The organism is Amycolatopsis sp. NPDC051061, from assembly GCF_040682935.1.
GTDB lineage: Bacteria > Actinomycetota > Actinomycetes > Mycobacteriales > Pseudonocardiaceae > Amycolatopsis.
On the sequence record NZ_JBFBBZ010000007.1, the window covers coordinates 113363 to 168756 of the forward strand.

Annotated in this window: 55 protein-coding genes (2 of these 55 running past the window's edge); 29 read left to right on the plus strand and 26 right to left on the minus strand. The window is 72.2% G+C overall.

Annotated features, from left to right (window positions below):
* Positions 1-393, minus strand: the 5' portion of a protein-coding gene (locus tag AB0N03_RS11765; protein ID WP_364369187.1) for a thioesterase domain-containing protein. The gene continues 222 nt to the left of window position 1, outside the view; the window shows 393 of its 615 coding nt (coding positions 1-393); its start codon is at positions 391-393; its stop codon lies off the left edge, out of view.
* Positions 394-479: 86 nt separating this feature from the next.
* On the opposite strand from AB0N03_RS11765, the gene AB0N03_RS11770 reads away from it, so the two are divergent.
* Both AB0N03_RS11770 and AB0N03_RS11775 read left to right on the plus strand, forming a co-directional pair.
* The gene (locus AB0N03_RS11770; protein WP_364369189.1) at positions 480-3563 is read left to right on the plus strand and encodes a BTAD domain-containing putative transcriptional regulator; all 3084 of its coding nucleotides are present in this window, start codon (positions 480-482) and stop codon (positions 3561-3563) included.
* A gap of 41 nt (positions 3564-3604) precedes the next feature.
* A complete protein-coding gene (locus AB0N03_RS11775) occupies positions 3605-4372 on the plus strand; it encodes a GntR family transcriptional regulator (RefSeq protein WP_364369192.1) in 768 nt (255 codons plus the stop codon).
* On the opposite strand, the gene AB0N03_RS11780 is transcribed toward AB0N03_RS11775, so the two are convergent.
* The 4 genes from AB0N03_RS11780 to AB0N03_RS11795 are packed head-to-tail and all read right to left on the minus strand — an operon-like array spanning position 4344 to position 8160.
* Positions 4344-5666 carry a hypothetical protein gene (locus AB0N03_RS11780; RefSeq protein ID WP_364369195.1) on the minus strand — a complete coding sequence of 441 codons (1323 nt, stop codon included), beginning with the start codon at positions 5664-5666 and terminating at the stop codon, positions 4344-4346. The two genes, AB0N03_RS11775 and AB0N03_RS11780, sit on opposite strands and share 29 nt — an antisense overlap.
* The gene (locus AB0N03_RS11785) at positions 5663-6052 is read right to left on the minus strand and encodes a PTS mannose transporter subunit IIAB (protein WP_364369198.1); all 390 of its coding nucleotides are present in this window, start codon (positions 6050-6052) and stop codon (positions 5663-5665) included. The genes AB0N03_RS11780 and AB0N03_RS11785 overlap by 4 nt, the downstream gene beginning before the upstream one ends.
* An 8-nt stretch (positions 6053-6060) precedes the next feature.
* Complete coding sequence (locus AB0N03_RS11790) at positions 6061-7665, minus strand: PTS system mannose/fructose/sorbose family transporter subunit IID (protein ID WP_364369201.1); 1605 nt, start codon at positions 7663-7665, stop codon at positions 6061-6063.
* An 18-nt stretch (positions 7666-7683) separates the two neighbouring features.
* Complete coding sequence (locus AB0N03_RS11795) at positions 7684-8160, minus strand: PTS sugar transporter subunit IIB (RefSeq protein WP_364369204.1); 477 nt, start codon at positions 8158-8160, stop codon at positions 7684-7686.
* Between the two features lie 698 nt (positions 8161-8858).
* Between AB0N03_RS11795 and AB0N03_RS11800 the strand changes: the two genes are divergently transcribed.
* The 3 genes from AB0N03_RS11800 (at position 8859) to AB0N03_RS11810 (ending at position 12089) form a co-directional block, all read left to right on the plus strand.
* Complete coding sequence (locus AB0N03_RS11800) at positions 8859-10118, plus strand: RICIN domain-containing protein (RefSeq protein WP_364369207.1); 1260 nt, start codon at positions 8859-8861, stop codon at positions 10116-10118.
* Between the two features lie 61 nt (positions 10119-10179).
* Positions 10180-11124, plus strand: a complete 945-nt coding sequence (locus tag AB0N03_RS11805) for an MBL fold metallo-hydrolase (RefSeq protein ID WP_364369209.1) — start codon at positions 10180-10182, stop codon at positions 11122-11124.
* Between the two features lie 107 nt (positions 11125-11231).
* Positions 11232-12089, plus strand: coding sequence for a beta-1,3-glucanase family protein (locus AB0N03_RS11810; RefSeq protein WP_364369212.1), 858 nt, complete (start codon positions 11232-11234; stop codon positions 12087-12089).
* On the opposite strand, the gene AB0N03_RS11815 is transcribed toward AB0N03_RS11810, so the two are convergent.
* The gene (locus tag AB0N03_RS11815) at positions 12086-12268 is read right to left on the minus strand and encodes a hypothetical protein (protein WP_364369214.1); all 183 of its coding nucleotides are present in this window, start codon (positions 12266-12268) and stop codon (positions 12086-12088) included. The genes AB0N03_RS11810 and AB0N03_RS11815 overlap by 4 nt on opposite strands.
* A 138-nt stretch (positions 12269-12406) precedes the next feature.
* Here AB0N03_RS11815 and AB0N03_RS11820 point away from each other — a divergent pair, with 138 nt between their 5' ends.
* On the plus strand, positions 12407-13213 hold the full coding sequence (locus tag AB0N03_RS11820) for a lipase (RefSeq protein WP_364369217.1): 807 nt from the start codon (positions 12407-12409) through the stop codon (positions 13211-13213).
* On the opposite strand, the gene AB0N03_RS11825 is transcribed toward AB0N03_RS11820, so the two are convergent.
* The 4 genes from AB0N03_RS11825 to folP form a co-directional block, all read right to left on the minus strand.
* Positions 13203-14045 (minus strand): ABC transporter permease, encoded by an 843-nt coding sequence (locus tag AB0N03_RS11825; RefSeq protein ID WP_364369219.1) that lies wholly within the window; start codon positions 14043-14045, stop codon positions 13203-13205. The genes AB0N03_RS11820 and AB0N03_RS11825 overlap by 11 nt on opposite strands.
* Complete coding sequence (locus AB0N03_RS11830) at positions 14042-14953, minus strand: ABC transporter ATP-binding protein (protein ID WP_364369222.1); 912 nt, start codon at positions 14951-14953, stop codon at positions 14042-14044. Before AB0N03_RS11830 ends, AB0N03_RS11825 begins: the two co-directional genes overlap by 4 nt.
* On the minus strand, positions 14950-16080 hold the full coding sequence (locus AB0N03_RS11835) for a hypothetical protein (protein ID WP_364369225.1): 1131 nt from the start codon (positions 16078-16080) through the stop codon (positions 14950-14952). The genes AB0N03_RS11830 and AB0N03_RS11835 overlap by 4 nt, the downstream gene beginning before the upstream one ends.
* 497 nt (positions 16081-16577) lie before the next feature.
* Positions 16578-17456 carry a dihydropteroate synthase gene (gene folP, locus AB0N03_RS11840; RefSeq protein WP_364369228.1) on the minus strand — a complete coding sequence of 293 codons (879 nt, stop codon included), beginning with the start codon at positions 17454-17456 and terminating at the stop codon, positions 16578-16580.
* Positions 17457-17549: 93 nt separating this feature from the next.
* Here folP and AB0N03_RS11845 point away from each other — a divergent pair, with 93 nt between their 5' ends.
* Positions 17550-18206, plus strand: coding sequence for a rhomboid family intramembrane serine protease (locus AB0N03_RS11845; RefSeq protein ID WP_364369230.1), 657 nt, complete (start codon positions 17550-17552; stop codon positions 18204-18206).
* On the opposite strand, the gene AB0N03_RS11850 is transcribed toward AB0N03_RS11845, so the two are convergent.
* Together AB0N03_RS11850 and AB0N03_RS11855 are read right to left on the minus strand one after the other, a co-directional pair.
* Complete coding sequence (locus AB0N03_RS11850; protein ID WP_364369233.1) at positions 18199-18702, minus strand: YceI family protein; 504 nt, start codon at positions 18700-18702, stop codon at positions 18199-18201. The two genes, AB0N03_RS11845 and AB0N03_RS11850, sit on opposite strands and share 8 nt — an antisense overlap.
* Positions 18699-19256: a hypothetical protein gene (locus AB0N03_RS11855; RefSeq protein WP_364369236.1), complete on the minus strand. Its 558-nt coding sequence runs from the start codon at positions 19254-19256 to the stop codon at positions 18699-18701. Before AB0N03_RS11855 ends, AB0N03_RS11850 begins: the two co-directional genes overlap by 4 nt.
* Before the next feature lie 113 nt (positions 19257-19369).
* On the opposite strand from AB0N03_RS11855, the gene AB0N03_RS11860 reads away from it, so the two are divergent.
* The 3 genes from AB0N03_RS11860 (at position 19370) to AB0N03_RS11870 (ending at position 23250) form a co-directional block, all read left to right on the plus strand.
* Positions 19370-22099: an AAA family ATPase gene (locus tag AB0N03_RS11860; protein WP_364369239.1), complete on the plus strand. Its 2730-nt coding sequence runs from the start codon at positions 19370-19372 to the stop codon at positions 22097-22099.
* A gap of 238 nt (positions 22100-22337) precedes the next feature.
* A complete protein-coding gene (locus AB0N03_RS11865) occupies positions 22338-22460 on the plus strand; it encodes a hypothetical protein (RefSeq protein WP_364369242.1) in 123 nt (40 codons plus the stop codon).
* Between the two features lie 61 nt (positions 22461-22521).
* A complete protein-coding gene (locus AB0N03_RS11870; RefSeq protein ID WP_364369245.1) occupies positions 22522-23250 on the plus strand; it encodes a serine protease in 729 nt (242 codons plus the stop codon).
* 63 nt (positions 23251-23313) lie between these two features.
* Here AB0N03_RS11870 and AB0N03_RS11875 read toward each other — a convergent pair whose 3' ends face one another.
* Together AB0N03_RS11875 and AB0N03_RS11880 are read right to left on the minus strand one after the other, a co-directional pair.
* On the minus strand, positions 23314-24141 hold the full coding sequence (locus AB0N03_RS11875; protein ID WP_364369248.1) for a hypothetical protein: 828 nt from the start codon (positions 24139-24141) through the stop codon (positions 23314-23316).
* Positions 24142-24316: 175 nt separating this feature from the next.
* On the minus strand, positions 24317-24946 hold the full coding sequence (locus AB0N03_RS11880) for a helix-turn-helix domain-containing protein (RefSeq protein ID WP_364369251.1): 630 nt from the start codon (positions 24944-24946) through the stop codon (positions 24317-24319).
* A gap of 85 nt (positions 24947-25031) precedes the next feature.
* Between AB0N03_RS11880 and AB0N03_RS11885 the strand changes: the two genes are divergently transcribed.
* From AB0N03_RS11885 to AB0N03_RS11910, 6 genes are all read left to right on the plus strand, one after another.
* Positions 25032-26729, plus strand: a complete 1698-nt coding sequence (locus AB0N03_RS11885; protein ID WP_364369253.1) for a TIGR03086 family metal-binding protein — start codon at positions 25032-25034, stop codon at positions 26727-26729.
* A gap of 315 nt (positions 26730-27044) precedes the next feature.
* Positions 27045-27884, plus strand: a complete 840-nt coding sequence (locus AB0N03_RS11890) for a hypothetical protein (protein WP_364369255.1) — start codon at positions 27045-27047, stop codon at positions 27882-27884.
* A gap of 52 nt (positions 27885-27936) precedes the next feature.
* Entirely contained in the window at positions 27937-28551 is a 615-nt protein-coding gene (locus AB0N03_RS11895; protein WP_364369257.1) for a TetR/AcrR family transcriptional regulator, read from the plus strand.
* Positions 28552-28579: 28 nt separating this feature from the next.
* Positions 28580-28750, plus strand: a complete 171-nt coding sequence (locus AB0N03_RS11900; protein WP_364369260.1) for a hypothetical protein — start codon at positions 28580-28582, stop codon at positions 28748-28750.
* Positions 28751-28870: 120 nt separating this feature from the next.
* The gene (locus tag AB0N03_RS11905) at positions 28871-29221 is read left to right on the plus strand and encodes a hypothetical protein (protein WP_364369263.1); all 351 of its coding nucleotides are present in this window, start codon (positions 28871-28873) and stop codon (positions 29219-29221) included.
* Between the two features lie 203 nt (positions 29222-29424).
* Entirely contained in the window at positions 29425-30453 is a 1029-nt protein-coding gene (locus tag AB0N03_RS11910; protein WP_364369266.1) for an LLM class flavin-dependent oxidoreductase, read from the plus strand.
* Here AB0N03_RS11910 and kstD read toward each other — a convergent pair.
* Complete coding sequence (gene kstD, locus AB0N03_RS11915) at positions 30450-32174, minus strand: 3-oxosteroid 1-dehydrogenase (RefSeq protein WP_364369269.1); 1725 nt, start codon at positions 32172-32174, stop codon at positions 30450-30452. The genes AB0N03_RS11910 and kstD overlap by 4 nt on opposite strands.
* A 180-nt stretch (positions 32175-32354) precedes the next feature.
* Between kstD and AB0N03_RS11920 the strand changes: the two genes are divergently transcribed.
* Positions 32355-33062 (plus strand): SDR family NAD(P)-dependent oxidoreductase, encoded by a 708-nt coding sequence (locus AB0N03_RS11920; RefSeq protein WP_364369272.1) that lies wholly within the window; start codon positions 32355-32357, stop codon positions 33060-33062.
* A gap of 10 nt (positions 33063-33072) precedes the next feature.
* Positions 33073-33798 carry a nucleotidyltransferase domain-containing protein gene (locus AB0N03_RS11925; RefSeq protein WP_364369275.1) on the plus strand — a complete coding sequence of 242 codons (726 nt, stop codon included), beginning with the start codon at positions 33073-33075 and terminating at the stop codon, positions 33796-33798.
* Here AB0N03_RS11925 and AB0N03_RS11930 read toward each other — a convergent pair.
* Together AB0N03_RS11930 and AB0N03_RS11935 are read right to left on the minus strand one after the other, a co-directional pair.
* Positions 33795-35075: a 6-phospho-beta-glucosidase gene (locus AB0N03_RS11930; RefSeq protein ID WP_364369278.1), complete on the minus strand. Its 1281-nt coding sequence runs from the start codon at positions 35073-35075 to the stop codon at positions 33795-33797. The genes AB0N03_RS11925 and AB0N03_RS11930 overlap by 4 nt on opposite strands.
* On the minus strand, positions 35072-35815 hold the full coding sequence (locus tag AB0N03_RS11935; RefSeq protein ID WP_364369281.1) for a DeoR/GlpR family DNA-binding transcription regulator: 744 nt from the start codon (positions 35813-35815) through the stop codon (positions 35072-35074). Before AB0N03_RS11935 ends, AB0N03_RS11930 begins: the two co-directional genes overlap by 4 nt.
* A gap of 113 nt (positions 35816-35928) precedes the next feature.
* Between AB0N03_RS11935 and AB0N03_RS11940 the strand changes: the two genes are divergently transcribed.
* The 5 genes from AB0N03_RS11940 (at position 35929) to AB0N03_RS11960 (ending at position 39823) form a co-directional block, all read left to right on the plus strand.
* Positions 35929-36957 (plus strand): carbohydrate kinase family protein, encoded by a 1029-nt coding sequence (locus AB0N03_RS11940; protein ID WP_364369284.1) that lies wholly within the window; start codon positions 35929-35931, stop codon positions 36955-36957.
* Entirely contained in the window at positions 36957-37679 is a 723-nt protein-coding gene (locus tag AB0N03_RS11945) for a heavy metal-binding domain-containing protein (protein WP_364369287.1), read from the plus strand. Before AB0N03_RS11940 ends, AB0N03_RS11945 begins: the two co-directional genes overlap by 1 nt.
* A gap of 117 nt (positions 37680-37796) precedes the next feature.
* Complete coding sequence (locus tag AB0N03_RS11950; RefSeq protein WP_364369290.1) at positions 37797-38594, plus strand: heavy metal-binding domain-containing protein; 798 nt, start codon at positions 37797-37799, stop codon at positions 38592-38594.
* A 9-nt stretch (positions 38595-38603) separates the two neighbouring features.
* Positions 38604-39422, plus strand: coding sequence for a heavy metal-binding domain-containing protein (locus AB0N03_RS11955; RefSeq protein WP_364369293.1), 819 nt, complete (start codon positions 38604-38606; stop codon positions 39420-39422).
* Entirely contained in the window at positions 39422-39823 is a 402-nt protein-coding gene (locus tag AB0N03_RS11960) for a hypothetical protein (protein WP_364369296.1), read from the plus strand. Before AB0N03_RS11955 ends, AB0N03_RS11960 begins: the two co-directional genes overlap by 1 nt.
* A 34-nt stretch (positions 39824-39857) precedes the next feature.
* Here the strand turns inward: AB0N03_RS11960 and AB0N03_RS11965 are convergent, their stop codons facing one another.
* Both AB0N03_RS11965 and AB0N03_RS11970 read right to left on the minus strand, forming a co-directional pair.
* Positions 39858-41903, minus strand: a complete 2046-nt coding sequence (locus AB0N03_RS11965) for a PQQ-dependent sugar dehydrogenase (protein ID WP_364369644.1) — start codon at positions 41901-41903, stop codon at positions 39858-39860.
* Positions 41904-42230: 327 nt separating this feature from the next.
* A complete protein-coding gene (locus AB0N03_RS11970; RefSeq protein WP_364369299.1) occupies positions 42231-43085 on the minus strand; it encodes an alpha/beta hydrolase in 855 nt (284 codons plus the stop codon).
* 102 nt (positions 43086-43187) lie between these two features.
* Here AB0N03_RS11970 and AB0N03_RS11975 point away from each other — a divergent pair, with 102 nt between their 5' ends.
* Positions 43188-43763: a CGNR zinc finger domain-containing protein gene (locus tag AB0N03_RS11975; protein WP_364369302.1), complete on the plus strand. Its 576-nt coding sequence runs from the start codon at positions 43188-43190 to the stop codon at positions 43761-43763.
* A gap of 228 nt (positions 43764-43991) precedes the next feature.
* On the opposite strand, the gene AB0N03_RS11980 is transcribed toward AB0N03_RS11975, so the two are convergent.
* Positions 43992-44828, minus strand: a complete 837-nt coding sequence (locus AB0N03_RS11980) for an oxidoreductase (protein ID WP_364369305.1) — start codon at positions 44826-44828, stop codon at positions 43992-43994.
* Between the two features lie 110 nt (positions 44829-44938).
* On the opposite strand from AB0N03_RS11980, the gene AB0N03_RS11985 reads away from it, so the two are divergent.
* Positions 44939-45499 (plus strand): TetR family transcriptional regulator, encoded by a 561-nt coding sequence (locus tag AB0N03_RS11985; protein ID WP_364369308.1) that lies wholly within the window; start codon positions 44939-44941, stop codon positions 45497-45499.
* A 72-nt stretch (positions 45500-45571) separates the two neighbouring features.
* Positions 45572-45979 carry a VOC family protein gene (locus AB0N03_RS11990; protein ID WP_364369311.1) on the plus strand — a complete coding sequence of 136 codons (408 nt, stop codon included), beginning with the start codon at positions 45572-45574 and terminating at the stop codon, positions 45977-45979.
* A gap of 43 nt (positions 45980-46022) precedes the next feature.
* Here AB0N03_RS11990 and AB0N03_RS11995 read toward each other — a convergent pair whose 3' ends face one another.
* From AB0N03_RS11995 to AB0N03_RS12010, 4 genes are all read right to left on the minus strand, one after another.
* On the minus strand, positions 46023-46778 hold the full coding sequence (locus tag AB0N03_RS11995) for an SDR family oxidoreductase (protein ID WP_364369314.1): 756 nt from the start codon (positions 46776-46778) through the stop codon (positions 46023-46025).
* A 64-nt stretch (positions 46779-46842) separates the two neighbouring features.
* Entirely contained in the window at positions 46843-47688 is an 846-nt protein-coding gene (locus tag AB0N03_RS12000) for a hypothetical protein (RefSeq protein ID WP_364369316.1), read from the minus strand.
* A 10-nt stretch (positions 47689-47698) separates the two neighbouring features.
* Positions 47699-48904: a cytochrome P450 gene (locus tag AB0N03_RS12005; RefSeq protein ID WP_364369319.1), complete on the minus strand. Its 1206-nt coding sequence runs from the start codon at positions 48902-48904 to the stop codon at positions 47699-47701.
* 97 nt (positions 48905-49001) lie between these two features.
* Positions 49002-49724 (minus strand): SDR family oxidoreductase, encoded by a 723-nt coding sequence (locus AB0N03_RS12010; protein WP_364369322.1) that lies wholly within the window; start codon positions 49722-49724, stop codon positions 49002-49004.
* A 171-nt stretch (positions 49725-49895) separates the two neighbouring features.
* Here AB0N03_RS12010 and AB0N03_RS12015 point away from each other — a divergent pair, with 171 nt between their 5' ends.
* Both AB0N03_RS12015 and AB0N03_RS12020 read left to right on the plus strand, forming a co-directional pair.
* Positions 49896-51470 carry a discoidin domain-containing protein gene (locus AB0N03_RS12015; RefSeq protein ID WP_364369325.1) on the plus strand — a complete coding sequence of 525 codons (1575 nt, stop codon included), beginning with the start codon at positions 49896-49898 and terminating at the stop codon, positions 51468-51470.
* A gap of 75 nt (positions 51471-51545) precedes the next feature.
* Complete coding sequence (locus tag AB0N03_RS12020; RefSeq protein ID WP_364369328.1) at positions 51546-52169, plus strand: class I SAM-dependent methyltransferase; 624 nt, start codon at positions 51546-51548, stop codon at positions 52167-52169.
* Between the two features lie 119 nt (positions 52170-52288).
* Here AB0N03_RS12020 and AB0N03_RS12025 read toward each other — a convergent pair whose 3' ends face one another.
* Both AB0N03_RS12025 and AB0N03_RS12030 read right to left on the minus strand, forming a co-directional pair.
* A complete protein-coding gene (locus tag AB0N03_RS12025) occupies positions 52289-53305 on the minus strand; it encodes a S1 family peptidase (protein WP_364369330.1) in 1017 nt (338 codons plus the stop codon).
* A 162-nt stretch (positions 53306-53467) separates the two neighbouring features.
* Positions 53468-53764 carry a GNAT family N-acetyltransferase gene (locus AB0N03_RS12030; RefSeq protein WP_364369333.1) on the minus strand — a complete coding sequence of 99 codons (297 nt, stop codon included), beginning with the start codon at positions 53762-53764 and terminating at the stop codon, positions 53468-53470.
* Positions 53765-53905: 141 nt separating this feature from the next.
* On the opposite strand from AB0N03_RS12030, the gene AB0N03_RS12035 reads away from it, so the two are divergent.
* Positions 53906-55394, plus strand: partial view of a germacradienol/geosmin synthase gene (locus AB0N03_RS12035; protein WP_364369647.1) — the 5' portion only. Its footprint extends 626 nt past the window's final position; only the first 1489 of its 2115 coding nucleotides appear in the window; its start codon is at positions 53906-53908; its stop codon lies off the right edge, out of view.

The window sequence follows — 55394 nt, forward strand, 5'->3', positions numbered from 1 at the left end:
GACCAGCAGGCTGACGTCCGCGCGGGCCGCCAGCTCCGGCACGGCCCGCGCGGCCCGGTCCGGCGGCGCCTGGTGCGCCACGACGAGTGCCCGCGGGACCCCCAGTCCCGCGGCCACCCGCCGCTGCGCCAGCCGGTAGGCGACCAGCGCGCCGAGCCCCGCACCGAAGAGCACGTGCGGGCGTGCCAGTACCCCGGCCAGCTCCGCCGCGAGGGACTCGACGAGCAGCCACATGTCCCGGTACGGGTGTTCGTCCCGGCGCTCGCCCCGCCCGGGCAGCTCGACGACCCGTACCGAGATCCGCGGGTCGCGCCACGCGCGGTACCGCCCGGCTGCCTCCCCCGCGTCCGGGAAGCAGACGAACAGCAGTCGCTCGGCTTCGTCGGTGTCCACCCGCGGGCCCCCTTTCCTCCTCGGCCGGGGATAGGGTCGTTCATGGCACTTCCGTTCCGCTTCGGTCGGCCTTCTGGGGGCTACACGTGCGCTACCGCCTGCTCGGGCCGGTCACGGTCCTCGGCGACACGGGCGAGGTCCGGCCCGGCGGCCAGAAGCAGACGTCCGTGCTGGCCGCGCTCCTGCTGAACCCGAACCGCGTGGTCGGCGAAGACCGGCTCATCGACCTGACCTGGGGCGAAAACGCGCCGCCGAGCGTCCGCGGCCGGCTGCAGGTGCACATCTCCGAACTGCGGAAGCTCCTCGGCCGCGACGTCATCGTCCGGCGCGCGCCCGGCTACGTGATCGAGGTCGCGCCCGGTGACCGGGACCTCGACGTGTTCGACGACGAGGTCGCGCGGGCCAGGGCGACGTCCGGCCCCGACGCCGTCCGGCACCTGCGGGCCGCGCTGGCGTTGTGGGACGGCACCCCGCTCGGCGGGGTGAGCGAGCCACTGGCCGAGCACGAAGGCCCGGCGCTGGCCGAACGCCGGCTCGTCGTGCTCGAGGAGCTGTACGAGCAGGAACTGGCTTCGGGACGGCACGGCGAGGTGGTCGGGGAGCTGCGCCGGCTCGTCGAGGAACACCCGTTCCGGGAGCGGCTGCGGGCCGCGCTGATGCTCGCGCTGCACCGCTGCGGCCGCACGCCGGAAGCGCTGGAGAGCTACGCGCGGGCGCACGAGCTGCTGGTGGACGAGCTCGGCATCGAACCCGGCCAGGCCCTGCGAGACCTGCGGATGCGGATCCTGCGCGGCGAAGGCGAGCCGGTGCCGGCCGCGAGCCCGGTCGTGCCGCGGCCCGCCGAGCTGCCGCTGGACGTCCGCGGGTTCACCGGCCGGGCACCGGAGCTGGCCGCGCTCGACGAGCCCGGCGACGTCTGGGTGATCACCGGCACCGCCGGCGTCGGCAAGACCGCGCTGGCCGTGCACTGGGCCCACACCGCGCGGACGGGCTTCCCCGACGGCCAGCTGTACGTGAACCTGCGCGGCTTCGACGCCGACGACGAGCCGCTCACGCCCGCCGCCGCGCTCGCCCAATTGCTGCGCACGCTCGGCGTCGACCTCCGGGACGTCCCGCCGGGCATCGACGACCAGAGCAAGCTCTACCGGTCGCTGCTGGCCGACCGGCAGGCGCTGGTGGTGCTGGACAACGCCCGCGACGCCGCGCAGGTGCTGCCGCTGCTGCCGTCGTCGGGCCGGGTGCTGGTGACCAGCCGCCACCGGCTCGACGAGCTCGTCGCGCGCACCGGCGCGCGGTCGATCGGCCTGACGCAGCTGCGAGAGGACGACTCGCGCGCGCTGCTGATCGCCCTGCTCGGCGAGCGGGTCACCGCCGAACCCGCGGCGGCGGACGAGCTGGCCCGGCTCTGCGGGCACCACCCCCTGGCGTTGCGGATCGCGGCGGCGAACACCGGCGTCGCGAGCCTCGGCGAACTCGTCGAGGAGCTGCGCGGCGACCCCCTGGCCCAGCTCGGCTTCGACGGCGGCGAGGAAAGCGCCGTCGCGAAGGCGTTTTCGGTGTCCTACCAGGCGTTGCCGCCCGGGCTGCGGCAGGCGTTCCGGCTGCTGGCGCTGGTGCCGGGCGCCGATTTCACGGCGGTCGCCGCGACGGCGCTGCTGGACGTGCCGGCCGAGGAAGCCACCCGGCGGCTGCGCGGGCTGGCCGCGGCGAACCTCCTGGAGGCGCACGCGCCCCGCCGCTTCCGGTTCCACGACCTCGCCCGGCGCTACGCCGAGCGGTGCGTCCGCGCCGACGAAGACGAAACCGCGCGCGAAAAGGCGTGGGAGCGGCTGTTCACCGGGTACTGCGCGGCCGCGGACGCCGCCGTCGCGTTGTTCGGCGCGCGGATCGTGACGCTCCCCCGCGAAGACGCCCCGGCGGCGCCGAGCCCGGTCGCGTTCGCCGACGCCGCGGCGGCCGTGGCCTGGCTGGACGTCGAGGTGCCGAACCTGGCGGCGGCGCTGCGGCTGGCGGCGACGCGGGGGCCGTACCCCGCCGCGTGGTACCTGGCCGACGCGCTGCGGCGGTTCTTCCACGACCACGGGCGGCGCGCGGAATGGCTGGAGCTCGCGCCGATCCTGCTGCGCGCGGCGCGTGAGCACGGCGCCCAGCCGGCGGAGGCGCTCGTGCACCTGTCGATCGGCGGCGCGTATTTCCGCGAAGGCCAGCACGAGGCGGGCATCCGCCACTCGGAGAAGGCGGTGCTGGCCAGCCGGGCGTGCGGCTGGCGCGAGTGCGAGGCGACGGCGGTCGCGAACCTGGGGTCGATGCTGGAGTGGACCGGCCGGCTGTCGGAGGCCGTCGAACACAGCCGGCGCGCGATCCAGCTGTTCCGCGAGCTGGCCAACCGATCGGGCGAAGCGCTGGCGCTGAACTCACTGAGCTGCCACTACCGGCAGCTGGGCCGGCTGGAGCAGGCCGAGGACTGCCTGTGCGAGGCGGTCGCGCTGTGCCGCCGGGAGGACCTGCGGTTCTGGGAGGCCGCGAACCTGGCCGACCTCGCCTGGGTACGGCTGGAGACGGGACGCTTCGAGGAGGCGGGCGAAGCGGCGGAGGGCTCGCTGAGCGCGTTCCGCGGCCTCGGTTCGAGCTTCGGCGAAGCGACGGCGCTCACCGCGTTGAGTGCGCTGCAGGGCGCCCGCGGCGACCACGACGCGGCGGCGCGAACGGCGGAGGAGGCGCTGGACCGCGTCCGCCGCGACGGCGACCGCCAGGTGGAGGCGGCGGCGTTGATCGCGCTCGGCCGCGCGTCGGAAGCCGCCGGCGATCTGGCGCTGGCGGAGCGGGTGCTGAGCGAGGCCCGGGAGCTGGCGGTGGAGTCGGGCCTGCGGGGCCAGCTGGCGGAGGCGTCGGCGACGCTGGCGTGGGTCCTCGCGGCGGCCGGCCGGGTGCCGGAAGCGGGCGAGCACGCGCGAACGGCGTTGGACGCGGCGCGCGCGGGCGGCTACCGGCTTTTGGAGGCACAGGCACTGCTCGGTTTGGCGGCCGTGGAGCGCGCGGCCGGCCGTTCGATGCTGGCGGACGGGACGGCGCGCGAGGCCCGGGGGCTGTACCGGTCGGTCGGGCACGTGACGGGGGAAGCGCTCGCCGAGCGCTTCCTGGCCGAACTCGCCCGCCGCGCCACCGGATGAGCGGTGTTACCTCCGGCCCGTCCGCGCGACATACTGAAGCCATGCCCCGTCCGAAACACGTCCCCGCGAGCGATCTCCGGCTCCCGGACGCGCTGCAGCCGGGGCGGCCCAAGGGCGAGCAGCTCCGCGAGATCCTCGAAAGCGTCGCGAACGACGCCGGTCCCGGGCGGCTGATGCCGTCCGAGCGGTTCCTCGCCGAGCACTTCGGCGTCGCCCGCGGCACCGTGCGGCAGGAGATCAACCGCCTGGTCTCCGACGGCGTCCTCTACCGCCAGCACGGCACGGCCACCTTCACGGCCGAACGCCAGGCGGCGCACATCGACATGCTCACGTCGTTCACCGAGGACATGAAGGCCCGTGGCGTGGTGCCCAAGACGAAGGTGCTCCACGCCGAGGTCGAGCGCGCGATGCCCCGCCTGGCCGGTCGCCTCAACGTCCCCCCGGGCGCGCGCGTGTTCCGCCTGGAGCGCCTGCGCTACGTCGACGACGAGCCGTTCGCGGTCGAGCGCACGAACTTGTCCGTCGACCGGTTCCCCGACATCGAGCTGTTCGACTGGGAGACGCAGTCCCTGCACCGCACCCTCGAGGAACGCTGGGGCGTGCACGCAGAGTGGAACGACACGGCGATCTCCGCGGTCCTCCCGGACAGCGGAGACGCGGCCTTGCTCGACATCGAGCCCACCCAGCCGTGCTTGATCATCGAGGGCACGCTCCACGACCAGAGCGGCGGCGTCATCGAAGCGGGCCGCTCGCTGTATCGCGCGGACCGCTACACCGTGTTCACCCAGGCTCGGCGGAGCCACGCTTGACGTCGTGGGCCCGCAGCAGCTTCACGCAGTGCTCCACCAGCACATCCCCCGCGTCCGGCCCGAACAACGTCACGTACGACTCGTAAATCCCGTCCCGGTGCCCGTCCGCGTCGGGCAGGTACCCCAGATATCCGTCCGTGTAGCCGATCACCCGCGTGTGCCGGAACGCGCTCCCCCGCCGGATCCTCAACCCCAGTGAAGCGAACAGCTCGAACGGTGTGTGCAGCCACGCGATCTCTCCCAGCGACACCACGCTGACCGGGACCTCCGCGCAGCCCGTCGGCCGGTCGGTGGCCGCCATCGCCGCGAGCATCGCGCACCCCTCGTACCGCGTCTGCGCGATCCGGACCGCCGGGTGGTCCTCGCCGTGGCGGGCCAGCTCGTGCTGCCACTCGCGCTCGGCCGACTGCCGCAGCTCCAGGCTGTGCTCGAGCGTCGGCACGTCCCGGTACGGCAGGTGCAGCGCCGAGCGGGACAACCGGATCGGGCCGGTCGCGGCCGGGGACCCCGCCGCCGCCAGCGTGCGGGCGATCGACGTCGCCAGGTGGCCGCCGAGCGTGCGGACCTCGGCGTGGTCGCGGCCGCGCCGGACGAACCGGGAACTCGCGTCGCCCGCCGCGCCCTGGAGGAACGCCGCCACCGGCTGGCCGATCAGCGCCGCCAGCTCGCGCCGCGTCGCGCCCGGCCAGTCCGCCGACCACGTCAGGTTGTCGGGCCCGAGCACGGTCGGGTGGCTGGCGTAGTCGAACAGCAGCGCGGCCGGGGAACCGTCGTCGCGGCGCAGCTCCAGCACGCCGAACGACGTGTCGTGCGGGCCGTCCGGCCGGTAGCGGTTGCCGCCGACGGCCTCCGTCGTCCCCGCGTGCCAGCGGGCCCGGACGCGGCCGCGGCACGCGCGCAGCCGCAGCGCCGCGCCGGTGACCGTCTCGGCCATGCGGCCGACCAGCCCGGCGTCGCGCTGCCCCGGCAGCCCGGGGTGCAGCGGCCCGGTCCAGCCCTCGGGCCCGGAATGCGTGTGCGACGCACAGACGAGCACCCGTTCCGGGTCGATGCCCACCGCGGCCGCGACGGCGTCGGCCAGGGTGCGGGTGAGCCCGGCGTCGACCGCGAGCGCGTCGAGCGCCACCCACAGCACCCCGGGGTCGTCCTCGGTGGACAGCCAGATCAGCGACGCCTCGAGGTCGTCGTGCGTACCGGTCGCGACGCCGTGCCGGGCCAGGTAACCGCCGAGCGGGTGCCCGGGCCCCGGCGTGATCCGGACGTCTTGCGCGGCGAGCAGGAGCGCGGCGGTCACCAGGTCGATTCCAGGACGTCGACGACGCCTTCGCGGCCGGCGGCGCGAGCCACCCCGGCGAGCTCGGTGACGTCGTCGGTCGTGTGCAGCAGGACCTCCAGCAGCATCGGCAGGTTCAGCCCGGAGACCAGCTGGATGCGCGGGTGCGCGGCGGCGAGCGCGCGGACGGCGTTGAACGGCGAGCCGCCGTGCAGGTCGGCCAGCACGAGGACGCCGGCCGCGTCGCCGGCCAGCGAAAGCACCCGGACGCCGAACTCCTCCGGGCTGTCCCGCGGGCTCAGCTCGCAGACCTTCAGGCGCGACTGCGGGCCGAGGATCATCTCGGCGGCTTCCCCCACACCGGAGGGCAGGCGCCCGTGCCCGGCGAGGATGATCGGAACGGTCATGACGACTCCTAACTCTTCGCCGGGGCCGACGGCGCGAACCAGCCGAGCCACCCCAGGATTACCCCGGCGACGACGACGATGCCGATCGTCCAGACGGGCCGCAGCCGCGCCTTGGCCGTCAGCAGGTAAACCCCGGCCGTGACGAGCACCGGCAGCAGGAACGGGACCAGCTCGTCGAGCCGGTCCTGGATCGCCACGGCCTGCGTCACCGGCCGCCCCTGGACCGTCGTGGTCTGCCGGTAGGTCAGCGTGGTGACGACCTTGACGATCGACGGGATGAACCCGCCGAGCACGACGAACCCGAGCACGGTGGCCCCCTGCGCGACGCGCGCGAGCGCGCCGGCGGCGAGGTGGCCGGCCAGCCGTTTCCCTTCGCGGTAGGCGAACCCGAACTGCCAGCGCCGCACCAGCGTGTACGGCACGAGCACCATCACCGCGGCGAAGGCGGGGCCGAGCCAGCTGCCCTGCAGGGCCCACGACGCGCCCATGGTGAAGACGATGCTGTTGTACAGCGCGAAGACGACGGTGTCGCCGATGCCGGCCATCGGCCCCATCAGCGCGATCTTCGTGCTCGCGGCCGACTTCGGCGTGCCCGCTTCTTCGAGCGCGACGCTCGAGCCGAGGATCAGCGGGCCGCCGATGAGCACCGAGGTGTTGAAGAACTGGAGGTGCCGCTGCAGGCCGGCGACGTAATCGGCCTTCTCCGGGTAGAGCCGGCGCAGCACCGGTTCCATCGAGTAGGCGAACCCGAGCGCCTGCATCCGCTCGTAGTTCCAGGAGATCTGGCTCGCCCAGAAGTACCGGCGGAACACGCGGCGCAGGTCCTGCTTGGTCAGCCGTGCGTCCACAGTGGACTCTTCATCGGCTTCCGGGACGGCGATCGCCGGCTCGTCGCGCTTGAGCGTCACGAACAGCATCGCGACCGCGACGCCGATCAGCGCGATACCCAGCAGCGGCACGTGGAGGTAGGCGAACGCGACGAACCCGATGAGCAGCAGGTACCAGTACCGCGACAGCTCCATCATGCCGAGCAGCAACGCGAACCCGACGGCCGGCAGCAGGGACCCGGCGAGCGTCATGCCCTGCACGAACCCGGCGGGAATGCTCGCGGTGATGTCCTTGACCAGGCCGCCGGACGCGGCGAGCGCGGCGAGGAACGTCGGGATGGCGCGCACCGCCACCCACGGCACCAGGCTGACCCAGTGGATCATCGCGAGGCCGCGCGCGTTGCCGTCGGCGGCGTAGCCGTCGGCCCGGTGCACCAGGCCGGTGGTGATGATCTTGCCGACGGGGTCGAGCGCGGAGAGCAGGATCGCGGCCGGCAGCCCGACGCCGAGCCCGATCGCGACCTGCGCGGACGTGTCGCCGGCGGCACCCGCGGCCAGCGCGGTGCCGACGATCGCGCCGGTCTGGTAGTCCGGGATGGTCGCGCCGCCGTAGGTGTAGACGCCGAGCGCGGCCAGCTCCAGCGTCGCGCCGATCAGCAGGCCGAGCAGCGGGTGCCCGACGATCAGCCCGGCCACCGAGCCGGCGATGAGCGGGCGCTGGGCGTAGATCAGGAACGGGCCGAGCCCGTCGTAGGTGCAGTAGATCGCCCACAGAGTCAGGGCCAACGCGACGAGCATGCGGGGCTAGAGCCCTTTCCGGTCGAGCAGCGGGACGAATTCGGCGGGTTTGTCGTGCGGCATCAGCTGCGTGACCAGCGGCACGCCCGCCGCGGCGAGCTTGCGGTAGGCGTCGGCCTCGTCCGCGGTGACCGCGATCGAGCGCGCGACCATGGTGTAGGCGGTGCCGGGCCGCGGCGCGACGTTGCCGACGTTGACGATTTCGGGCCGAAGCCCGCCGTCGACCAGGCGGAAGGCGTCTTCGGGGTCCTTCGCGAGGATCATGACGCCGTTATCGGCTTCGGTGGCGAGCGTCTCGGCGACGGTGAGGACCTCGGTCGGCAGCCCCCGGGCGGCTTGCGGGAGGAGCATGCGCTGGAGGTCATCGGCGGCGACGTCGTCGTTGCAGACGAGCAGCCGGCGCACGCCGAGCCGCCGCGTCCAGGCGACGGTGACCTGCCCGTGGATCAGCCGGTTGTCGATCCGGACGTGTGCCCCCGCCATGTGTCTCCTCCCGGCCGGCAGCACCCATCCTGGTTCGTACCAGTAGTTGTGTCAACACTGCCCGTGACCGGAGGCCGCACAACGGCTTCGCGCGGCCGACGGAAGGACCCCTCAGACCTTCCGTCGGCCCGCGAGCGCGAAGCCCCCTCGGTTTTCCCGGACCCTCCCATAAAGGTATATACCAGTATGAACGTACGAGATCGACTGTCAAGACCCGTGCCGCTCAGCGGGCCGGGAAGATCATTTATCGGTCGACCGACAGAAATGCGCAGGTGATCGCCCTGCCCTGGCCGACGCGGGAAACCGCTCGCCGACCAACCCTCCGAGAGGCGTGAAAAACTCGCGACCCGACGAGCGGACCGCGGGTGATGTCAGGGCCTCGGCAAAGTCGCGTTCGCCGGGTTGCGATGTCATGAAAGGGTCGTTCATGACGCTGGACGACAGGAAAGAGTCGTTCATGACGTCGCCAAACGTCGCGAATGACTCATTCGGGACCTCCGGCGCCCCCAATGACTCATTCGCGACACCCGACCCCGCGCGCGGCCGTGACTTTGCCGGGCCGCCCTGTCCACCGTGAGCGATTCACCCCAGGCTGTCCGTTCTTGTCAGTGACACTCCACCAACCCCTGCCTATCATTCTCAATGGTCTAGACCGCACTTCTCGTCCACTGACGTACCGGGAAAGGCGGAACTCCCCCATGACCGCGAGAACCTGGCGCCTCGCCGCGCTCGCCACCGCCCTCGTCTTCGCCTCCGCTCTACTACCCTCGGCCGCCGCCGCGGGCGGGGACGGCACCGAACAGCTGCCCGGCCACCTGCGGAAACAGACCACGGCGCAAGTAAAAGCGACCGTCTGCGACGGCGACGGCACCAGCGGCAAGCGCGTCCAAGCCCTCTACGTCCGCGGCAACACCCAGGCCGACCGCTACGCCCAGTTCGCCGGCCAGTTCCAGACCTTCGCGAGCCAGATCGACGACGGCTTCGTCGAGGCCGCGAGCCGGCTCGGCGGGGGCGTGCGCCACCTCCGGTACGTCACCGATTCCAGCTGCCGCGCCACCGTGAACAACGTGACCATCGCCCAGTCCGACATGGCCACCGTCGACACGATCACCAACGCCATCAAGGCCCAGGGCTACAACCGCGCCGACCGCAAGTACATCGTCTGGTACGACAAGGACGGCTGCGGCCTCGCGTTCGGCAACGGCGGCAACGACAGCCCCGGCTCGGGCAACCCCTACAACGCCGGCCCGCACTACGCCACGGTCGGCACCGGCTGCTGGTCCTGGCAGGCCACCGGGCACGAACTCCTCCACACCCTCGGCGCCGTCCAGGGCAGCGCTCCCCACTCCAGCGCCTTCGGTCACTGCTGGGACGACGAGGACATCATGTGCTACGACGACGGCGGCCTGCCGAACCCGCCGGGCACCCTCGTCAAGGTCTGCCCGGGCGCGCCGGAGAACCAGTTCGACTGCCTCGGCGACGACTACTTCAACACCAACCCCGCGCCCGGCAGCTACCTGGCGACCCACTGGAACGTCGCGACGAGCGCGTACCTCATCGCGAGCGGCACGCCCTACCCCGCCGGCACCATCACCGGGCTCGGCGGCAAGTGCGTCGACGTCAGCGCGTCGAACACCGCCAACGGCACGGCCGTGCGGCTCTGGACCTGCAACACCACCGCCGCCCAGCGCTGGACCAGGCAAAACGGCTCGATTCGCGCCCTCGGCAAGTGCCTCGACGTGTCCAACAGCGGGACCGCGGACGGCACGCTCGTCCAGCTGTGGGACTGCAACGCCACCGGCGCGCAGACGTGGCAGGCGCGCTCCGACGGCACGCTGCTGAACCCGCAGTCGGGCAAGTGCCTCGACGCGACCGGCAGTTCGTCCGCCGACGGCACCCGCCTGCAGATCCGGACCTGCGCGGCGACGGCGAACCAGCGCTGGGTGCTCGCCGGGTGAGAGGGGCGCAACCTGCTCGCGCCCCCGTCGTTAACCGGTTCGTCAGTCCAGGGGAGGAACCATGCCGGCCGTCACATCGAACATCGTCCCGCTCCGGCACGCGCGCCCGGGCGTGGTCGCGTACGTGAAGAGCCCGGCGGAGTGGTTCGTCTCGAACAGCGGCTGGATCCAGGGCAGCGAAGGCGTCGTGCTGGTCGACACGTGCGGCACCGAGCAGGCGACCCTCGAGCTGATGCGCGACGTCCGGAAGTACGCGGGCGAGCAGGAGCTGACCGTCGCCATCACGCACGCGCACGGCGAGCACCACAACGGCGTCGGCGTCGCGCTGCGTGGCGGCGGGACGGCGCTGGCCGCGCCCGGCAGCGTCGACCTGGTCAAGGCCGGCCCGCAGACCTACGGCAACGTCTTCACCTACACCCAGTGGGGCGTGCTCGAGCCGCCGGAGCCGGACACGGTCCGGCCGGTGACCGGCTGGCACCGCCTCGACCTCGGCGACGCGGTCGCCGAGGTCGTGGCGGTGCCCAGTGTCGCGCACACCGCGGGCGACCTCGTGGTGCACGAGCCGCGCTCGGGCACGCTGTTCACCGGCGACCTCGTGTCCGTCGGCGACACGCCGCTGGCGGTGCACGGCTCGGTGCCGGGCTGGCTCGACGCGCTCGCCTGGCTGCAGGACACGTTCCGCCCGCGGACCGTCGTCCCGGGGCACGGCCCGGCGGCGACCCCGGGCCACAGCGCGCTGCACGCGATGCGCGTCTACCTGGAGTGGCTGCTCGAGGTGACGGAGCGTCAGACGGACTTCACGCGGCTGGCGAACCAGGCGTCGCTGCGCTGGCCGACGTGGCGCAACCCCGAACGCCACATCGGCAACCTGATGCGCGCGTACGCCGATCAGCACGGCCGGAAGCTGGACGTCGACCTGGCGATCGACGCGGTCCTCGCGGCGGCGGGCGGCCGGATCGACCTCGACTGCCTGCTGGGCGGGGAGCCGGTCCGCCGCATCTCCTGAGCGCCGCCCCGGTGTCATGAAAGAGTCGTTCACCGCGACTGACGACATGAAAGAGTCGTTCATGACGTCCGGGCTGCTCATCCCCGACGCCGCCTCCTGCACACCGAGTGGCGACTTCTCCTACGGGCAGAAGCTGGTGTCAAGCTCACGACCGGCGGCCTCGTGCAGCCGCGGTCCAGAACCCGTCCGACCCGAACGTCGACATCCTCTTCAACTGGTCGGAGTACACGCTCAACGACGGCGGGCTCTGGCTCAACAGCACCCAGGTGGACATGTTCTCGGCGCCGTACGCGGTCGGCGTGCAGCCGGTCGGCGGCACCACGAAGAACACCGGCCACCTGAAAGCGGGCGGCTACAACGGTTTCTTCACCGCTCTGCGCGGCCAGCCGGGCGGCTGGGCCAACCTGATCCGGACGCGCTCCGACGGCACGGTCCTGCGCGCGCTCGCGCCGAGCCACGGCATCGAGGCCGGCGCGCTGCCCGCGAACGTGCTGCAGGACTACATCAACCGCGTCTGGACGAAGTACAGCTCGTCGACGCTGACCGTCACACCGGTGGCCGACCAGCCGAACGTGAAGTACTACGGCCGGGTTTCCGGCAACGTCATGAACTTCACGAACACCTCCGGCGGGTTCGTGACGGCGTTCCGGAAACCCGACTCCGACAGCGTTTTCGGCTGCTACAAGAACCTCGACGCGCCGAACGACGTCCGCGGCCAGATCTCGCGCACGCTCTGCGCGGGCTTCAACCGCTCGACGCTGCTGACGAACGCGAACCAGCCGGACACGAGTTCGGCCGGGTTCTACCTGGACGCCGTCACGAACCACTACGCGCGCAAGATCCACGCGCAGATGGCGGACGGCAAGGCCTACGCGTTCGCTTTCGACGACGTGGGCCACTTCGAGTCCCTGGTCAACGACGGCAACCCGGCGACGGCGTACCTGGCCCTGGACCCGTTCGACTAGAGCCGCACGATCGCCGGCGCCACCGGCGTATCCCCGAGCCACGCGCTGCAGGCGGGTACGCCGGTGCTCGTCGGCACCGGCACCGCCTTGCCCACCTTGACGAGGACCGTCGGCTGCCCGCAGGCGGCGAGGTCCAGGACCAGCAACGGTATGACGAGCAGTATTTTCCGGATCCGCATATCAGCTCACCCCGGTTTTGTCTCCACACTCCCACCAGGGCACACGGCGGCCGTCACGGTCCGGTTCAGCGCCGAACGGGTGACAGCCCCCCTCGCCACCGCACGTCCCCTTCAGCTCGGCCGGGTCATGATGGAGCCGTGCGGATCACGGCTTGGTGGCGCGGGATCAGCCCGCGGCGGCGGATGCTCATGGGCGGCGTCGCCGTCGTCGTGGTGGCCGTGCTCGTCACCGCCGTCCTCGCCACCACCGGGACCAGCGCCGCGCCGCAGGCCGGGCGACCCGACCAGGACCAGCCCGGGCCCGTCCTGCTCGTCCCCGGCTACGGCGGCGGTCAAGGCGCGCTGAACGAACTCGCCGCCCGCGTCCGGCAGGCCACCGGGCGCGACACCGAAGTCCTCACCCTGGCCGGCGACGGCACCGGTGACCTGGTCGAACAGGCCGGCGTCCTGGCCGAAGCCGTCGAGAACGCCTACGCGCGCGGAGCGCCTTCGGTGGACGTCATCGGCTACTCCGCCGGCGGCGTCGTGGCCCGGCTGTGGGTCAGCCGCGACGGCGGTGACCACCAGGCGCGCCGGGTGATCACGCTCGGCGCGCCGATGCACGGCACCGGCCTCGCCGCGGCCGGTGGCGCGCTCGTCCCGGGCGGCTGCCCCACCGCGTGCGTGCAGCTGGCCCCCGGCAGCACCCTGATGCAGGAGCTGGCGAAGGAACCCATCCCGGCGACCCTGCCGTGGCTCTCGGTGTGGACCGAACGGGACGAGACGGTCACCCCGCCCGAGTCCGCCCGCCTCGACGGCGCCGTCAACGTCGCCCTCCAGCAGGTCTGCCCCGGCAACCCGGCCGGCCACGGCGACCTCCCGACCGACCCCGCCGTCACCGAGCTCGTCCTCCAGGCCCTCGGCACCAGCCCGCTCGAAGCCCCGACCGAGTGCCTCAGCTCGTGATGTCCTTCGTCGCGAAGTTCGCCCACGCGGCCCCGAAGAACACGACGATGTAGCCCGCCTGCAGCAGCAGGCCGTGGTCGATGGTGCGCCACAGCACGGGATCGCGGAAGAAGTCGATCCAGGACAGCCAGTAGTGCGTCGGCAGGTACGGCTTCACGGACGCGGCCGCGTCCAGGGTCTCCAGCACCGAGCTGGTGATCAGCACCGCCAGCCCACCCAAGGCCGCGCCGAGCGCCGAGTCGGACAACGTGGACAGGAACACCGTGATCGCGGCGAACCCGAGCATCGACACGACGATGTAGGAAACCGCGCCCAGCAGCCGCAGGCCCAGCCCGGACGAGCTGAGCGACTGCCCCGACAACGACGTCACCCCGGTCGGCTGCCCGCCCGGCCCGGCAACGCCCGGTGTCCCGCCGGTGCCGAACAGGATCACCCCGAGCACGAGCGACGTCAGCACGACGATCACGATCGCCGCGGTCACGTACACGGCCAGCGCGACCATCTTGGCGCCGAGCAGCCGCGTCCGGCCGACCGGACGCACCAGCAGGTATCGCAGGGTGCCGGTGGACGCTTCGCCCGCGATCGAGTCCCCCGCGGTGACGGCGACCGCGATCGGCAGGAACAACGGCAGGACGAGGGCGAGCGCGGCCGCCGGGAACAGCGCGCCGTCGGAGACGACCGCCGACAGGAACGCCCCGCCCTGCCCGGGCGGCGGTGCGAAGTCCGCCGTCGCCAGGAAGACGCCGACGATCGCGGGCAGCAGGCAGAGCAGCAGCACGCTGACCCACACCCGGGGCCGCAGCGCGAGCTTCCGCAGCTCGACGGCGATCATCCGGCCACCCCGAACCGGTCCGACCCCGGACCCGTCACGTCGAGGACGACCTGCTCCAGGGTCCGCTGCTCGGCGTGGATCGACGTCACGCGCACCCCCGCTTCGACGAGCAGCGCGTTCAGCGCCGCCGGATCGGCGTGCCGGATGACCAGGCGGTCGCCGTCGCGGGACTCGAGCTGCCCGTCGAGGACCGCGACCGCCGCGGCGGCGTCCGGCGTGCCGACCAGGATCCGGCCGGTCGCCGCCCGGAGCGTCGCCAAGTCGTCTTCCAGCACGAGCCGGCCGCGGTCGACGACGCCGACGCGCGTGCAGAGCTGTTCGACCTCGGCCAGCAGGTGACTGGACAGGAAGACCGTGGTGCCGCCCGCGTTCAGCTCGACGAGCAGCTCCCGGATCTCCTTGATGCCCTGCGGGTCGAGGCCGTTGGTCGGCTCGTCGAGGATCAGCAGCTCGGGCCGGCGCAGCAGCGCACCGGCGAGCCCGAGACGCTGCCGCATGCCGAGCGAGTACGCCTTGACCGGCCGCTGGTCCACCGCGCCGAGCCCGACCTGCTCCAGCGCGTCGTCGATCCGGCGCCGTCGCGTGCGCCGCCCGCCGCCGCGCCCGGCGGCGTCGAGCAGCGCGAGGTTGCGGCGCCCGGACAGGTGCGGGTACGCGGCCGGCCCCTCGACGAGCGCGCCGACCTCCGGCAGTACCTCGGCGACCCGCTTCGGGACGGGCTTGCCGAGCACCTCGATCTCCCCGCTGGTCGCGTAGACCAGGCCGAGCAGCATCCGGACGAGGGTGGTCTTGCCCGAGCCGTTCGGGCCGAGGAAGCCGTAGCGGTCGCCTTGGCGGACCTCCAGGTCGACGGCGTCGACGGCGACGGTGCGGCCGTACCGCTTGGTCAGCGCGCGCGTGACGATCATCGGCCGCCGTCCCGGCGCAGCGTGGACAGCTCTTCCGCGACGGTCTTCAGCACGTCCGGCGTCACCGTGCCGGCCAGCAGGTAGGAGCGGCGGAAGGCCGAGGCGCGGACGATCGCGAGCGACAACGGCGTGATCGACAGCTGCACCACGGTGCCCGCCGCCAGCTTGGCCTGCACCGCGCCGGCCTTCCCGGCGGCGTCGCTCGCGGCGTTCCCGACGGCGCGCGGCACGGCGATGACCGCGAAGGACGCCAGCCCCCGGCCGTAGAGCGCGGCGCCCTCCACCCCGCCGAACGTCGACGACACGACCGGGCGCCCGGCGAGCGTCGCCGGCAGCCGCACCTGGCCCAGCGCGCCGAGCGCGTTCGAGACGTCCGGGGCGCTCGCCACGGTGAACCCAGAGCCGAGCACCGGCCGCGGCGCCTCGACGACCGGCGTCGTCTGCTCGAGCTGCTGGAACTCGGTGACCAGGATCGGGGCCTGCTGCCCGCGGGCGGTGACCTCGACGCGCACGGCCACCCCGGTCGCCGGGTCCGCCCAGACGTCGACGCGCCCGATCGTCGTGGCCGGGTCGGCCGGCACGAGCCGCAGCCCGGACGCGGCGACGCCGGCGACGTTCCGGCCCGGCAGCGCGCTCACCGGGTCGCCCTTCGCCGCCTGGAGGATCCGCCGCGCGAGCTCGGGCGGCAGCAGGTCGCCGGCCCGCGGGAGCCGGACGCCCGGTTCGCCGACCAGCTCGGTCAGCGTGTTGTCGCCGTAGTCCCAGGTGTATTCGCCGTCGGGCAGCCGGTAGACGTCGTGCTCGCCGGCGGTGCCGAGGATGTCGACGCGGTAGCGGTCGGGCCCGGCGTACCACGCGCGCATCGGCGTCCGCATCGAGAAGAGCGCGGTGACGGGGGCGAGGTTCGGCAGCTCCGGCAAGGCGAGCGACCCGGCGCTTTCGGCGTACCCCTGGTACGGCCGCCCGGCGGAACCCAGCACGAGCTCGCGCAGCCGGCCGGGATCGACCTGTCCGCCGGCCGGGGCGAGCGCGGCGACGACCGACGGCACGGAAACGAGCACCGCGGCCACGGCGGCGACGACCGCCCACCGGCGCCGCTTCGCGTGCCGCACCACCGAGGGCGTCATCCGGCATCACCTCTTCATCCTTTGTACGCCATGGTCGCCGGGGTCGAAGGGTGACGAACCCCGTTCATGCTGCCGTCCTGAGCTGGTCCCGCTCCGGAAACCACGCACCCCGCACCTCTCGCGGATCCCCAGTCGTGCCCCCGGCGAACCCCCTCGCCGGCTCTTCACCCCCTCCTTCCCGCCAGGCGGTCCTCGACGACCGCCCTGCGCACGACGTCCGCCCTGCTCTGGCAGGGGGACTACCCCGCCGCGCGGCGGCTACTCGACGCCGTGAACCGGCGGTCGCGTCATCCCCCTGCGGCGGCGGCATGGCTGGTGCTGTCGGATCTGGCCGAGCACCTTGGGCTCCGCGCGTGCGCAGCTGCCGGCCTGGATCGCCGCGGCAGGACTGCGGGCGGTGGACCGGGTCTCGGCGAGTCCGCGCCACCCGCGCGCGCTCGACCCCGCCGATCCGCTGCACCGGGCGCGAGCCGCCGAAGTCACCTCGCTCCGGCGGCTCAGTCCACAGTAGACACGAGGCCCGCGACCGCCTCGACGGCTTCCCGCGTCTCCCGGACGTGGTGGGCGCGGAACACCGCCGCTCCCGCGTGCGCCGCGATCGCCGTCGCCGCCAGGGTGCCCGCCAGGCGGTCGTGGGCTTCGACGTCCAGGGTCTCGCCGATCAGGTCCTTGTTCGACAGCGCGACGAGCACCGGCCAGCCCGTCGCCACCAGCCGGTCGAAGTGCCGGAGCAGCTCGAGGCCGTGGCGGGTGCTCTTGCCGAAGTCGAAGGTCGGGTCGACGAGCACCCCGCCGCGCGGCACGCCGGCGGCGACCGTCCGCTCGGCCGCCGCGGTCAACTCGGCGACCACGTCGGCGACGACGTCGTCGTAGCGGGGCCAGAACGGCCGGTCCGGGGTCGGCGACGGGTACGGGTCGGTGCGCACCGGCATGCCCCCGACGTGGGAACAGACGTAGCCCGCGCCGAACTCGGCGGCGACCTCGACCAGCTTCGGGTCGGCGCCGGCCCAGGTGTCGTTGAGCAGGTCGGCGCCCGCTTCGCAGACCCGGCGCCCGACCTCGTGCCGCCAGGTGTCGACGCTGATCACCAGGCCGGGGTGGCGCTCCCGCACCTCGGCGACGAACGGCACGACCCGCTCGCTCTCCTCGTCGACGTCGACCTCGGGCCCCTCGCCCGCCTTCACCCCGCCGATGTCCACGATGTCGGCGCCCGCCGCGACCGCGCGGTCGACGGCGCCGCGCGCCGCGTTCCCGGCGAAGGTCGCGCCCTTGTCGTAGAAGGAGTCGGGCGTGCGGTTGACGATGGCCATGACCAGCGCGCGGTCGCCGGGCATGCGACGGCCGCGGAAGACCACCTCCGGCCGGTGTGACGTCATGGCCTCGACTCTGCCAGGTCACGGCTCGGTCCGGAACGCCGCGTCCGCGGCCGCTGTCCGGTTATCCTCGGCGCACACCGAGCAGGGGGACAGATGAGCGCGACCAGCGAGGGCCCGGCCCGCAGCGACGCCGAGATGATGATCGCCGAAGCCAAGAAGGCCCTGTGGGTGATGGTGGGCCTGCTGGCCGTCCTGTGGGTGATCCAGCTCGTCAACGCCCCCACCGGCTACGACCTGAGCCGGGAGTTCGGCATCGAGGCGCGCGACCCGGCGTCGCTGCCGGAGATCTTCAGCGCGCCGTTCATGCACCAGAGCTGGGGCCACATCGAGGGCAACTCGGGGCCGCTGTTCGTGTTCGGCTTCCTCGCCGCCTACCGCGGCGTGAAGAAGTGGCTCGGCGTCAGCGTGCTGATCATCGTCGCCAGCGGCCTCGGCGTCTGGTTCATCTCGCCGTCGAACTCGGTCACGGTCGGCGCCAGCGGCCTGGTGTTCGGCTACTTCGGCTACATCATCGTGCGCGGGCTGTTCGACCGCCACCTGATAGACCTCGTGCTCGGGCTGGTGATGGCCCTGTGCTTCGCCTACCAGTTCGCGTCCCTGCTACCGACCGAAGAGGGCGTCAGCTGGCAGGGCCACATGTTCGGGTTCGTCGGCGGCATCGTCGGCGGCTGGCTGTTCCGCGACAAGCGCCCCAAGGCGGTCGCCGCCCCCGACCCGGCGACCGCCCTGCTGCCCAAGGACCTCACCTAGGCGGTTCGAGCTCCGCGTCGACGACGATCCGGACGTACCGGCCGATCATCGCGCGCGGCGCCCGCACGCCCAGCGGCGTCCGGTCGAGGGTTCCGGTCGCGCGGACGCCTTCCCCGGCCGGCTCGACGAGCAGCGTCAGCGGACACGACGTCCCGCGCAGGCGCAGCTCGCCGGTCACTTCCCAGCCGTCGCCGTGCCGCCGGACGCCGGTGGCTCCGAACGTCATCTCCGGGTGGGCCGCGCTGTCGAGGAGGTTCGGCTTCCGCAGGTCCGCGTCACGCTTGGGGTTGCCGGTGTCGAGCGCACCGAGGTCGAACTCGGCGCGGACCGCGGTCACCTCGCCGCTGTCGTCCACTTCGACGCTGCCCGCACGGACGGGGATCGTGCCGGGGACGCGGTTGAAGCCGAAGTTGCGGACGTCGAAGGACGCCGTCGTCCGTCCACTCCGGACGGTCCAGGTCCCGGCCCGGAGGGCGGCCGCGGCGTGCGGGCTCATCGCGCACCCGCCGGCGCCGGCAGGGCCGCGTGCAGTACGCGGTGCAGGTCGACGCGGTCCGGGCCCGGCAGCAGCGCGGGGTCCTCGCCGGGCAGCAGCTCGGTGCCGTTGATCGCCTCCCGCGTGCGCTCGAACGCTTCGATCGAGGCGGCCAGCCCGACGACGACCAGAGCCCGGTCCTCGGCCATCAGGACGTAGGTCGTCCCCACACCGTCGAGGTCCCGGACGGCGGGCCAGATCCGCTCGCGGCCCGCACGCAGCTCAGCGGCCGACTGGCCGGCGCCGCGCGGGCCGTCGAACCAGGTGACCTGGGCGAAGGCGGCCGCCTCGGACGCCGAGTGGACGTCCACGACGCGGTAGACGCCGGTGTCGAGCCAGGTGGTCCCGGCGGGTCGCCGCGCGGCGGCCTCGCCCGCGGCGGCCGCGTCGGGCCAGAACGTGACGACGACGCCGGTCAGGCCGCCGAGGTGGGCGAGCGTGCAGGTGCCGAGGGCGTCCCGGCCGAGGTCCGGTGTCCCCAGTGGCCCCCGGTGGTGGTGGATGGTCGCGTGCATGAGCTGGTCCCTTCGCCGGTGGAACCCCGACTGTCTCCCGCACCGGCGTGCCGGACATCAGTGCCAGTACTCAGGACGCCACTGAAACCGGACCCGGAGGGGATACTGCCCGGGTGACGCGCAGCGAGCCGTTCGTCGGGCGGGCCGGTGCCACGGCCGACCTGCGGGCGTGGCTCGCGGAAGCGGCCGCGGGCGCCGGCGCGCTGGTGCTCGTCGGCGGCCCCGCCGGGATCGGCAAGACGCGGCTGGTCGAGACGGTCACCGGCCGCGAGGCCGTCTGGGGCCGGTGCGTCGACGACCCGGGCGCCCCGCCGCTGTGGCCGTGGCGCCGGGTGCTGCAAGCGCTGCCGGAGGTCTCGCGCGCGCTCGCCGAGCTGGACGGCCACGACGGCGCCGACCTGGTCGCGGCCCGGTTCCGGTTCGTCGCGCTGGCCGCCGACGCGCTGGTCGCGGCGGCCGAGCCGGCCGGTCTGGTCGTCGTCCTCGAGGACCTGCACTGGGCCGACGAGGCCTCGCTGCGGCTGCTGCGGCACCTCTCGGGCGAGCTGCGCCGGTCACGGCTCGCCGTGCTCGCGACGTACCGGGACACCGATGCGGCCGGGCCGCTCTTCGAGGCACTGCCCGACCTGCTGGGACGGCCGGGAACGGAAAGCCTGCGCCTGGACCCGCTGTCCGAGCCCGACGTCCGGGCCTACCTGGCCGAGGTCGGCCGGACCGGCGTCGACGCCGGTGACGCGCTGCGGCGCTCCGGCGGGAACCCGCTCTACCTCAAGGCGGTCGCCCGTTCTTCGGCGACCGGCGGCGGGGAGGCGGAGCTGCGCCACCTCGTCCGCACCACGGTCTCCGGCCTCGATCCCGGGACGCGTGCGCTGCTGGCGATCGCCTCGGTCCTCGGCGAGGAAGTCGACGCGCACATCGTCGCCGAAGTGGCCGGGCAGCCGGTCGCCGACGTCGCGGCGGCCCTCGACCGGGCGGTGCGGGCCGGGGTGTTGCTGCCCGCCGACGCCGGGTCACGGCGGTTCGCCCACGCGGTCGTGCGCGACGGGATCTACGCCGACCTCGACCAGGGCGTCCGCGAAGAGCTGCACGCCCGGACGGCGGCGGCGCTGGAGCAGCGGCCCGATCCGGCGCTCGCCGGCGTGGTGGCCGGGCACTGGCTGCGTGCCGCGGTGACGCCGGACGCCCTCGACCGGGCCGCGGGCTGGGCCGAGGCCGCGGCGCGCGACGCCACCCGCTCGCTGGCCTTCACCGAGGCCGCCCGCTTCCTGGCGCTCGCGCTCGACTGCCGCCGCCGCGCCGGCCGGGACGGGCTCCCCGCCCTGCTCGTCGAGCTCGCGACCGCGGAGTACCGGGCGGGCCGGTTCGCCCGCGGCTTCGAGCACGCGCGCGAAGCCGCCGCGCTGACGTCCGACCCGGCCCAGGTCGTCGCGGCGGCCCTGGTCGTCCGGGACACGTCCGCACCCGACCTGCTGCCCGGGATGGCCGAGCTGACCGCGTCCGCGCTGGCCGCCATCGGCCCGGACGCGGACCCGGCCGTACGGGCGAAGCTGCTCGCGCAGGCGGCCTCGGTCGCGGCCGATTCCGGGAAGACCGGCGAGGCCGTCAAGACCGCCGAAGAAGCACTGGCCCTCGCCGAACTTTCCGGGGACGACGAAGCCCGGATCGACGCCGTCCGCGCCCGGCTGAAGATCCGCCCGGCGGAGCTCGACCTGGCCGAGCGGCTGCGGCTGGGCGCCCTCGCCGTGTCCCTCGGCGGCACCGGCCGGCCGCTGGTGGCGCTGTGGGGCCACAAGTGGCGGGTGGACGCGGCGTTCGAGGTCGGCACGATCCCCGTCGTCGACGCCGAGCTGGGCGAGATCTCGGCTCTCGCGGCGACGACCCGGCTGCCCCTGGTCCGCTGGCACGAGCTGCGGCTGCGGGCGTCGGTCGCGGCCTACCGCGGCGCGTTCGGCGACGCCCGCGAGCTGAACCGCCTCGCGGGGGAACTCGCGGCGGCCGAACTGGCCGAAGACCGGTCCGCGCTCGGGATGTCCTTCGCGTTCGCGCTCCAGCTGGCGCTGCTGCTCGGTGACCCGGGCGAGCTGCCCGAGGGGTCCGAGGAGCTGCTGGCCATCGCGCCGCCCTTGCCGATCACGATCGTCTCCCGCCCGCTCGCCGCCCTGGTCGCCGGCCGGCGCGACGAGGCGCGGGCCGGGTACGACGCACTGCGCCCCCGGCTGCGCGACCCGGACTTCATCGGGCACTCACCCGGGATCGGGCCGAACCTGGTGCCGCTGCTGGAAGAGTTCGGCGACCTCGAAACCGCGGCCTGGCTGGCCGGGCAGCTGGCCGGCGGCCGGCCAGTGGGTTCGGGCGGCGCGGGCACCTTCTGCGGCGACTGCTCCCCCAGCTGGTCGGCCCGCCTGGCCGCACTCCTGGGCCGGCACGACGACGCCGTGCGGCTCTTCGAGGAAGCGATCGCGTGGGACGCCCGGCTCGGCGCCCGGCCCTACGTCGTGCACAACCGCGTCCGCCTGGCCGCTCTCGAAGAGCCGCGACGAGCGGAAACCCTGGCGCGGCAAGCCGCCGACGAGGCCCGGCGGCTCGGCATGCCCGGCTGGCTGCGCGACGCCACCGCGCTGCTCGAGCGCGCGCGGACCGCGGCCGACCCGCTGACCGGGCGCGAACGGGAGGTCGCGGCGCTGGTCGCGGACGCGCTGAGCAACCGGCAGATCGCCCACCGGCTGGTGCTTTCCGAGCGCACGGTCGAAAGCCACGTCCGCAGCGTCCTGGCGAAGCTGGGGCTGGCGAACCGGACGGAGGTCGCGGCCTGGGTGCACCGCCGCGGTCTCCCACCCCGCTGAAGCCGAACACCGCCTGCACGAACTGCTCCGGGTCGAAGTCCATCGCCTGGTGCGCCTGGCCGCGTACGCCGCATCGCGTCGACGTCCGCGGGGCTCAGCCGGAGCGCCTCCCGCAGGAAGATCTCCAGGGACCTCCGCCGGATTTCCGCCGCTCGCATACGTTTGCGCGCCTCCGGCCCGACGACGTGCTCGCCCGGCTTCGGCCGGGACCGCCGTCCAGCGCGTGTGGTCCGCGCCGGTGCCGTGGACGAGGACCATCGGCGGCCCCGCACCGAGCGTCTCGAAGCCGATGACCGTGCCGTCGGGCGACCTGACCGAGCTCGTCATGACCTCGACCTCAACGACGTCGCAGGCGCTGTGAAGTCGCTGTGCATCCGGGTCGTTGCGCTGCCGTCCCGGCTCCGGTGTGGTGATCTGGGACGGTGGCGATCACCTTCCTGAGGCCCGCGCTCGCGGGCGCGGCGGCCGTGCTGGCGCTCGGCGCCGGCCTCGTCGCCGGCACGGACACGACCACCGACGACGCCTACGCCGCGGGAGCCACCACCACTCCGGCGCCTCCGCCGAAAACCATCTCCCCGGTGGGCGCGTTGTTCGCCAACGGCAGCCATTTCTGCACGGCGAGCGTCGTGCACTCCGGCGCCGGCGATCTCGTGCTGACCGCCGCGCACTGCGTCAAGGACGGAATGGCGTTCGCGCCGGGTTATCACGACGGCGTCGCGCCGCTGGGCAGGTGGCCGGTCACCGAGGTCACCGTCGCCGGCGGCTGGACTTCTTCGGCCGATCCCGACCTGGACTTCGCGTTCCTGACCGTTCAGCAGGCCGGGAATCCCGCTTCCGTGGAAAGCCTCACCGGCGCGAACGTGCTGGGCGTCGACCGCGGATTCACCAACCGCATCACCCTGAAGGGCTACCCCGACACCACTGATTCCCCGGTCGTCTGCACCGGCACGACAACGCGCTCCGACACTTACCAGCAGCGCGTCGCCTGTCCCGGTTTTCCCGACGGCACCAGCGGCGGCCCGTGGGTCACCGACGGCGCGGTCGTCGGGGTCATCGGCGGGTACGAACTCGGCGGCGACACCGCGGACGTCTCCTACAGCGCCTATTTCGACGACGACATCGCGAAGCTGTACGCCTCGGCCACGAGCTGAAAACGCGAACCGGGCCCGCGTCCCTGGCGGAGGACACGAGCCCGGTTCACCTCTCGCGAGCCTTCAGCAGGTCACGATGAGCCCGGTGAGCGCCGAGCACGTCTTCGACGCGCTGTCGTTGGCACCGTGGGGATCCGCCGGCGAGCTGGCCGTGCGCACCGCCGTGGTGGTGTACGAGCCGAGCGCCAGGAGGCCGCCGTTGACCGAGAACTTGGCCGTCGCCGAAGCACCGGACGCCAGCGAAGCGACGTCACAGTTCAACGCCCGGCTGCTGCCCACGCGGGTGCAGCCGGTGGCGCTGCCGAACGACAGGCCCGACGCATACGTTGCCACGACACGGATCCCGGTCGCGGGCGACGGGCCGGTGTTCGTCACGGTCAGCGTGTAGTCGATGCGCGCGTTCAACCCGCCGTGGCCGGTCGCGGCGAGCGCGACCTTGACGTCGGCGACGGTGTTCGGGTTGCCGATCGTCATCACCGGGCCGTCGAACGTGTCGAAGGAGTAGTTGTCGCCCACGAACTGGTGCTGCAGCGTGAACTGGCCCGGCGCCGCGGTGTCCTTGACGCGCAAGGTCCACACCGTGGTCTTCGTGCCGCCCGCCTCGAGGTCGCCGAACGCGGCGCGGTAGCTGCTGCCGAGCTGGAAGCAGCCGACTTCCGTCGTGTTGGTGCAGGAAACGATGTCGGCGATGTCGGTGATCGGCGTCGGGGTGCCGTAAATGGCGGCCTTCGCGAAAGTAACCGTGAAATCGCGGTCGTTGTGAACGGTTTCCGAGATGGTGAACGTCTGTCCCGGGAGCACCGTGGTGGTGCTGACTTCGACAGAACTACTGGGCAGCTCCGCCTGTGCGGCGGGTGCCATCGCGATGAACGCGGTGGCCAGTGCGGCCACCGAAGACAGGATCGTGGCCCGTCGCCAGGTTCTTTGCATAGTCGTGGTCTCGCTGTTCCGTCCGGGGAATGCCGCTCTGACAGATGCTGCGTGGTATTCGTGGACACCCGACGCTGATCAGTCGTCGCACTCCCGGAATTCGTTACCGCCATCCGGACGCGCCGCGGCACGTCCGTCAAGACGGACGCCAGCGGCCGTTCATCTCACCCGGACGCGGCGGCGGACCGGGCAGGTCACGGTCTTTTCCCGCTTCGAGTCCTTCGACGAGCATCGCCAGGTACCGGCGGCGCAGCTCGGCGGTGCGCTCCGCGTCGTCCACGCGGATCGCGGCGCAGCACTCGAGGATCATGCCGATGTCCTCGGTGACGGCGTCTTCCCGCAGCCGCCCTGTCCCGCGCGCCCGGGCGAAGAGCCCCGCCGTCAGCTCGTTCGCCCGGCGTGCGTCGGCGCCCATTTCCTCGGTCGGGGTGAACGTGCCCGCGAGGTGGACGGTCAGCGAGTGGACGTCGGCGTCCACCACCCGGCGCAGGAAGCCGGTGAGCGCGGCCCAGCCGTCCGGCTCCTCGTCGGCGGCCTCGGCTTCGGCGATGAAGGTGCGGAGTCCGTCGTGGCAGAGCCGGGAGAGCAGGACCTCCTTGCTGGGGTAGCGCCGGTAGAGGGCGCTGATGCCGACGCCGGCGCGCTCGGCGACCTGCGAGATCGGCGCCTTCGGGTCCGCGAGGAAGACGTGGCGGGCGGCGTCGAGGATGACGACGTTGTTGCGAGCGGCCTGGCCAGCGCGGCCGGGCAGGGCGGTCTCGGGCATGGATGGAGATTACCACTGGAACGGATCGTTCCGCTCTGGTACGGTTCGGAACGAACCATTCCGTTCCAGTCTCGAGGAGCCAGTCATGACGGTCCCCGCCCTTCGCCCGTTCCGCGCCGAGATCCCCCAGTCCGCGCTGGAGGACGTGCAGGACCGCCTGCGCCGGGCGCTCTGGCCGGACGACCTGCCCGCCGAGTACGGCGTCACGAACGAGCGCGTCCGGGCGCTGGCCGAGCACTGGCTGGAGAAGTTCGACTGGCGGGCGTTCGAGGCGCGGCTCAACGCGTACCCGCAGTTCGTCACGGAGATCGACGGCGAGCAGATCCACTTCCTGCACGTCCGGTCGTCCCGCGCGGACGCGACGCCGCTGGTGCTGACGCACGGGTGGCCCGGTTCGGTCGTCGAGTACCTCGACGTCATCGGCCCGCTGACCGAGCCGGAGTCGGCCGAGGCGCCGGCGTTCCACCTGGTGATCCCGTCGCTGCCGGGCTTCGGGTTCTCGGGCCCGGCGCGGTCGGCGGGCTGGGGCACGCACCGCACCGCGGCGGCGTGGGCGGAGCTGATGAGCCGGCTGGGCTACGAGTCGTACGGCGCGGCGGGCAACGACGCGGGGTCGATGATCTCGCCGGAGATCGGGCGGCTCGCGCCGGAGAAGGTCGTCGGCGTGCACGTCACGCAGCTGTTCTCGTTCCCGTCCGGTGACCCCGCGGAGATGGCGGACCTGAGCGAGGCCGACCAGGCCGCGCTCGCGCACCTGCAGTGGTTCTACGAGAACATGTTCTCCTTCAACACGCTGCACAGCCAGCAGCCGCACACCCTCGCCTTCGCGCTGGCCGACTCCCCGCTGGCGCTGCTGGCGTGGAACGCCCAGCTGTTCGGCGAGCACCTCGACGCGGACTTCGTCATCGCGAACGTGGCGCTGTACTGGCTGACGGGCACCGGAGGCTCGTCGATCCGCTTCTACTTCGAAGACGCGCAGACTCCTTCGCACCCTTCGTCACCGACGACGGTCCCGACGGGCCTGGCGATGTTCGCGGGCGACTTCCAGTCGATCCGCCGGTTCGCCGAGCGCGACCACGCGAACATCGTCAGCTGGAACGCGTACGACACGCGCTCGGGCACCGGCGGCCCCCGCGACGCGGCCGGCCACTACTCGGCACACGAGGCACCCGAGATCCTGGTCGCGGACATCCGCACGTTCTTCGCGGGTCTGTCGTCGCCGTGGCCGGTCTTGGCTTCGGCCCACGAGGCGTTGCGCCGGGCGGTGGCGGGAGTGACGGACTGGTCGGCCCCGACGCCGTGCTCGGAGTGGAACGTGACCCAGGTGGTCCAGCACGCGGGCGGCGACCAGCAGGGCTACGCGGCGTTCATCACGGGCGAGCCGGGCCCGGACTTCAACCCGTTCGCACCGTCGGGCTCATTGGAGGACGTGCCGGGGTTCCTGGAGCCCAAGCTGGCGGCAGCGGCAGCGGCGTTCGCAACGGTCTCCCCGAGCGCGGAGGCGGTTCCGACTCCCCTGCCGCAGGGCGCCCTCCCGGCGGCGGTAGCGGTGGGAGCGGCAGCGTTGGACGCGGCGGTGCACGCATGGGACATCGCGATCGCGACGGGCCAGGAATCCCCGCTGACGAAGAAGCTGGCGGAGGCGTTGCTGCCGGTGGCGAAGGAGCTGGCGGAGCCACTCCGAGGGTTCGCGTACGCCCCGGCGCTCGACGGCCCGACCGGCGACGACGCGGTGTCGGAGCTGCTGCGGTACCTGGGCCGCGATCCGAAGTGGACGGCTTGAGTGGTCGTTCCCGTTGGCGGGCCGGGGAACCGCGAGACCGCGGTTCCCCGGCCAACCCGCTGCTTCCGGCGGCGACTGTCGGTTGGTTCGAGGCTCCCGCCTACTTCCCTCGGCCGAGCCGCGCTCCCGGCTCCCGACTCTCCCCAGCGTCCGAACTCCCGATCCCCCACCAACTCCGCGCCGCCACGCGCAGCCCCACCCGAACCCGCGACCCGCAGCACCAACCACCGACTGAGCCCGGCGGCCCACGCAGTCCCAGCCCAAGCCTCCGAAAATCCGTTGCCTCCCAACGAATCCCGAACCTACCCTGGCCCCATGACGAACCGACCCTTCCGGTGGGACCTGGTGCGTCCCGACCAGGTCGGGACGCTCCTCGACGACACCAAAACACCGCACCTCTGGTTCCTCGACGACCTCACCACCTGCACCGCCAAGGTCCTCGCCCGCTGCGGCGACGGCGAACTCCACTTCGTCGGCCGGTCGCTCGACAGCATGCACGACCTCCTCGGCGGCGCCCTCGAACAGACGTCGTGGCTCGGTCGCGTTCGCCGGCTGCCCCTCTCCCTCAAGCCGCGGCACGGCTTCGGCCGGCGGGATGTCCGGCTGCTGCGCGAAAACCTCGCCGCCGCCGGGATCACGCCCCACGCTCTCGCCCGCGGGACCCGGCCGACCGTCTTCGTCGACCTCGTCTACGAAGGCGACACCTTCACCGAGCTCTACCTCCAGCTGCGCGACTGGATCGACGAAGACCGCGAAGCCTGGCACGTCATCCGGCGCAAGCTGCGGTTCCTCGGCGTCACCCTCCGCCAGCCGATCCGCCCCGACGCCTGGCGCTGGCAAGAAGACGTCGCCTGGACGCGGGAACTGCCCGCCGCGGCGGTGCGCAACGTGTCGCTCGCGCGGGACGTCTGGTCCTACTTCGGCAACGACCAGCCGAAGCTGACCCCGTCCTTCCCGCGGCAGCGCTGGAGCGACGAGACCGTCCGGACCCCCGACCACGGCAAGGCGACCCGGCGCGCGCTGGCCGAAGCCTTCGCGCTCGTCGACGCCGGGCGCTCCGCGGAGGTGCGCGACAGCCTCGTCCGGACGATCTCCGCCGAGCCCGCGATCGCCGGCCCGTGGCTGCGGGCGCTCGTCACCGAACTCCGCTGCTGACCCCGCCGAACACCCGACCTTCGGAGGCCTCGGCCCTGGGTACGGTGACCGCATGACGCGCAAGGCCGTGGCCGTCCGGCGGGAGGAGATCGTGCTCGCCGCGCTCGGGCAGATCCGCGCCCGCGGCATCGCCGGCGTGCGCGCCGCCGATGTCGCCAAGGCCCTCGATGTCAGCACCGCCTTGGTCTTCTACCACTTCGGCACCCTCGAAACCCTGATCATCGAGGCCTTCCGCCAGGCCGCCGAGAAGGAGCTCGCCACCCTTCGCGACGAGCTGGCTCGTCGTGGCCCGGTCCGGGCCCGGCTGCGCGCCGTGCTCGAGCTGTACGGCCCGGCCCAGGCCGACGGCTGGAAGCTGTGGATCGAAGCGGGCGCCGCGGCGATGCGCGACGCCGAGTTGCGCGCCGTCCTGCAACGCCTCGACCTCCGGTGGCGTGACACCGTCGTCGCGCTCATCGCCGAAGGCGTCGGTACCGGGGACTTCCGCTGCCTGGATCCGCACGGCGCCGCGTGGCGGCTGACCGCCCTGCTCGACGGCCTCGCCGTGCAGGTCGTCGCGCGGGAGGGCACCGTCACCGCCGCGGACTGCGCTCGGTGGGTCGAGCAGGCGATGGCGCACGAGCTCGGCTCGGCGGTTGACGCGACCGGGGAATCCGGCTGGTATTGACCGGCCGTTCAGGAGCCGAGGGAGGACGATGACCGAGCCGGCGTTGCTCGAAGTGGCGTGGACCGACCCGGTCACCGGGTGCCGCGGCTACCTGGTGATCGACCGGCTGGTCCGCGGTGTGGCGAGCGGCGGCTTGCGGATGCGCCGCGGCTGCACGGTCTTCGGGGTCCGCGGCCTGGCCCGAGGCATGACACTCTAGGAGGGCCTCAACTACGACCCCGACGGCCGGTACGTTCCCCTCGGCGGCGCCAAGGGCGGCATCGACTTCGACCCGTACGACGAGCGCGCCCGCGACGTCGTCGCCCGCTACCTGCACGCCATGCGCCCGCTCATCGAGCGCTACTGGACCATGGGCGAGGACCTCGGCCTGCGGCAGGACGTCATCGACGACGTCATCGCGGAGATCGGCCTGCTCAGTTCGGTCCAGGCGGTCTACCCGCTGCTCGAAGATCGCGCGGCGGCGACCGAACGGCTGGCCGACGCCTTCCGCATCGAGGTCGGCGGCCTGGGACTCGACGAGCTGGTCGGCGGCCTCGCGGACTTCGTGGCGAACTCCGCGACCAATTCGTGGTGGTGGTGGACGCTCTTCGGCGACGTCGGCCCGGACGCCGACGAAGCCTACGGCAAGGTCCGGACGCGGATGCGCGACCTCGTGACGGCCATGTTCTAGCGAGCCACCCTCGACGGCCTCAGTCTCCGCGCCGCCGCGCTACAGCTGTCCGAGAAGAACCTCGACGCCATCCAGGCCCGCTTCGGCTAAGACGCGCAGTAGAAAGAACGATCGTTCACTCCCGCCTCCACTCCTCTGCAAGAACGATCGTTCGCCCCCACTTCCGCGGGAACGAATCCGTCCCCGAGATAGTTGAACGCTCCATGAAACTCGGCATCTACAGCTTCGGCGACCGCGCGCCGGACCCGCACACCGGCGACCAGCCGTCCGTAGCGCAGACGCTGGCCAACACCCTCGAGCGGATCAAACTCGCCGACGAACTGGGCCTCTCCTTCTACGGCCTCGGCGAGCACCACCTGGACCAGTACGCGATCTCCAACCCGGGCACGGTCCTGGCCGCCGCGGCGAGCGTCACCAGCCAGATCACCCTGAGCTCCGCGGTGACCGTCCTCAGCACCGAAGATCCGGTCCGCGTCTACCAGCAGTTCACGACCCTCGACCAGCTCAGCCACGGCCGAGCCGAGCTGCTCGCCGGCCGCGGGTCGTTCACCGAGTCCTTCCCCCTCTTCGGCAACGACCTCGGCGACTACGACGAGCTCTTCGAAGAGAAGCTCGCCCTTCTCCTCCGCATCGACCGCGAAGACCCGCTCACCTGGTCCGGCAAGTTCCGCCCACCGCTGGAAAACGCACGGATCCTCCCCCGCCCCTACGGCGCCCGCCTGCGCATCTCGATCGGCACCGGCGGCAACCCCGAGTCGTCCATCCGGGCCGGGCTGCTCGGCCTGCCGGTCGTGTACGCCGTGATCGGTGGACGGCCCGAGCGCTTCGCCCCCCTGGTCGACCTCTACCGCCGAGCCGCCGAGGCGGGCGACCACGAGGAAAAAGACCTCCACGTCACCATGAGCGCCATCGGCTTCATCGCCGAAAACTCCCAGGACGCCAAGGAGAAGTTCTACCCGTACTGGCTCGAGACGATGAAGTACGGCGCGAAGGCCCGCGGCTGGGCGGTCCCGACCCGCGCCGAGTACGACCAGTACACCCGCGACGCGCAGGCGCTGTTCGTCGGCAGCCCGCAGGAGATCGCCGAACGCCTGATCTCCGTCGGCAAGCTCACCGGCGCGGACCGCTACGCCCTGCAGATGGACTGGTCCGGCGTACCGCACAAGGACGTCATGCGGGCCATCGAACTGCTCGGCACCGAAGTCCTTCCGTTGATGCAGAAGGAGTTCTAGACGTCGTTGCCGGCGACGAAGCCGAACGTCATGGCCGGGCCGATGGTCGAGCCGGCGCCCGCGTAGCTGTGCCCCATCACCGCCGCGCTCGCGTTGCCGGCCGCGTACAGGCCCGGGATCACCGAGCCGTCCGGGCGGAGCACGCGCGCCCGGGCGTCCGTGCGCATGCCGCCCTTCGTGCCGAGGTCGCCGGGCACGATCTTGAACGCGTAGAACGGCGGCGCCCACAGCGGCGCGAGGCAGGAGTTGGGCAGTACGAACGGGTCCGTGTAGTAGTGGTCGTACGCGCTCGCGCCACGCCGGAAGTCACCGTCCACTCCGGACCACGCGAAGCCGTTGAACCGGTCCACAGTGGATTTCAACGCGGCGGACGGGACGCCGATCGCCGAACCGAGCGCCTGGATGCTCGACGCTTTGAAGACCGCGCCGGCGGCATACCAGGAGTCCGGCAACGGCAGCAGGGGCAGGGTGTCGCGAAACAGGTACTTGTTCCGGTAGTTCTGGTCGACGACGAGCCACGCGGGGATGTCCGGCGCGGTCGGGTTCTTGTCGTACATCGTGTGCACGACGTCGCTGTACGGCGCGGCTTCGTTGACGAACCGCTTGCCGGCCTGGTTGACGATCAGCCCGCCGGGCAGCGTCCGCTCGGCCAGGCAGAAGTACGGGTCGCCAGGGACCGGGATGGCCGGGCCCCACCACGCGTCCTCCATCAGGTCGAGCGCCGCGCCCGCGCGCTGCCCGGCGCGGTGACCGTCACCGGTGTTCTCCTTGGCGCCGACCGTCCACTCGGTCCCGATCGGCTGGCGTTGGTACTGCGCGCGCATCGCGGCGTTGTGCTCGAACCCGCCGGAGCCGACGACCACGCCGCGCCGGGCCCGCACCAGCCCGCCGGGCACGAAAACCCCGGTGACCGCACCGTTTTCGACGTTCAGGTCGAGCAACGGCGTGTTCAGCAGCACCGGGACGTTCGCCTGCCGCAACCCCACCCGCAGACCCGCCGCGAGCGACTGCCCCATGGTGAGCGGCTTCTGCCCGGCCAGCGCGGCGGCCGTGCCGCGGGCGAGGCAGGTGGCGGCGACCGCCGCGCCCTTCGCGTTGACCGCGGCCAGGTTCAGCCACTTGTAGTCGGCGCTGAAGACGACCAGCCCCGGCGGTGTCGCGAGGTACGGCGGGTTCAGGTTCGCCAGTTCCGCGCCGAGCAGGTTGCCGTCGAACTGGTCCGGCTCGATCGAGCGACCGTTCGGCAGGCCGCCCGGCAGCTCCGGGTAGTAGTCGCTGTAGCCCTCCATCCACCGGAACCGCAGCGGGCTGTTCGCCATGACGAACGCGATCATCTCGGGGCCGTTGCGCAGGAAGGCCTGCTGCCGCGCGGCCGGGACGTCCGGCCCGACGACGGCGGCGAGGTACTGCGCGGCCTTCGCCGGGGTGTCCGGCACGCCGGCGGCGAGCAGCACCGGGTTGTTCGGGATCCAGATCCCGGCGCCGGACCGGGCCGCCGACCCGCCGAACGTCGGGGCCTTCTCGAGCACGACGACGCTGAGCCCGCGCTTCGCCGCCGTCAGCGCGGCGGTCATCCCGGCGGCTCCGGAGCCGACCACGACGACGTCGTACTCCCCTACGGTCGCCGCGTTCGCGGCGTTCGCGAGCCCGGGTGTCATGGCGAGGCCCACGCCCGCCGCGGTGCCGCGCAGGATCTGGCGGCGGGTCAGCTCGGCATCCATGGCGCACATCGTGTCGGTACGCCGAGCAAACTGGAACATGTTCTACACGCTTGGAGCAGCCCCCTAGGCCAGTGGTCCGAACCCATGACGACATTCGCCGCACGATCCAGCGAAGTTGACGGCTCCCTCAGTTTAGGGATAAGTTGAGGACAGTCTCATTTTCTTTTGGAGGAGGACCTCTTGCCAAGAGTCATCGCCGTACTGGGCGCCGGTCCCGGGCTCGGCCTGTCGATCGCCCGCCGCTTCGCCCGAGAAGACTTCGCGACGGCGCTCGTCTCGCGCACCGACACCCGGCACGCGAGCTACCGCGAATCCCTGGGCGGCACCACGCACACCTACACCGCGGACGTGACCGATCCCGCCGAACTGGAAGCCGTTCTAGCTCGCATCGAGGCCGAAGTCGGCGAGCTCGACACGGTCTACTTCGGCCCGGCGGACCTCTCCGGCCCCCGTCCCGGCCCGCTGACCGAAACGGGCGCCGAAGCGCTGCGGGCGCCGTTCGAGTCGATCGTGCTGCCGGCCGCGAGGCTCGTCGAAGCGGTCCTGCCGGGCATGCTGGACCGCGGCTCCGGCGCGCTGCTCTTCGCCGGCGGTCTGAGCGGCAAGCACCCCATGCCGATGCTCGGCACCCTCGCACCGGCGTCGGCGGCGTTGCGCATGTACGTCCTGACGCTCAACGCGGCTCTGCGCGAAACCGGCGTCTACGCGGGAGCGTTGACGATCGGCGGCCTCATCGAGCGCGGCGACATCCACCGGGAGTTCACCAAGCAGGACCACGGCTTCGCGGTCGGCACGCTCGACCCGGACGACATCGCCGACCAGGCGTGGTCGCTGTACACCGAACGCGAGGAAGCCGAAGCGGAGTTCAACGCGATGGCGGCGGTCTAGCCTGGGGATCATGTTCACCCCGGGGGAGCGGAACCTGCTGCGCGACGCCCTGATCGAGGCGGCCCGGTCGGACGAGCGCGTCACCGGCGCTGCGCTCACCGGCTCGGCCGCGCTCGACGCCGAAGACGCGTGGTCGGACATCGACCTCGCGTTCGCCGTCGCCGGCGAACTCGAGCCGGTGCTCGCGGACTTCACCGCGCGGATGTACCGCGAGCACGGCGCGGTGCACCACCTGGACGTCGTGTTCGAGCGGACCGTGTTCCGCGTCTTCCTGCTGGCGAACACCATGCAGGCCGACCTGGCGTTCTGGCCGGAAGCGGACTTCGGCGCGACCACGCCGAAGTTCCGCCTGCTGTTCGGGACGCCGCAGGACCGCCCGCAGTCGCCGCCCCCGGACGCCCGACGGCTGATCGACCTCGCCTGGCTGCACGCCCTGCACGCGCGGTCGAGCATCGAACGCGGCCGCGGCTGGCAGGCCGAGTACATGATCGGCCGGGTCCGCGAGTACGCGCTGGCGCTGGCCTGCCTGCGGCACGGCGTGCCCGCGGTCGAGGGCCGCGGCCTGGACCAGCTGCCCGCCTCGGTGACCGCACCCTTCGAGGCGACGCTCCTTCGCGGCATCGAGGACGCCGGACGGGCTTTCCGCGCTGTCACCGAACTGCTCATCGGCGAGATCGAACGGGTCGACAACGAACTCGCCGGCCGCCTGGCCCCGCTGCTGCGCGAACTTTCCTAAGCCAGGTAGGAGAGTTCCGGGTGCGCGGCGACGTAAGCGTCGAGCAGCCGCCGCGCCACGGAGACCGAGTCGACCAGCGGGTGCAGCGCGAACGCCCGCAACGCGGCGTCGCGCGAACCCGTCGTCGCCGCTTCGATCGTCGCCCGCTCGACGGCCTTGACCGCCGTCACCAAGCCCAGCGCGTGGTCGTCGAGCGGTCCGGCGGCGAGCGGCCGGGCGCCGTTCGCGTCGACGACGCACGGCACCTCGACGACCGCGTCCCCCGGCACGCCGGGGAGCGCGGATCCGTTGCGGACGTTGAGGATCAGCGTCGTGCGCTCGCCGTACGCGATGGCGCGCATCAGCGCCAAGGCTACTTTCTCGTAGCCGCCGCCTTCGAGATCGTCACGCTCTCCTTCGCGCGTCTCGGCCATGTACGTCGCTTCGCGCTCCAGGCGCGTGCGCTCCCACGACATCAGCGAAGGTTCCGCGTAGAAGCCGCGTTGCTGCTCCAGCAGCTGGGCACCGCGCGACTGTGGGCTCATGGCCTCACGCGCGAAGTAGTAATAGTGCAGGTATTCGTTGGGCAGGGCACCGAGAGTGCGCAGCCAGTCCGCGCCGAAGAGTTTCCCCTCCTCGAACGATTCCAGCGCGTCGACGTCGGCGAGCAGCCGCGGCAGGACGTCTTCCCCGCCGACGCGGACCGCGCGCAGCCAGCCGAGGTGGTTGAGGCCGGCGTAGTCGAACCACGCCGCCGCCGGGTCGACGCCGAGGGCGCGGGCGACCCGGCGGCACAGCCCCACCGGCGAGTCGCAGATGCCGATCACCCGCTCGCCGAGGTGGGCGGTCATCGCCTCGGTGACCATCCCGGCGGGGTTGGTGAAGTTGATGACCCACGCTTTCGGCGCCAGCTCGGCGATCGTGCGCGCGAGGTCAACGGCGACGGGGACCGTCCGCAGGCCGTAGGCGATGCCGCCGGCGCCGACGGTTTCCTGGCCCAGCACGCCTTCCGCGTGCGCGATCTGCTCGTCCAGGCGGCGGCCGCGCAGCCCGCCGACGCGGATGGCGGAGAACACGAAGTCCACATCGGACAGTGCGGCGGCGAGATCGGTGGTGGTGCGCAGCCGCGGCGCTGTTCGCGCGCCGGCGGCCTGCTCGGCGAGAACGCGCTCCATCGCGCCGAGCCGCCCGGCGTCGACGTCGTGCAGGACCAGCTCGGTGACCCCGCCGCCGCTCAGCAGTGCGCCGTGCACGAGTGGCACGCGAAAGCCACCGCCGCCGAGGATCGCGAGCCTCATCGCAGCACCTCGACGCCCGCTTCGCGCAAGGCCGCGCACGTCGGCTCGTCGGCGCCGGTGGTGGTGACGACGACGTCGAGCGCGTCCGGGCCGCAGACCCGGGCCAGCCCGGTGCCGGGGAACTTGCCGGCGTCGGCGAGCAGCACCACGCGGTCGCCCGCGGCGATCATCGCGCGCTTGACCGGCACTTCGACGACCGTCGAGTCCATGACGTGGCCGTCGCCGCGGACGCCGCTGGTGCCGAGGAAGACCGTGTCGGCGTGGACCTGGCGCAGCGCGTCCTCGGTCAGGAATCCCACCATCGAGTGATAGCTGCGCCGGACCACGCCGCCGAGCAGCACGAGCTGGACGTCTTCGGCGTCCTTCAGCTCGTCGTAGACCGCGAGGCTGCTGGTGATCACGGTCAGCGCGCGGTCGCGCAGGTGCCGCGCCAGCCGGTGCGCGGTGGTGCCGATGTCGAGGAGCACGGTGTCGCCGTCCGCGACCAGGCCGGCCGCGCGCCGGGCGACGGCGTCCTTCTCGCCGGCACGCTCCGCCGCCACGTGGGCGAACGGCACGTCATCGGCCGCCATCGCGCCGCCGTACACCCGGGTCAACCGGCCCTCACGGTCGAGCTGCACCAGGTCGCGGCGCATGGTCGCCTGGCTGACGCCGAGCCGTTCGGCCAGCACGCCGACCGGCGCCGGGCCCTCCGCGCGGAGGGCCCGCAGGATCAGCTCGTGGCGACGCTGGGGCAGCATGCCGGGACGATAGCAGTCAAATTCGCTCATCTGGCGATCGAGTTTGCGCGGCTCTTGCGCATTCCGCGCACCTGAAGCACGCTCGTGCGCATCCTCGATTCCTGGAGGCGCCCGTGCCGGCCGAGCCCGCACCCGACATCGACGTCTTCCTGTCCGGCCTGCTGTTCTTCGACCTGGTCTTCACCGGGCTCGAAGGACCGCCGGAACCGGGCACGGAGGTGTGGACGGGTGGCATGGGTTCGGGGCCGGGCGGCATCGCGAACTTCGCGGTGGCGCTGAGCCGCCTCGGCCTGCGGACGTCGCTGGCGGCGGCGTTCGGCACCGACGTCTACGGGCGTTATTGCTGGGACGTGCTTTCGCGGCAGGAACGCATCGACCTTTCGCGGTCGCGGCGGTTCCCGGAGTGGCACTCCCCCGTCACCGTCTCGCTGGCCTACGCCGGCGACCGCGCGATGATCACCCACGGCCATCCGCCGCCCGTCCCGGTCGCCGAGCTGGCCGGCTCCCCGCCGCCGAGCCGCGCGACCGTCGCGCACATCGGCCTCGACACCGCCGAGTGGGTCCACAGCGCGCACCAGGCGGGCAGCCTCGTCTTCGCCGACGTCGGCTGGGACCCGTCCCAGGCCTGGTCGGCCGCGCTGCTCGAGCAGCTGGCGTGCTGCCACGCGTTCCTGCCCAACGACGTCGAGGCGATGCGCTACACCCGCACGGACACCCCGGAAGCGGCTTTGTCGGCGCTCGCCGAACTCGTGCCCGTCGCGGTGATCACCCGCGGCGCGGCGGGCGTGCTCGCGGTCGACGGCACCACGGGCGAGACGGCGGACATCCCGGCGCTGCCGGTGAACGTCCTCGACGCGACCGGCGCGGGCGACGTCTTCGGCGCGGGGTTCGTCGCCGCGACCCTGACCGGCTGGCCGCTGGCCGACCGCCTGCGCTTCGCGGGCCTCACGGCCGGCCTGTCGGTCCAGCACTTCGGCGGCGCGCTGGCCGCGCCGGGCTGGCATGAGATCGCCGAGTGGCACGCGCGGAACCGGCGCCCGGACTACGCGTTCCTCGACGACGTCCTGCCCGCCGAGACGATCGCCGAGACATCCCGCCGAGGCCCGGTGACCCTCGGCTTCGGCGACGACAGCTGGCGCTAGTGCACCCGCGCGCCGGCCGCTACACGGCGTCGGGGCTGCGGACGTCCCTGCTGTCGGTGCCGGGCGCAGTCGGCACCGAAGCGGTGGGGTTGCGGCCGATCGGCGAGGTGATGGGCTGCGTCGTCTCACGGCACGAGGACGTGACATCGGGCCTGCGACGCGGCTACGCGACGGCACTGGACCGGCTGCGCGCGGAAGCGACGGCGCTGGGCGCGGACGGCGTCCTGGCGATCGGCTGCACGGTGACCCGGGTGAGCGCGGCGGTCCACGAATTCGTCGTCCTGGGCACGGCGGTGCGCGCGGTGCGGGGAAAGCGGCCGCCGCGGCCGTTCACGACGGGGCTGTCCGGTCCGGACGTGGCGAAGCTGCTGCTGGCGGGCTGGGTCCCGGTGACGGTGGCGATCGGCATCGACAGCGCGACGGCGTACGACCTCGCCATGACGGACCGGCCGGGCGCGGAGGCCGAGGTGCCGACCTCGCTGGTGACCGGGGTCCGGGCGGCGGCTCGGGCGGAGTTCCTGGCGTCGGTGCGGGCCTCGGGAGCGGACGGGGGCCTGGTGACCTCGACGACGTTGCGGGCGTGGGCCCTGGGCCACACCGGAGCGACGGCGGTGGCGAGCGTGTTCGGCACGGCGGTGGCGCGGTTCGGTGCGGGTGCCGCGCCGACGGCGTCGCTCCCGGTGCTGCCGCTGGCCGGGCCTCCGCCGGGCGTGCGGCAGTGATCTCGCCGGCCGCGACCGGACCTTCCGGACATACCCGTTGATCGCCCCGCGCGCGCCGCGCGGCGGCGCGGATCCGTGCCACGATGGGAAGCGAAGCCGGTCGAAGGAGGTCAGCCAGTGCCCGAGTGGGACGGTCGTGGCCTGCCGCCCGTCGCGCGGGCCCGCGTCGAGCGCTACGCCGCGTCCGGGCTGAAGACCTCCCTGCTCAGCGTGCCCGGTGCCGTCGGCGCCGAAGTGGCCGGCTTCACCCCCGTCGGCGAGGTCATGGGCTGCATCGTGCAGCAGGTCGGCTGGACCGGGCCGGCCGCGTGGGCCGGCGACCAGGTCAAGCTGCTCTCGGGCATGCTGCGCCAGGGCTACGCCACCGCGCTCGACCGGCTCGGGCAGGAAGCCACCGCCCTCGGCGCCGACGGCGTCCTCGGCATCGAAGTCACCATCACCGCGCTCGACGACGTGATGCAGGAGTTCACCGCCCTCGGCACCGCCGTCCGCGCCGAGACCGGCCAGCGGCCACGTCGCCTGTTCACCACCGACCTGCCGGGCCAGGACGTCGGCAAGCTCATGCAGGCGGGCTGGGTGCCGGTGCGGATGGCGGTCGGCGTCGCCGGGCGCGCCCAGTTCGACTACACCATGCAGTACCAGGTCAACCCGCTGGCGGGGAACACCGAAGTCGACGCGCCGACGAAGGTCGTCACCGAGGTCCGCGGCGCCGCACGGGCGGAGTTCGCCCGCGCGATCCGCGACTGCGGCGCCGACGGCGGCATCGTCTCGGGCATGACCCTGCGGATGTGGCCGGTGCAGGAGGTCGCGGTGGCCGGCATCGCCACCGTGACCGGCACCGCGATCGCCCGCTTCCACGAAGGCCGCGCCGCCCCGACCAGCGCGCTCAAGATCCTGCCGTTGAACCGTTCCTGAGGAGGCTTCGTGACCACCGCGGATCCCGCCGCGCATCGCATCCCCGAGGATGCGATGCGCCGGCTCGCCGAGATGCGACCTGGTCAGAAGACCAGCCTGTTCACGTCCGACCTGAGCGTCAACGAGTTCCTCCTCGTGCGCGAAGCCGGGTTCCGGCCGCTCGGGCTCGTGCTCGGCTCCAGCATCTACCACGTCGGGTTCCAGATGGGACGGTGGAGCAAGAACCAGGAGATGGACCGGCTTTCGCAGGCGATGTACCACGCCCGCGAGCTCGCGATGTCCCGGATGGAGGCGGAGGCGGACGTCCTCGGCGCCGACGGCATCGTCGCGGTCCGCCTGGAGATCGAGTTCAAGGAGTTCGGCAGCGACCTCGCCGAGTTCATCGCCGTCGGCACCGCGGTGAAGGCCGACGAACCCGGCGAATGGCGCAACAACACCGGGAAACCGTTCACCTCGGACCTGTCCGGGCAGGACTTCTGGACGCTGGTGCAGGCCGGCTACGCGCCGCTGGGCATGGTGATGGGCACGTGCGTGTACCACATCGCGCACCAGCGGTTCCGGCAGATGATGGGCAACATCGGGCAGAACGTCGAGATCCCGCAGTACACGGAAGCGTTGTACGACGCGCGCGAGCTCGCGATGTCGCGGATGCAGGCGGAAGCCGAGCAGCTGGAGGCGGAGGGCATCGTCGGGGTGCAGCTGCTGTCGCTGCCGCACCGCTGGGGCGGCCACACGACGGAGTTCTTCGCGATCGGCACGGCGGTGAAGCCGTTGCGCGCCGACCACCACATCGCCAAGCCGCAGCTCGTGCTGCCCCTGACCGACTGATGGGCGGCGAGCTGGACTTCCACCTGCTGGTGGCGGCCCTGCGCACGGACCGCGCGGACGTCGAGTCCTACCACCGGGTCCTGTCCGACACGCTGGGCAACGCGTTGCCACCGGGCATGGTCGAGGTCGACCGCCGGCGCACGTTCGCCGACCGCGTCGCGGGCCGCGACGGCCAGGCGGTCGCGGTGCGCGTCCGGACGCCGGACCGGATTCTGGTGCTGAGCACAGGCAAGCACGGCGGCGTCGCGGCGGAGATCCACCAGGTGGTGCGGGGCGTGGTGATCAGCCGCAAGGAAGCCGCGGTCGACGACTGGCTCGCGGCGTTGGCGCAGGAGCTGACCACGTTGGCGTCGAAGGACGCGAGAGCGCGGGATGCGCTCTCGCGTCTCCTCGGCGGCTGACCCACCGCCACCGCTCTCGCGTCTCCTTCGGCGGCTAACCCACCGCCACCCGCAGGATCTGGTTGTGGCTGTTGTGCGGCGTGCTGTCCTTGTCGCCGTCCACGCTGGTCGCCAGCCACATCCGGCCGTCCGGGGCCGGCTCCACCGTGCGGAGCCTGCCGTACGTCCCGTTGAAGAACGTCTGCACGTTCGTCAGTGAAGAGCCGCTGATCTCCGCGCGGTACAGCCGCGTGCCGCGCTGGCACGCCACGTACAGCGCGTCGTGGATGATCGTGATCCCGCTGCACGAACCCTGCGCCACCGGATACGTCTTCTTCGGCGCGATGAATCCCGCCGTGCCGCAACTGCCGGACGTTCCCTCGCACGACGGCCAGCCGTAGTTGCCGCCCTTCACGATCAGGTTCGTCTCGTCCATGACGCTGTTGCCGAACTCCTGCTCCCACAGCCGGCCCTGCGAGTCGAACGCCAGGCCCTGGACGTTCCGGTGCCCGTAGCTCCACACCGCGTTGTGGAACGGGTTGTCCGCCGGGATCGAGCCGTCCGGGTTGATCCGCAGCACCTTTCCGTTGGGGCTGCCGGTGTTCGACGCGTTGTCGCCGTTCTGCGCGTCACCCGTGCCGGCGAACAGGTACCGGCCGTCCGGGCTGAACCGCAGCCGGCCGCCGTCGTGGAACTTGTTGCGCGCGATGCCGGTCAGCAGGACCTGCTCGGTGCCCGTGGCCAACGAGTCGGCGGCCGGGTCGTACTCGATCCGCACGATCCGGTTGTCGTCCGGCGACGTGTGCATGAGGTAGAGCCAGTGATCGGTGGCGAACGACGCCGGGTTGATCTCCAGCCCGGTCAGGCCGCCTTCGCCGTCGGTGCTCTGGACGTTCGGCACGGTGCCGATCGTCTTCTTCGCCCCGGTCTTCGGGTCCAGGTGGACGATCGAGTGGGCGTCGCGCTGGTTGTAGAGGATCGTGCCGTCCGGCAGGGTGACCAGGCCCCACACGACGTCGTCGTCGGTCCCGACCTGCGTGGCACCGCAGACGCCCTGCGACGGCGAGCAGCCCGACCCGCCGGTGGTGGTGACGTCCAGGACCGGCGTGCTCGGCTCGCTCAGGTTGCCGTTCGCGTCGACGGCCCGCACCTGCAGGTGGTACGCGGTGCTCGGGGTCAGGCCGCCGAGGGTGGTGCTCGCCGTGTCGGACGTGCCGATCTGCGTGCCGGCGTTGAAGATCCGGTAGCCGGTGACGCCGACGTCGTCGGTCGACGCGGTCCACGCCAGGCCGATCGACGTGCTGTCGACCGCGGTGGTGTGCACGTTCCCGGGCACCGACGGCGGCGCGTGGTCGTCCGACGGCGGCGTCTTCACCGCGAGGGTGCCGCTGGCCTGCGAGACGTTCCCGGCCGCGTCGCGCGCGTTGACGTAGAAGCCGTAGTTGCCGTTGGGGTTGAGGTTGCCGCAGGTCGCGGTGAGGGCGCCGGTGGTGCCGGCGCAGAGCTGACCGTCGCGGTAGACGTCGTAGCCCACGACGCCTTGGTCGTCGGTGGCCGCGGTCCACGAGACGGTCGCACTGATCGGGGTGACCCCGACGAGCGTCGGCGTCCCGGGTGGCGACGGCGGCACGTCGTCGCCGGCCGAGCCGTAGACGCCGAACTCCTGCAGCGAGTAGCCCTTCGACGCGTCGGTGCGGCAGCGTTTCGTGCCGTGCACCCGCACGTAGCGGCCGGTGCCGTCGAGCGAAGTGAGGTCTTCGACGCCGCCCTTTCCCGTGGTGGTCGCGTAGATCCGCGTCCACGTGCCGTGGTCGGCGGAGGTGTCGATCTCGAAGGCCGTGGCGCACGAGGCGTCCCACTGCAGCCGCACCCGGCTGACGTGCGCCACCGCGCCGAGGTCGACGTAGATCCACTGTGGATCGACACCCGCCGCGCTGGCCCAGCGGGTCGCCGAGTCGCCGTCGACGGCGCCCGGCGCCCGACAGCACCCGCCTGCCGACGACGCCGTCACCGGCTTCCCCTGCGAGAGCAGGGCATCCGCGGCCCGCACCGGCCCCGCCGCGCTGATCGTCCCGGCGACGAGCGCGGCCACCGCGGCCATGATCGTCCCCACCCGGATCCGTCTGGTCATCCCGTCCTCCACCCTGCTGGTGCGGAGGGTAGACGATTCGGCACGCCTCCGCGGAACACCGTCCCGCCGCCACGGCTCCGGTCCGCTGCGCACCCGGGCCCGTCGGCGAACGACTCGTCGGCGAACGACCCGTCGGCACAGGCAGAGGCGGATGCCTGGCGACGGCGGGGTTCTCCGGGACCGGGACCGACCTGGAGCCAGGGCGATCTCGGGGAACCCTACGAGCGGAGCGCCGGACCGGTCAACCGGCGCCGCACCGGGTGTCCCGCTCACCGAGCCGTTGGGGGAGAAAGGATTTCAGTTCGTCAGCACCCTCCCGAGGAATCCGCGGACGTACCCGGCGATGGCGTCCAGATGGCTTTCGAGCGCGAAGTGGCCCGAGTCGAGCAGGTGGATCTCGGCGTCGGGCAGGTCGCGGGCGTAGGCGCGGGCGCCGTCGGCGACGAAGATCCCGTCGTTGCCTCCCCAGACGGCCAGTAGCGGGACCTGGCTGGTCCGGAAGTACTCGTGGAACTTCGGGTACAGGCCGATGTTGTGGTGGTAGTCCGCGAGCAGGGCCAGCTGGATTTCGGCGCCGCCGGGCCGGTCGAGCAGGGCCTGGTCGTGGATCCAGACGTCCGGGCTGACCAGCGCCGGGTCGGGCACGCCGTCGAGGTACTGCGCCTTGGTGACGTCGAGGCTGACCATGGCGCGCAGGTCCTCCTCGGTCAGCGTGCCGGCGGCGAGCCGCTGCGGCAGCCCGGCACCCAGGCCGTCGACGTAGGCGTTGCCGTTCTGCGTGACGATGGCGGTGACCCGCTCCGGGTTCCCGGCCGCGATGCGCAGGCCGACCGGTGCGCCGAAGTCCTGGATGTAGAGCGCGAAGCGGTCCAGGCCGATCTCGTCGAGCAGGCCGAGGGTGAGCTCGGCGAGGGCGTCGAAGGTGTAGGTGAACTCGTCCACCGTCGGCGCGTCGGACGCGCCCGCACCCAGGTAGTCGGGCGCGACGACGTGGTAGCGGTCGGCCAGCGCCGGGATGAGGTGCCGGTACATGTGCGAGCTCGTCGGAAACCCGTGGAGCAGCACGATCGTGGGCGCGTCGGCGGGCCCGGCCTCCCGGTAGAACAGCCGGCGCCCGGCAACGGTGGCAAAGCGGTGATACACGGCGGTCATGGGTCACTCCTCATCTCTCATGGATACTTTTCTATTTATCCATGAGGTGGCGTAGGCTGTCAATGGGTCGGGACAATGACGGACGAACTTCGGGAGGCGAACATGGTCACTGCGGCACCCGGCGAGGAGCGCTCACCCGCGCTGGCGCTGGTCAACACCCGCCGGCTCGGCGCGGGCGGCGAGGTCGACGACCTCGCCGAGCCCCACGCCACCGCCGAGTGGCTGCGCCGGCACGAGCTCCCGGCCGCCTCGCTCGACACGGACGACCTGGGCCGCGTCGCGGACCTCCGGGCAGCTGTCCGCGAGCTGCTGGCCGCCCTGGCGGAGGACCGCTCACCGGCCGCGGCCGCGCTGGAGTCGGTGAACGCGGCCGCCCGCGCCGACGCCGCCGCGCCCCAGTTGACCTGGCCGTCGGGGCCGCACCGCGAGTGGCGCAGCAGCAGCCCGGGCAGCCTCGAGGAGGCCCTGGCCGCGCTGGCGCGCGACGCGATCGACGTGGTCACCGGCGACCTCGGCCCCCTGGTGCGCCCGTGCGAGGCCCACGGCTGCGTGCGGTTCTTCTTCCGCGAGCACGCCCGCCGCCGCTGGTGCTCGACAACCTGCGGCGACCGGGTGCGCGCGGCCCGGCACCAGCGGTTGGTGGTCGAGCAGAGGGAGTCGGCTCCGGGGCCGGTCTGAGTCGGCCACCTGGCGACTGTCGTCCCCGGGGCCGGCCTAGTCGGCCCACCTGGCGACTGTCGTCCCGGGCCCGGTCTGAGGTCGGCCCACGTGGCGACTTCGGTTCGGTCACGTTCGCGAGCCGGCACGTTGGCGCGGGAGCCGTGACTCGCTGCGCCCCGCTTACGACTGACCGCGCCCGCAGCCCGCCGCGGCGCTCCCACCCGCGGCGTCAGCTCCTCGGTTTCCTCACTCCGCGGCGAACACCGCCGACCGGCTCACCTCAGCCCACTCCTCCACCTCGGCTCCGCGGGCGCGTTCGGACCGTTGCACCGCTTCGACCGCGTCCGCGCCGAGCAGGAGGCGCAGCGGCGGCGCGTCCAGCCGGACCACGTCGGCGAGGATGCGGGCTCCGCGGGCCGGGTCGCCTGCCTGTTTGCCGTCGGTCGCGTCGCGGAGGCGGTGCATCTCCCCCACCGAGGCGTCGTACTCCGGGCGGACCGGTGCGCGCTCCATCGAGGCGCCCTGCCAGTCCGTGCGGAACGCGCCCGGCTCGACGATCGTGACCTTGACGCCGAACGGCTTCACCTCCGCGTTGAGCACCTCGGAGAACCCCTCCACCGCGAACTTCGCCGCCTGGTAGGCCCCCAGCCCCGGCGACCCGCCGACCCGGCCGCCGACCGACGAGAACTGCAGGAAGTGCCCCGAGCCCTGCTCGCGGAACACCGGAAGCGCCGCGCGCGTGACGTTGACGACGCCGAAGAAGTTGGCCTCGACCTGGGCCCGGAAGTCGTCCTCCGCCATGTCTTCGATCGGCGCGCTGTTCGCGTAACCGGCGTTGTTGGCCACGACGTCGAGCCCACCGAACTCGCGCACCGCGAACGACACGGCCTCGCGCGCGGCCGCGGGGTCCGTCACGTTCAACGCGAACACACGGATCCGATCGCCGTGCTCGGCCACCAGATCCTTCAGCTGCTCCGGCCGGCGCGCGGTGGCGACCACCCGGTCGCCGTCCTCGAGCGCGACCCGGGCCAGCTCCCGCCCGAACCCGCGGGAACTGCCGGTGATCAGCCAAGTCCTGCTCATGATGCTCTCTCCTTGCTCATCCGCACCGGCCAACTAACCGGTTGGTTGCTTTCAGGAAACACCTCGCGGACGAGTTTGTCAACCAACCGGTTAGTTGCTAGAGTGGTGGCATGAGAGATGCGGCGGAGACGAAGCGGCGACTGCTCGCCGCCGCCACGGAGGAGTTCGCGGAACGGGGCATCGCAGGCGCCCGCGTGGACCGGATCGCGGACGCCGCCGGATGCAACAAGGCGATGCTCTACAAGTACTTCACCAACAAGGACAGCCTGTTCGACACGGTGTTCGGCGAGTCGGTCGGCAAGTTCGTCCTCGACGTCCCGGTCGACGCCGACGACCTGCCGGGCTACGCCGGAAAGCTCTTCGACCGGTACGAGGAGCAGCCGGAGACGTTGCGGCTGGCCGTCTGGCACCGGCTGGAGCGACCCGACGGCAAGTGGGTCACCGAAATAGTGCTGGCCAACGAAGTCCGGCTGAACTACCTGCAGCGCGCACAGAACGAAGGGAGACTGTCCAAGCACTACACACCCATGGAACTGCTGGTGCTGATCCAGTCGATCTCGACGGCGTGGGCGACGACCAATTCGGAACTCGGCGTGCGCACCACCCTCTCTCGCGAGCAGCGGCGGGAGCTCGTGGTGGACGCGGTGCGGCGGCTGATCGCGGAGGATTGACGAGCGGTACGCGAAGACCTCGAGCACGGGTAGCGTGTGCTCCGCCGAGCCTGGTCGACGGAAGGACACGCGATGGAGTGGACGCTCGAAGTGGTCGTGGTGCCGGTGTCCGATGTGGACCGCGCGAAAGCGTTCTACGCCGATCAGCTGGGGTTCACGCTCGACCATGACGTGGCACCCGCCGAGGGCGTCCGGATCGTGCAGCTGACCCCGCCGGGGTCGGGCTGCTCGGTGGTGTTCGGCCGCGGCGCGGTGCCGGACATGCCACCGGGTTCGCTCAAGGGGCTCCAGCTGGTGGTCAACGACCTGCCCAAGGCCCACGCGATGCTCACCGAGCGTGGCGTCGAGGTCAGCGAGATCCAGGTCCACGGCATGGGCGCCTGGGACGGTGAAGCGGACCTGAACAACGTGGGTTTCGTGCACTTCGCCGACCCCGACGGCAACGGGTGGACGGTGCAGCAGATCACGGCACGCCGGTGACCCGGCGCGGGCAGCGCGCCCCGACCCGCTGCCCGCCACCTCGCTAGTCCACCAAGGCGCCGCAGCTGAGGTTGACCGTTGAGGCCGTCATCGTCCGGGCTCGGTCCGAGGCCACGAAGGCCGCCACCGCACCCACGTCGGCGAGGGTGGCCGCTCGGCCGAGCATCGTCTTGCCCGCGATGTTCTCCTCGATCGCCTCTCGGCCCTGGAAGCCGGCCGGCAGGGTCTCCGGGATTCCGCCCGTCCGGAGCGTCACCGCCCGGATCCCGTGCCGGCCCAGCTCCGCGGCCAGCTGGCGGCGCATCGCCTCGAGCGCGTGGAAGGCCACCTGCAGCCCGCCCACCGAGAACTCGCGCACTGGTTCGCCCGCGCCGCCGAAAAGGAGGATCACGCCCGAACCCCGCTTCACCATGTGGCGGGCCGCTGCGCGGGCCGTCAGGAACTGGGTTCGCACCGCTGTCCGGACCGGACGCTCGTAGTCGGCCACGCTCATGTCGATCAGCGGCGTGCCCTGGACGTCGCCGTGGGCGATCAGGTTGAACGAGATGTCCAGCCCGCCCTGGGCCGCTACCGCGGCGGCGTGGTCGTCCACCGCCCGCTCGTCCAGGGCGTCGACCTCGGCCACCTCGGCCGATCCGCCCGCCGCGCGGATGCGCGAGGCGACCTCCTCCAGCCGGGACCGGGTGCGGCCCGTGAGGAAGACCCGAGCGCCTTCCTCCGCAAAAGCCGTGGCCACGGCCGCGCCGATGCGGCCTCCGCCGCCGTAGACGATCGCGTTCTTGCCGGTCAGCAACGTCATGGGTCCTCCGATGTCCGGGTGCGGTTCACCGGTGCGTCGAACGGGACCCCCCGGAATCGACGGCTCAGGGGCGGGGCACGCCCATCGGGTTCGGGATCGGGACCACCCCCGCGTCGACCACCGCGCGACCGACCGGGACCGCCAGCTCCAAGAGCCGCGACAGACCGGCCGAGCCCAGTGCCTCCACCGGGGCCGCCGCCAGCCGGTCCGTGTCCTCCTCGATCCGAAGCCGCAACGACGTGCCGGAAGCCGTCAGCCGGCCGGACGAATCCAGCAGGTCGCGCGCCGCCAACCGAGAGACAGCGTCCGACCAGTCCGCGTCGGACCAGCCTCGGTGGGGCTGGACGTCGCCGCGGGCGAGCACGCCGTCGCCGATGTGGGTCACCGTCGTCTCCAGGCCCGTCAACCCCGCGTGGACCGCCGACAGGACGTGACCGTCGCCGCGGTGCTCGCGCAGCACCGTCGCCGCCAGCCACAAGCGGCCGAGCACCCCCGAAGGCCGCGGCACCGCGGACCACGCCGCCGCCAGCGGGCGCCCGTCGAAGCGGCACGCGGAAGCGGCCTGCTCCAGCAAGGACGTCAGCTCGGAGTGATCGGAGGAACCCAAGACGCGGGAAAGAGCGGCTTCGACAGCCGAAAGCCGAGCGCGTTGCACCTCAAGAGGCGCGGCGAACGACCACGCGTCCGGCAGGGCCCGCGCCACCATCGCCGGGGCGAACCCGAACAGCATCGACGTCGCCGCTGCCGGGCCGATCGGGCCCAGCGGCGCGAGGCGGCCCGCGAAGTACCCCATCCAGTACCCCCGCAGGCCCACCTCCTTCGCCGCCGCGGCCGTCTCCGGCGCGAAGTAGACGACCGCGTGCAGCGGCTCCACGGCCGCCCACAACCGCCGGGCCGGTGAGGTGCTCATGCCGCCATTCTCACCCCCACGCGACCGGCAGCTCCCGCACCCCGTACACCAGCGTGTTGTGCTTGTACGCCAACGACTCCCGCGGCACCGCCAGCCGCAGGCCGGGCACCCGGCGGAACAGCCGCGTCAACGCCTCCTGCAGCTCGACGCGGGCCAGCTGCTGGCCGATGCACTGGTGCGCGCCGAACCCGAACGCGACGTGCGTGCGGGGCGACTCGCGGTGGAAGTCGAGCTTGTCGCCGCCGGGGAACAGCTCTTCGTCGCGGTTGGCCGAGTTCAGGGCCGCCACCAGCCACTCCCCCGCCTTCACCGACCGGGACCCGACCTGCACGTCCGCGGTCGCGTAGCGCAGCACGCCGAACTGCACGACCGACAGGTACCGCAGCAGCTCCTCGATCGCCCGCTCCGGCGCGGCCAGCACGACGTCACGCTGGGCCGGGTGCTCCAGCAGCACCAGCGTGCTGAGCGCGATCATGTTGGCCGTCGTCTCGTGGCCGGCCACCAGGAGGCTCAGCCCGAGCACGACCAGCTCTTCCATCGTGAGCGGGTCACCTGAGGCCACACCGCGGGCGATCAGCCGGCTGAACAGGTCGTCCTGCGGATTCTTCTGCTTGTCGGCGAACAGTTCCGCCAGGAAGCCGGAAAGCTCGTCGTACGCCTGCTTCCCCTCTTCGGGCGTGGCGTCGGTGCTGACCAGGAACCCGCTCTGCCGCTGGAACCGCGAACGATCCGCGTAGGGGACGCCCAGCAGTTCGCAGATCACCAGCGACGGGATCGGCAACGCGAAGTCCCGCACCAGATCGGCTTCCCCGGGCCGGGCGAGCATCGCGTCCAGGTGGCTCTCCACCAGCTCCTGGACGTAGCCGCGCATCGCTTCCACGCGCCGCACGGTGAACTCCGCGATGACCATCTTCCGGATGCGCGAGTGGTCGGCGCCGTCGAGCTGGATGATCGATCCCGGACTGATCTCGAAGTCGAGATCGGCGTCGGGCTTGACGTGCACCGAGGACGCGCCGCGCGAGCTCATCGTGCGGTCGGCGAGCACCGCGCGGACGTCGCGGTACCGCGTCACCAGCCAGGCGTCCATGCCCGCCGGGCAGCGCACCTGCGACGTCGGCGCGGTTTCCCGCAGCGTGGCGTAGTTTTCGGGCGGATCGAACGGGCATCCGGCCGGTCGTGCCGTGGGGAGGGCCGGGGTTTCGGATGTCGCCGTCACGGCGGATCACACCTCTCTGCGGTGGTCGGGGACTCTTCCACCATGGAGAGAACCGGCGCCGTCGTGGGACGTTCGACCCACTTCCGACCCGGATGGCCTAGCGGGCCCCGTAAGCACCGCCGTTCACGTGCACGACCTGTCCCGTGATGTGGCCGGCTCCCGGCGAAGCCAGGAACCGGACGGTTTCCGCGACTTCTTCCGGCGCGCCGGCCCGCTTGTTGAGCGCCACCGAGATCCGGGATTCGAGCCATTCTTCGGTGAGCGTGCCGTGGAAGAACTCCGTGTCGAGGATGACGCCCGGGGCGACGACGTTGGCCGAGCCCGACGCACCGAGCTGCCGCGCGAGGTCGGTGTTCCACGCCTCGATCGCCGCCTTCGCCGCGCCGTACGAGCCGGAGCCCTGCTTCGCCGCGACAGAACCGAGAGTCACAACCCGCACGTTGTCCGCGAAGCGCGGCTTCAACGCGGCAGTAACCAGTACCGCGGAGAGGACGTTCGCGTCGAAGTTCGCGCGCCACGCGTCGGCCAGCCCGGTGAGACCGACCGGCGCTTCCCGGACGCGATCGGTGTTGCCGCCCGCGTTGTTGACCAGGACGTCCACCCGAGAAGGCAGTTCCGCCAGCGCGGCCTGCACCGCTGTCGGATCGCTCGCGTCGAACGACACCGCCCGCGCGCCGATCCGTTCCGCGGCCGCCTCCAGCACGTCCTTGCGGCGCCCGGTGACGGTGACCCGCTCGCCCGCCGCCGCGAACCGGGCGGCGATCGCCAGCCCGATGCCCGTGCCGCCCCCGGTGACCACGATTTCCCGCTGTTCGCTCATGGCGCCATCTTCGCCGAGGAAAGCCCGCACCCGCTGGACTTTCCCGCCGACCGGGACACGGATCCGATTTGTTAGGAAACTTTACGAACAAGTCTTGACGGCGAGCCGCCGCCCGGCGAACCTGAACCCACGCCGCCCGTCATCGTCCGCCCACCCCCTCCCGGAGGCAGCATGACCCGGCGCGCTTTCGTGCTCGTCGTGACCCTGTTCCTCGCTCTGACCTCGGCGCTCATCGGCGCGAGCACGGCGAGCGCGGCTACCACGCAACCGACGTTCCTCACCTTCTACGGCTGGTGGGACAACACCCCACCCGGCGGCGACATCGCCTACCCGCAGATCCACGACACCGCGGGCGGCAAGGGCAGCTACGCCGACCCGATCACCTTCGCCACCAGCAGCGACGAACTGAAGCCCGGCACCAAGGTCTGGGTGCCGCGGGTGAAGAAGTACTTCGTCATGGAGGACGGCTGCGACGAGTGTTCCGACGACTGGAACAGCGAGGGCCCGAACGGCGGCCCCGGCCTCCGGCACATCGACCTCTGGCTCGGCGGCAAGGGCGGCAGCGCCTTCGACGCGATCGACTGCGAAGACGCGCTCACGCACTACAACGCCGACAACACGCCGGTCATGGAGCCGGTGGTCGTCGACCCGCCGTCGGACGAACCGTACGACGCGACGCCGATCTTCAACACCGGCACCGGTGCGTGCTGGGGCGGCGCGCAGCCGAACACGACGGTCGGCCAGTACCGCAACCAGTCCACCGGAACGTGCCTCGAAGCGCCGAGCAGCGGGACCACGCTGAAGGTCGCCGCCTGCGCCGGAAGTGACGCCCAGCGCTTCACGTTTCACGGCGCATTCCTCGTGATCGACGACAAATGCGCGGGGATCTCCGGCAGCTCCATCGTGCTGCAGACCTGCACCGGCGGCCCGGCCCAGCAGTGGTCCATCAACCCCGACGGCACCATTTCCGACATCCAGACGAGCAAGAAGTGCTTCCGGGCTTCGGGCACGACACTCACCGCGGGCAGCTGTTCGGGCACCCAGGCGCGCTGGACGTTCACCGCGGCCGGCACCCCGAGCGGCCTCAGCGTGACACCCTCGTCGGTTTCGGTGGCACCAGGCGACACGGCGACGGCCACGGTCACCGCCACGGACGCCGTGACGTTGTCCGCGAGCGGCGCTCCCGCGGGCGTCACCGTGTCCTTCTCCCCGGCGTCGGTGCCGGCCGGCGGCACCTCGGCCGCCACGGTCGCCGCCGCCGCGAACGCCACCCCCGGCTCGGCGACGGTCACGATCACCGGCGGGACGAAGACCGCTTCGCTCGCCGTGACGATCACAGGGGGCGCCGAAACGCTGCTCTCCCAGGGCAAGACGGCGACCGCGTCGTCGACGGAGTCGGCGTCCTACCCGGCGAGCGCGGCCTTCGACGGCAACCTGACCAGCACGCGCTGGGCGTCGAAGGAAGGCTCCGCGAGCGAGTGGCTGCGCGTCGACCTCGGCGCCCCCAAGGCGGTCTCGCACGTCAAGCTGAGCTGGGAAGCCGCGTACGGGAAGGCGTACAGCATCCAGACCTCGGCCGACGGCACGAACTGGACGACGATCTACAGCACCACGACCGGCAACGGCGCCACCGACGACCTCACCGGCCTGGCCGGCAACGGCCGCTACGTGCGGATGAACGGCGTCACGCGCGGAACGTCGTACGGCTACTCGCTGTACGAGATGCAGGTGTACGGCCCGGCCTGAGTTGCCAATCCGGCAACGCGATTTGCCTCTTCGGTGACGTCCTCCGCATGCTGGGGACGTCACCGAGGAGGAGCCATGCCCCACGCACACGACCAGCCCATGGTCGTCGAGAACATGCTCAAGCAAGAGTTCTGGGAAGCGCTGTACCAGCGTGACGAGCACCGGATCTGGAGCGGGAACGTCAACACGAACCTCAGCTCAGAGGTCGAGGGGCTGACGCCCGGACGCGCCCTCGACCTCGGCTGCGGCGAAGGCGGCGACGCGATCTGGCTCGCGAAGCAGGGCTGGACGGTCGACGGCGCCGACATCTCGACCGTCGCGCTCGCCCGCGCGGAGGAAGCCGGCAAGGAAGCGGGTGTGGACGTCCGCTGGCTGCACCGCGACATCCTGAAGTGGCAGCCGGAGGAGCAGTACGACCTGATCTCCGCGCAGTACATGCACCTGCCGCCGGACCTGCGCCGCGACGTCTTCACGGCGGCCGCTGCCGCCATCCGGCCGGGCGGTTCGCTGCTGGTCGTCGGGCACTCGCCGAAGGCCATGCGCGAGTTCGACGGCCAGAAGCCGCCGGAGGAGCTGTACTTCGAGCCGGAGGAGATCACCAGCTACCTCGGCGACGCCGGGGAATGGGTCGTCGAGACGTGCGAGACGCGCGGCGAGGGCCACCACACCGACGCCGTCTACCGCGCGAAGCGGCTCTGAATGGAAACGGGGTCCCGTCACCCTCCGCCCTTGCCCCCACCGCCGCCCTCAACGGAAGCGCTTCGCGCTGCGGTGTTGGATTGTGACGCGTGTGACGGGACCCCGCGGGTCGTGATCTATCAGGCGAGCTCGAGGCCGTAAGCCTGCAGCTCCAGGGTGAGCGGGTAGAAGTAGCTGGTCACGGTGTCGCCGCCGGACAGCGTGCCGAGGCCCGTCGAGCCGTCGTACGCCGGGCCGCCCGAGTCACCGTGGTCGGTGTGCGCGGTGGTGCCGAACTCGTGGTTGAGGACGCCGACGTCGAAGTTGACCGACTCGTCGACCGAGGTGACCTCGCCGCTGCCGCCGCCGGTGGTCGAGCCCTGCTTCTGCATCTGCTCGCCGACCGTCGGGGCCGCCGCGCTCGTGATCGCCTGGCCGGTGTTGATCTCGCCCGGGCCGGAGCCGTTCGGACGGGTCAGCAGACCGGAGTCGGCTCCCGGGCAGTCGCTCTCGACGACCTGCGCGCCGGAGACGTCGCCACCGGCCCAGGTGCCGCCGAGGTTGGTGCAGTGGCCCGCGGTGAGCAGCATCGGCGAGCCGCCGCGCGTCACGTTGAAGCCGAGGGAGCAACGGCCCTGGTCGTTCTGGATCGCGTCGCCGTCGGCGATGTACAGCGAGAGCTTGCCGGTGCGGTGCTCGACGCGGACGCTGTCGCCGTACTGGGCGGCGGCCGCGGTGACCTTGTCGGCGGTCTCCTTGCTGGCCGCGTCGTAGACCTTCACCACGACCTGGTTGGTCTTGGTGTCGATGCCCCACGCGGTCTGCGGGACGTTCTTCACGGCGTCCAGCTGGTTCTTGACGCCGGTCAGCGCGGCGAAGGTGTGGTTGACCTTCTTCGCCGTGAGGCCGGCGGCCTCGACCTTCCGGACCGACGCGTCGTCGGTGACGTTCACGACGGCTTTGCCGTTCTCGAGGTAGATGCCACCGGAAGTGGCACCCAGCGAGTCGGCCACCTGGGTGGCGCCGGCGACGGCGTTGGCCTGCGCGTCGGCGAAGGCCAGTGGGGACGCAGTGGCCGCCGACGCGCACACGCCGGACGTCAGGGCGGCGGCCGACAAGACGGCGAAGGTCTTGAGGGCGGTCTTCCGGGGAGTCATCAACTTCCTCCAGTTTGCCGGTTCGAAGCCTGCGCCGGTCACTTTCGTTGCCGAGCAACCAACGCAACACCGACGAAGGTTGGTTAATAACCAGCAGATCCGGACATACCTCTCAAGTCAGACCCGAATAGCGCAGTGACGTTGCCTCGATCGGCGTAACACTCACCCTTTCGGCCAGCGAACGTGGTCCTCGTAGCCCGGGTTCTTCCGCAGATATCCGGCGATGAAGGGGCAGACCGGCACGATCGTCCGGCCCTGCGCGACGACGGCGTCCAGCGCACCGGCGGCCAGCACCTTGCCCAGGCCCTGTCCCGCGAACGCGTCGTCGATCTCGGTGTGGGTGAACACCGTGAGGTCGCCGCGCAGGTCGTAGTAGGCGGAGCCCGCCAGTTTCTCCCCCACCCACAGCTCGTAGCGGTTCTCGTCGGGGTTGTCGGTCACCCGGGTCTCGTCGGTCATCAGCTCTCCCTCGGTTGGGCCGGCCGGGGGACGCGCCCGGCCCGTTCGTGTGCATCCGGCCTGCTTCTCTTGGCGGGCCACGGCCTCGTTTGGTTGCCTCACGGGGTGCCTCAGCAGCCGTTCGTCCTCCCCGAGTTCTACATGCCCTACCCGGCGCGGGTGAACCCGCACCTCGAGCGGGCCCGCGCGCACAGCAAGGCGTGGGCGTACGGGATGGACATGGTCGACGTCCCCCAGCACGGCACGGTCATCTGGGACGAGCACGACCTCGATTCCCACGACTACGCGCTGCTCTGCGCCTACACGCACCCCGACGCCGGCGGCGACGAGCTCGACCTGATCACCGACTGGTACGTCTGGGTCTTCTACTTCGACGACCACTTCCTCGAGCTGTACAAGCGCACCGGCGACATCGAGAGCGCGCGCACCTACCTCGACCGGCTCGATCGGTTCATGCCCGCCGAAGGCGAGATCACCGCGACGCCGGAGAACCCGGTCGAGCGCGGCCTGACCGACCTGTGGGCCCGGACGATCCCGCACCGCTCGGCCGCGTGGCGGCGCCGGTTCGTCGAGAGCACGAAGGCGCTGCTGGAAGAGTCGCTGTGGGAGCTGGCCAACATCAACGAGAGCCGGCTCGCCAACCCCATCGAGTACGTCGAGATGCGCCGGAAGGTCGGCGGCGCCCCGTGGTCGGCCAACCTCGTCGAGCACTCGGTGCACGCCGAGGTGCCGGACGAGATCGCCGCGTCCCGGCCGATGGAGGTCCTGCGCGACTGCTTCGCCGACGGCGTCCACCTGCGCAACGACCTCTTCTCGTACCAGCGGGAGGTGCAGGACGAGGGCGAGCTGTCCAACGGCGTGCTCGTGTTCGAGAAGTTCCTCGGCCTCACCACGCAAGAGGCGGCCGACGCCGTCAACGACCTCATCACCTCCCGCCTGCACCAGTTCGAGCACACCGCGCTCACCGAGGTCCCGGGGTTGTTCGACGAGCACGGCGTCGACCCGGCCGCCCGCGCGGCGACGTTCGCCTACGTCAAGGGCCTGCAGGACTGGCAGTCCGGCGGCCACGAGTGGCACCTGCGGTCCAGCCGCTACATGAACGAAGGGGCGCTGGCCGGGCGCGGCGGCCCCGAACCGGGCGGCGTGACCGGCCTCGGGACGTCCGCGGCGCGCATCTTCACCTCGGTGCTCGCGACGGCGCCGCAACGGCTGCGGGCGTACGGGCACACCCCGTTCGAAGCGGTTTCCCCGCCACGGCCTCGTTTCGAGCCGCCGTTCCCGCTGCGGCTGAGCCCGCACCTGGAGACGTGCCGCCGCCGGAACGTCGACTGGGCCCGGCGCACGGGGATCCTCGACGGCGTGGTGTGGGACGAGCGGAAGCTGCGCGCCGCCGACCTCCCCCTGTGCGCAGCGGGCATCCACCCGGACGCGACGGCCGACGAGCTCGACGTCACCAGCGACTGGCTGACGTGGGGCACGTACGCCGACGACTACTACCCGACCGCCTTCGGCGCGACCCGCGACCTCGCGGCGGCGAAAGCGTGCAACCTGCGGCTGTCGGCGGTCATGGAAGGTGCGGCGCCGTCGACGCCGCTGGAGGCCGCGCTGGCCGACGTCTGGACGCGGACGA

Excerpts from the sequence above, each read along its gene's own strand:
- AB0N03_RS11995 (WP_364369314.1), bottom strand. The coding sequence starts at position 46,778 with ATGACGTTGCTGACCGGCAAGAACGCGATCGTCTACGGCGGCGGAGGC.
- AB0N03_RS11845 (WP_364369230.1), top strand. The coding sequence starts at position 17,550 with ATGAGCGCGACCAGCGAGGGCCCGGCCCGCAGCGACGCCGAGATGATG.
- AB0N03_RS11885 (WP_364369253.1), top strand. The coding sequence starts at position 25,032 with ATGACGGTCCCCGCCCTTCGCCCGTTCCGCGCCGAGATCCCCCAGTCC.
- AB0N03_RS11990 (WP_364369311.1), top strand. The coding sequence starts at position 45,572 with ATGGAGTGGACGCTCGAAGTGGTCGTGGTGCCGGTGTCCGATGTGGAC.
- AB0N03_RS11910 (WP_364369266.1), top strand. The coding sequence starts at position 29,425 with ATGAAACTCGGCATCTACAGCTTCGGCGACCGCGCGCCGGACCCGCAC.
- AB0N03_RS11825 (WP_364369219.1), bottom strand. The coding sequence starts at position 14,045 with ATGATCGCCGTCGAGCTGCGGAAGCTCGCGCTGCGGCCCCGGGTGTGG.
- AB0N03_RS11935 (WP_364369281.1), bottom strand. The coding sequence starts at position 35,815 with ATGCTGCCCCAGCGTCGCCACGAGCTGATCCTGCGGGCCCTCCGCGCG.
- AB0N03_RS11905 (WP_364369263.1), top strand. The coding sequence starts at position 28,871 with ATGCGCCCGCTCATCGAGCGCTACTGGACCATGGGCGAGGACCTCGGC.
- AB0N03_RS11815 (WP_364369214.1), bottom strand. The coding sequence starts at position 12,268 with ATGCGGATCCGGAAAATACTGCTCGTCATACCGTTGCTGGTCCTGGAC.
- AB0N03_RS11970 (WP_364369299.1), bottom strand. The coding sequence starts at position 43,085 with ATGACCGCCGTGTATCACCGCTTTGCCACCGTTGCCGGGCGCCGGCTG.
- AB0N03_RS11785 (WP_364369198.1), bottom strand. The coding sequence starts at position 6,052 with ATGACCGTTCCGATCATCCTCGCCGGGCACGGGCGCCTGCCCTCCGGT.
- AB0N03_RS11900 (WP_364369260.1), top strand. The coding sequence starts at position 28,580 with ATGACCGAGCCGGCGTTGCTCGAAGTGGCGTGGACCGACCCGGTCACC.
- AB0N03_RS11985 (WP_364369308.1), top strand. The coding sequence starts at position 44,939 with ATGAGAGATGCGGCGGAGACGAAGCGGCGACTGCTCGCCGCCGCCACG.
- AB0N03_RS12025 (WP_364369330.1), bottom strand. The coding sequence starts at position 53,305 with ATGACTCCCCGGAAGACCGCCCTCAAGACCTTCGCCGTCTTGTCGGCC.
- AB0N03_RS11975 (WP_364369302.1), top strand. The coding sequence starts at position 43,188 with ATGGTCACTGCGGCACCCGGCGAGGAGCGCTCACCCGCGCTGGCGCTG.
- AB0N03_RS11855 (WP_364369236.1), bottom strand. The coding sequence starts at position 19,256 with ATGCACGCGACCATCCACCACCACCGGGGGCCACTGGGGACACCGGAC.
- AB0N03_RS11925 (WP_364369275.1), top strand. The coding sequence starts at position 33,073 with ATGTTCACCCCGGGGGAGCGGAACCTGCTGCGCGACGCCCTGATCGAG.
- AB0N03_RS11880 (WP_364369251.1), bottom strand. The coding sequence starts at position 24,946 with ATGCCCGAGACCGCCCTGCCCGGCCGCGCTGGCCAGGCCGCTCGCAAC.
- AB0N03_RS12020 (WP_364369328.1), top strand. The coding sequence starts at position 51,546 with ATGCCCCACGCACACGACCAGCCCATGGTCGTCGAGAACATGCTCAAG.
- AB0N03_RS11835 (WP_364369225.1), bottom strand. The coding sequence starts at position 16,080 with ATGACGCCCTCGGTGGTGCGGCACGCGAAGCGGCGCCGGTGGGCGGTC.
- AB0N03_RS11890 (WP_364369255.1), top strand. The coding sequence starts at position 27,045 with ATGACGAACCGACCCTTCCGGTGGGACCTGGTGCGTCCCGACCAGGTC.
- AB0N03_RS12010 (WP_364369322.1), bottom strand. The coding sequence starts at position 49,724 with ATGAGCGAACAGCGGGAAATCGTGGTCACCGGGGGCGGCACGGGCATC.
- AB0N03_RS11980 (WP_364369305.1), bottom strand. The coding sequence starts at position 44,828 with ATGAGCAGGACTTGGCTGATCACCGGCAGTTCCCGCGGGTTCGGGCGG.
- AB0N03_RS12000 (WP_364369316.1), bottom strand. The coding sequence starts at position 47,688 with ATGAGCACCTCACCGGCCCGGCGGTTGTGGGCGGCCGTGGAGCCGCTG.
- AB0N03_RS11795 (WP_364369204.1), bottom strand. The coding sequence starts at position 8,160 with ATGGCGGGGGCACACGTCCGGATCGACAACCGGCTGATCCACGGGCAG.
- AB0N03_RS11960 (WP_364369296.1), top strand. The coding sequence starts at position 39,422 with ATGGGCGGCGAGCTGGACTTCCACCTGCTGGTGGCGGCCCTGCGCACG.
- AB0N03_RS11775 (WP_364369192.1), top strand. The coding sequence starts at position 3,605 with ATGCCCCGTCCGAAACACGTCCCCGCGAGCGATCTCCGGCTCCCGGAC.
- AB0N03_RS11805 (WP_364369209.1), top strand. The coding sequence starts at position 10,180 with ATGCCGGCCGTCACATCGAACATCGTCCCGCTCCGGCACGCGCGCCCG.
- AB0N03_RS12030 (WP_364369333.1), bottom strand. The coding sequence starts at position 53,764 with ATGACCGACGAGACCCGGGTGACCGACAACCCCGACGAGAACCGCTAC.
- AB0N03_RS11800 (WP_364369207.1), top strand. The coding sequence starts at position 8,859 with ATGACCGCGAGAACCTGGCGCCTCGCCGCGCTCGCCACCGCCCTCGTC.
- AB0N03_RS11850 (WP_364369233.1), bottom strand. The coding sequence starts at position 18,702 with ATGAGCCCGCACGCCGCGGCCGCCCTCCGGGCCGGGACCTGGACCGTC.
- kstD (WP_364369269.1), bottom strand. The coding sequence starts at position 32,174 with ATGGATGCCGAGCTGACCCGCCGCCAGATCCTGCGCGGCACCGCGGCG.
- AB0N03_RS11930 (WP_364369278.1), bottom strand. The coding sequence starts at position 35,075 with ATGAGGCTCGCGATCCTCGGCGGCGGTGGCTTTCGCGTGCCACTCGTG.
- folP (WP_364369228.1), bottom strand. The coding sequence starts at position 17,456 with ATGACGTCACACCGGCCGGAGGTGGTCTTCCGCGGCCGTCGCATGCCC.
- AB0N03_RS12015 (WP_364369325.1), top strand. The coding sequence starts at position 49,896 with ATGACCCGGCGCGCTTTCGTGCTCGTCGTGACCCTGTTCCTCGCTCTG.
- AB0N03_RS11965 (WP_364369644.1), bottom strand. The coding sequence starts at position 41,903 with ATGGCCGCGGTGGCCGCGCTCGTCGCCGGGACGATCAGCGCGGCGGGG.
- AB0N03_RS11895 (WP_364369257.1), top strand. The coding sequence starts at position 27,937 with ATGACGCGCAAGGCCGTGGCCGTCCGGCGGGAGGAGATCGTGCTCGCC.
- AB0N03_RS11830 (WP_364369222.1), bottom strand. The coding sequence starts at position 14,953 with ATGATCGTCACGCGCGCGCTGACCAAGCGGTACGGCCGCACCGTCGCC.